The organism is Paenibacillus abyssi (assembly GCF_014640295.1).
Taxonomy (GTDB): domain Bacteria; phylum Bacillota; class Bacilli; order Paenibacillales; family Paenibacillaceae; genus Paenibacillus_D; species Paenibacillus_D abyssi.
This window is the reverse complement of the sequence record NZ_BMGR01000003.1, coordinates 346,030-403,700: the sequence shown is the minus strand read 5'-3', so window position 1 is coordinate 403,700 and position 57,671 is coordinate 346,030. Positions and strand designations below refer to the sequence as shown.

At 48.3% G+C, this 57,671-nt stretch carries 57 protein-coding genes and 2 riboswitches (2 of these 59 only partly in view); of the genes, 17 read left to right on the top strand and 40 right to left on the bottom strand.

Annotated features, from left to right (window positions below; all coding sequences use genetic code 11):
- Both IEW11_RS06590 and IEW11_RS06585 read left to right on the top strand, forming a co-directional pair.
- Window positions 1-1,129, top strand: partial view of a sensor histidine kinase gene (locus IEW11_RS06590; RefSeq protein ID WP_188530126.1) — the 3' portion only. The gene continues 680 nt to the left of window position 1, outside the view; the window shows 1,129 of its 1,809 coding nt (coding positions 681-1,809); its start codon lies beyond the left edge, outside the window; its stop codon occupies window positions 1,127-1,129.
- Complete coding sequence (locus IEW11_RS06585; RefSeq protein WP_188530124.1) at window positions 1,130-2,752, top strand: response regulator; 1,623 nt, start codon at window positions 1,130-1,132, stop codon at window positions 2,750-2,752.
- 285 nt (window positions 2,753-3,037) lie between these two features.
- Here the strand turns inward: IEW11_RS06585 and IEW11_RS06580 are convergent, their stop codons facing one another.
- From IEW11_RS06580 to trmL, 3 genes are all read right to left on the bottom strand, one after another.
- Window positions 3,038-3,289, bottom strand: coding sequence for an AbrB/MazE/SpoVT family DNA-binding domain-containing protein (locus tag IEW11_RS06580; RefSeq protein ID WP_188530122.1), 252 nt, complete (start codon window positions 3,287-3,289; stop codon window positions 3,038-3,040).
- Between the two features lie 99 nt (window positions 3,290-3,388).
- Window positions 3,389-4,255: an MTAP family purine nucleoside phosphorylase gene (locus tag IEW11_RS06575; protein ID WP_188530120.1), complete on the bottom strand. Its 867-nt coding sequence runs from the start codon at window positions 4,253-4,255 to the stop codon at window positions 3,389-3,391.
- Window positions 4,256-4,281: 26 nt separating this feature from the next.
- Window positions 4,282-4,746: a tRNA (uridine(34)/cytosine(34)/5-carboxymethylaminomethyluridine(34)-2'-O)-methyltransferase TrmL gene (trmL, locus tag IEW11_RS06570; protein ID WP_188530118.1), complete on the bottom strand. Its 465-nt coding sequence runs from the start codon at window positions 4,744-4,746 to the stop codon at window positions 4,282-4,284.
- Window positions 4,747-4,884: 138 nt separating this feature from the next.
- Here trmL and IEW11_RS06565 point away from each other — a divergent pair, with 138 nt between their 5' ends.
- Window positions 4,885-5,604, top strand: coding sequence for a response regulator (locus IEW11_RS06565; RefSeq protein ID WP_188530116.1), 720 nt, complete (start codon window positions 4,885-4,887; stop codon window positions 5,602-5,604).
- A 91-nt stretch (window positions 5,605-5,695) separates the two neighbouring features.
- Here the strand turns inward: IEW11_RS06565 and serC are convergent, their stop codons facing one another.
- Window positions 5,696-6,784 carry a 3-phosphoserine/phosphohydroxythreonine transaminase gene (serC, locus tag IEW11_RS06560; RefSeq protein WP_188530114.1) on the bottom strand — a complete coding sequence of 363 codons (1,089 nt, stop codon included), beginning with the start codon at window positions 6,782-6,784 and terminating at the stop codon, window positions 5,696-5,698.
- Window positions 6,785-6,823: 39 nt separating this feature from the next.
- Here serC and thpR point away from each other — a divergent pair, with 39 nt between their 5' ends.
- Entirely contained in the window at window positions 6,824-7,456 is a 633-nt protein-coding gene (thpR, locus tag IEW11_RS06555; RefSeq protein ID WP_229724980.1) for an RNA 2',3'-cyclic phosphodiesterase, read from the top strand.
- Between the two features lie 69 nt (window positions 7,457-7,525).
- Here the strand turns inward: thpR and glnA are convergent, their stop codons facing one another.
- The 20 genes from glnA to metA all read right to left on the bottom strand — a co-directional run bounded on the left by glnA (window position 7,526) and on the right by metA (window position 29,394).
- Window positions 7,526-8,950, bottom strand: coding sequence for a type I glutamate--ammonia ligase (gene glnA, locus IEW11_RS06550; protein WP_188530110.1), 1,425 nt, complete (start codon window positions 8,948-8,950; stop codon window positions 7,526-7,528).
- Between the two features lie 248 nt (window positions 8,951-9,198).
- Entirely contained in the window at window positions 9,199-9,855 is a 657-nt protein-coding gene (locus tag IEW11_RS06545) for a peptidylprolyl isomerase (RefSeq protein WP_229724979.1), read from the bottom strand.
- A 140-nt stretch (window positions 9,856-9,995) separates the two neighbouring features.
- A complete protein-coding gene (aroF, locus tag IEW11_RS06540) occupies window positions 9,996-11,057 on the bottom strand; it encodes a 3-deoxy-7-phosphoheptulonate synthase (RefSeq protein ID WP_188530108.1) in 1,062 nt (353 codons plus the stop codon).
- 116 nt (window positions 11,058-11,173) lie between these two features.
- Entirely contained in the window at window positions 11,174-12,124 is a 951-nt protein-coding gene (locus IEW11_RS06535; protein ID WP_188530107.1) for a 4-hydroxy-3-methylbut-2-enyl diphosphate reductase, read from the bottom strand.
- Between the two features lie 28 nt (window positions 12,125-12,152).
- Window positions 12,153-13,652 (bottom strand): sensor histidine kinase, encoded by a 1,500-nt coding sequence (locus IEW11_RS06530; RefSeq protein WP_188530105.1) that lies wholly within the window; start codon window positions 13,650-13,652, stop codon window positions 12,153-12,155.
- A gap of 3 nt (window positions 13,653-13,655) precedes the next feature.
- On the bottom strand, window positions 13,656-14,348 hold the full coding sequence (locus IEW11_RS06525) for a response regulator transcription factor (RefSeq protein WP_188530103.1): 693 nt from the start codon (window positions 14,346-14,348) through the stop codon (window positions 13,656-13,658).
- Window positions 14,349-14,418: 70 nt separating this feature from the next.
- The gene (locus tag IEW11_RS06520) at window positions 14,419-15,996 is read right to left on the bottom strand and encodes a S1C family serine protease (protein ID WP_188530101.1); all 1,578 of its coding nucleotides are present in this window, start codon (window positions 15,994-15,996) and stop codon (window positions 14,419-14,421) included.
- A 156-nt stretch (window positions 15,997-16,152) separates the two neighbouring features.
- A complete protein-coding gene (locus IEW11_RS06515) occupies window positions 16,153-16,566 on the bottom strand; it encodes a YugN family protein (protein WP_188530099.1) in 414 nt (137 codons plus the stop codon).
- A 77-nt stretch (window positions 16,567-16,643) separates the two neighbouring features.
- Entirely contained in the window at window positions 16,644-17,303 is a 660-nt protein-coding gene (locus tag IEW11_RS06510; protein WP_188530097.1) for a response regulator, read from the bottom strand.
- A complete protein-coding gene (locus IEW11_RS06505) occupies window positions 17,266-18,336 on the bottom strand; it encodes a sensor histidine kinase (protein WP_188530095.1) in 1,071 nt (356 codons plus the stop codon). The genes IEW11_RS06510 and IEW11_RS06505 overlap by 38 nt, the downstream gene beginning before the upstream one ends.
- 7 nt (window positions 18,337-18,343) lie before the next feature.
- Entirely contained in the window at window positions 18,344-19,276 is a 933-nt protein-coding gene (gene liaF, locus IEW11_RS06500) for a cell wall-active antibiotics response protein LiaF (RefSeq protein WP_229724978.1), read from the bottom strand.
- Between the two features lie 259 nt (window positions 19,277-19,535).
- Window positions 19,536-20,930 carry a methyl-accepting chemotaxis protein gene (locus IEW11_RS06495; protein WP_188530093.1) on the bottom strand — a complete coding sequence of 465 codons (1,395 nt, stop codon included), beginning with the start codon at window positions 20,928-20,930 and terminating at the stop codon, window positions 19,536-19,538.
- 109 nt (window positions 20,931-21,039) lie between these two features.
- On the bottom strand, window positions 21,040-21,171 hold the full coding sequence (locus IEW11_RS25120) for a hypothetical protein (RefSeq protein ID WP_268237363.1): 132 nt from the start codon (window positions 21,169-21,171) through the stop codon (window positions 21,040-21,042).
- Between the two features lie 62 nt (window positions 21,172-21,233).
- Window positions 21,234-21,761 (bottom strand): RNA polymerase sigma factor, encoded by a 528-nt coding sequence (locus tag IEW11_RS06490; RefSeq protein ID WP_229724977.1) that lies wholly within the window; start codon window positions 21,759-21,761, stop codon window positions 21,234-21,236.
- Between the two features lie 130 nt (window positions 21,762-21,891).
- Complete coding sequence (locus tag IEW11_RS06485; protein ID WP_188530091.1) at window positions 21,892-22,461, bottom strand: 3D domain-containing protein; 570 nt, start codon at window positions 22,459-22,461, stop codon at window positions 21,892-21,894.
- 84 nt (window positions 22,462-22,545) lie between these two features.
- Window positions 22,546-24,483, bottom strand: coding sequence for a threonine--tRNA ligase (thrS, locus tag IEW11_RS06480; RefSeq protein ID WP_188530089.1), 1,938 nt, complete (start codon window positions 24,481-24,483; stop codon window positions 22,546-22,548).
- A 422-nt stretch (window positions 24,484-24,905) separates the two neighbouring features.
- Window positions 24,906-25,844, bottom strand: a complete 939-nt coding sequence (ytxC, locus tag IEW11_RS06475; RefSeq protein WP_188530087.1) for a putative sporulation protein YtxC — start codon at window positions 25,842-25,844, stop codon at window positions 24,906-24,908.
- Window positions 25,845-26,010: 166 nt separating this feature from the next.
- Entirely contained in the window at window positions 26,011-27,147 is a 1,137-nt protein-coding gene (gene mqnC / locus IEW11_RS06470) for a cyclic dehypoxanthinyl futalosine synthase (RefSeq protein ID WP_188530085.1), read from the bottom strand.
- A 133-nt stretch (window positions 27,148-27,280) separates the two neighbouring features.
- Window positions 27,281-28,441: an aminotransferase class I/II-fold pyridoxal phosphate-dependent enzyme gene (locus IEW11_RS06465; protein ID WP_188530082.1), complete on the bottom strand. Its 1,161-nt coding sequence runs from the start codon at window positions 28,439-28,441 to the stop codon at window positions 27,281-27,283.
- A 35-nt stretch (window positions 28,442-28,476) separates the two neighbouring features.
- A complete protein-coding gene (gene metA / locus IEW11_RS06460; RefSeq protein ID WP_188530080.1) occupies window positions 28,477-29,394 on the bottom strand; it encodes a homoserine O-acetyltransferase MetA in 918 nt (305 codons plus the stop codon).
- Between the two features lie 88 nt (window positions 29,395-29,482).
- Window positions 29,483-29,587, bottom strand: a riboswitch (SAM riboswitch).
- A gap of 454 nt (window positions 29,588-30,041) precedes the next feature.
- Here metA and corA point away from each other — a divergent pair.
- The 3 genes from corA to IEW11_RS06445 all read left to right on the top strand — a co-directional run bounded on the left by corA (window position 30,042) and on the right by IEW11_RS06445 (window position 32,930).
- The gene (gene corA, locus IEW11_RS06455) at window positions 30,042-30,977 is read left to right on the top strand and encodes a magnesium/cobalt transporter CorA (protein ID WP_188530078.1); all 936 of its coding nucleotides are present in this window, start codon (window positions 30,042-30,044) and stop codon (window positions 30,975-30,977) included.
- A gap of 168 nt (window positions 30,978-31,145) precedes the next feature.
- Window positions 31,146-32,048 carry a LysR family transcriptional regulator gene (locus IEW11_RS06450; RefSeq protein WP_188530076.1) on the top strand — a complete coding sequence of 301 codons (903 nt, stop codon included), beginning with the start codon at window positions 31,146-31,148 and terminating at the stop codon, window positions 32,046-32,048.
- A 63-nt stretch (window positions 32,049-32,111) separates the two neighbouring features.
- Complete coding sequence (locus IEW11_RS06445) at window positions 32,112-32,930, top strand: histidinol-phosphatase (RefSeq protein WP_188530074.1); 819 nt, start codon at window positions 32,112-32,114, stop codon at window positions 32,928-32,930.
- A gap of 150 nt (window positions 32,931-33,080) precedes the next feature.
- Here the strand turns inward: IEW11_RS06445 and IEW11_RS06440 are convergent, their stop codons facing one another.
- Window positions 33,081-33,911: a DUF695 domain-containing protein gene (locus IEW11_RS06440; RefSeq protein ID WP_188530072.1), complete on the bottom strand. Its 831-nt coding sequence runs from the start codon at window positions 33,909-33,911 to the stop codon at window positions 33,081-33,083.
- A 276-nt stretch (window positions 33,912-34,187) separates the two neighbouring features.
- Here IEW11_RS06440 and IEW11_RS06435 point away from each other — a divergent pair, with 276 nt between their 5' ends.
- Window positions 34,188-34,496 (top strand): winged helix-turn-helix transcriptional regulator, encoded by a 309-nt coding sequence (locus IEW11_RS06435; protein ID WP_308422703.1) that lies wholly within the window; start codon window positions 34,188-34,190, stop codon window positions 34,494-34,496.
- A gap of 146 nt (window positions 34,497-34,642) precedes the next feature.
- On the opposite strand, the gene sdhB is transcribed toward IEW11_RS06435, so the two are convergent.
- From sdhB to IEW11_RS06420, 3 genes are read right to left on the bottom strand one after another with little or no spacing between them, the layout of a single operon-like run.
- The gene (sdhB, locus tag IEW11_RS06430) at window positions 34,643-35,407 is read right to left on the bottom strand and encodes a succinate dehydrogenase iron-sulfur subunit (RefSeq protein WP_188530071.1); all 765 of its coding nucleotides are present in this window, start codon (window positions 35,405-35,407) and stop codon (window positions 34,643-34,645) included.
- 3 nt (window positions 35,408-35,410) lie between these two features.
- Window positions 35,411-37,168, bottom strand: coding sequence for a succinate dehydrogenase flavoprotein subunit (gene sdhA / locus IEW11_RS06425; protein ID WP_188530070.1), 1,758 nt, complete (start codon window positions 37,166-37,168; stop codon window positions 35,411-35,413).
- Between the two features lie 40 nt (window positions 37,169-37,208).
- Window positions 37,209-37,877 carry a succinate dehydrogenase cytochrome b558 subunit gene (locus tag IEW11_RS06420; protein ID WP_188530069.1) on the bottom strand — a complete coding sequence of 223 codons (669 nt, stop codon included), beginning with the start codon at window positions 37,875-37,877 and terminating at the stop codon, window positions 37,209-37,211.
- 226 nt (window positions 37,878-38,103) lie between these two features.
- On the opposite strand from IEW11_RS06420, the gene IEW11_RS06415 reads away from it, so the two are divergent.
- Window positions 38,104-39,006 carry a LysR family transcriptional regulator gene (locus IEW11_RS06415; RefSeq protein WP_188530068.1) on the top strand — a complete coding sequence of 301 codons (903 nt, stop codon included), beginning with the start codon at window positions 38,104-38,106 and terminating at the stop codon, window positions 39,004-39,006.
- A gap of 106 nt (window positions 39,007-39,112) precedes the next feature.
- Here the strand turns inward: IEW11_RS06415 and IEW11_RS06410 are convergent, their stop codons facing one another.
- A complete protein-coding gene (locus IEW11_RS06410; RefSeq protein WP_188530067.1) occupies window positions 39,113-39,775 on the bottom strand; it encodes a potassium channel family protein in 663 nt (220 codons plus the stop codon).
- An 18-nt stretch (window positions 39,776-39,793) separates the two neighbouring features.
- Window positions 39,794-41,140: a TrkH family potassium uptake protein gene (locus IEW11_RS06405; RefSeq protein WP_188530066.1), complete on the bottom strand. Its 1,347-nt coding sequence runs from the start codon at window positions 41,138-41,140 to the stop codon at window positions 39,794-39,796.
- A gap of 82 nt (window positions 41,141-41,222) precedes the next feature.
- Window positions 41,223-41,394: riboswitch (cyclic di-AMP (ydaO/yuaA leader) on the bottom strand.
- 241 nt (window positions 41,395-41,635) lie between these two features.
- Here IEW11_RS06405 and IEW11_RS06400 point away from each other — a divergent pair.
- Window positions 41,636-43,309 carry a CPBP family intramembrane glutamic endopeptidase gene (locus tag IEW11_RS06400; protein WP_188530065.1) on the top strand — a complete coding sequence of 558 codons (1,674 nt, stop codon included), beginning with the start codon at window positions 41,636-41,638 and terminating at the stop codon, window positions 43,307-43,309.
- On the opposite strand, the gene uvrC is transcribed toward IEW11_RS06400, so the two are convergent.
- A complete protein-coding gene (uvrC, locus tag IEW11_RS06395) occupies window positions 43,281-45,164 on the bottom strand; it encodes an excinuclease ABC subunit UvrC (RefSeq protein ID WP_188530063.1) in 1,884 nt (627 codons plus the stop codon). The genes IEW11_RS06400 and uvrC overlap by 29 nt on opposite strands.
- A gap of 250 nt (window positions 45,165-45,414) precedes the next feature.
- On the opposite strand from uvrC, the gene IEW11_RS06390 reads away from it, so the two are divergent.
- Entirely contained in the window at window positions 45,415-45,564 is a 150-nt protein-coding gene (locus tag IEW11_RS06390; RefSeq protein ID WP_188530061.1) for a YqzM family protein, read from the top strand.
- Window positions 45,565-45,764: 200 nt separating this feature from the next.
- Window positions 45,765-46,208: a protein-tyrosine phosphatase family protein gene (locus tag IEW11_RS06385; RefSeq protein ID WP_188530059.1), complete on the top strand. Its 444-nt coding sequence runs from the start codon at window positions 45,765-45,767 to the stop codon at window positions 46,206-46,208.
- A 68-nt stretch (window positions 46,209-46,276) separates the two neighbouring features.
- Here the strand turns inward: IEW11_RS06385 and dnaI are convergent, their stop codons facing one another.
- The 3 genes from dnaI to IEW11_RS06370 form a co-directional block, all read right to left on the bottom strand.
- Window positions 46,277-47,230 (bottom strand): primosomal protein DnaI, encoded by a 954-nt coding sequence (gene dnaI, locus IEW11_RS06380; protein ID WP_188530057.1) that lies wholly within the window; start codon window positions 47,228-47,230, stop codon window positions 46,277-46,279.
- A 14-nt stretch (window positions 47,231-47,244) separates the two neighbouring features.
- Complete coding sequence (locus IEW11_RS06375) at window positions 47,245-48,768, bottom strand: replication initiation and membrane attachment family protein (protein ID WP_188530055.1); 1,524 nt, start codon at window positions 48,766-48,768, stop codon at window positions 47,245-47,247.
- A 129-nt stretch (window positions 48,769-48,897) separates the two neighbouring features.
- The gene (locus IEW11_RS06370; protein WP_188530052.1) at window positions 48,898-49,185 is read right to left on the bottom strand and encodes a YuiB family protein; all 288 of its coding nucleotides are present in this window, start codon (window positions 49,183-49,185) and stop codon (window positions 48,898-48,900) included.
- 172 nt (window positions 49,186-49,357) lie between these two features.
- Here IEW11_RS06370 and hemQ point away from each other — a divergent pair, with 172 nt between their 5' ends.
- Window positions 49,358-50,104 carry a hydrogen peroxide-dependent heme synthase gene (hemQ, locus tag IEW11_RS06365; RefSeq protein WP_188530051.1) on the top strand — a complete coding sequence of 249 codons (747 nt, stop codon included), beginning with the start codon at window positions 49,358-49,360 and terminating at the stop codon, window positions 50,102-50,104.
- Between the two features lie 24 nt (window positions 50,105-50,128).
- On the opposite strand, the gene IEW11_RS06360 is transcribed toward hemQ, so the two are convergent.
- Both IEW11_RS06360 and IEW11_RS06355 read right to left on the bottom strand, forming a co-directional pair.
- Complete coding sequence (locus tag IEW11_RS06360; RefSeq protein ID WP_188530049.1) at window positions 50,129-50,368, bottom strand: hypothetical protein; 240 nt, start codon at window positions 50,366-50,368, stop codon at window positions 50,129-50,131.
- Entirely contained in the window at window positions 50,368-51,561 is a 1,194-nt protein-coding gene (locus tag IEW11_RS06355; protein ID WP_188530047.1) for an NAD(P)/FAD-dependent oxidoreductase, read from the bottom strand. The genes IEW11_RS06360 and IEW11_RS06355 overlap by 1 nt, the downstream gene beginning before the upstream one ends.
- Window positions 51,562-51,861: 300 nt before the next feature.
- Here IEW11_RS06355 and IEW11_RS06350 point away from each other — a divergent pair, with 300 nt between their 5' ends.
- Both IEW11_RS06350 and IEW11_RS06345 read left to right on the top strand, forming a co-directional pair.
- A complete protein-coding gene (locus tag IEW11_RS06350; RefSeq protein WP_268237362.1) occupies window positions 51,862-52,866 on the top strand; it encodes an NAD(P)/FAD-dependent oxidoreductase in 1,005 nt (334 codons plus the stop codon).
- 92 nt (window positions 52,867-52,958) lie between these two features.
- Window positions 52,959-53,216 (top strand): hypothetical protein, encoded by a 258-nt coding sequence (locus IEW11_RS06345; RefSeq protein ID WP_188530045.1) that lies wholly within the window; start codon window positions 52,959-52,961, stop codon window positions 53,214-53,216.
- Here IEW11_RS06345 and IEW11_RS06340 read toward each other — a convergent pair.
- The 4 genes from IEW11_RS06340 to erpA all read right to left on the bottom strand — a co-directional run bounded on the left by IEW11_RS06340 (window position 53,213) and on the right by erpA (window position 55,462).
- Window positions 53,213-53,356 (bottom strand): sporulation histidine kinase inhibitor Sda, encoded by a 144-nt coding sequence (locus IEW11_RS06340; RefSeq protein ID WP_188530043.1) that lies wholly within the window; start codon window positions 53,354-53,356, stop codon window positions 53,213-53,215. The genes IEW11_RS06345 and IEW11_RS06340 overlap by 4 nt on opposite strands.
- 239 nt (window positions 53,357-53,595) lie before the next feature.
- Entirely contained in the window at window positions 53,596-54,267 is a 672-nt protein-coding gene (locus IEW11_RS06335) for a YheC/YheD family protein (RefSeq protein WP_188530041.1), read from the bottom strand.
- A 90-nt stretch (window positions 54,268-54,357) separates the two neighbouring features.
- Window positions 54,358-54,975 carry an ATP-dependent DNA ligase gene (locus tag IEW11_RS06330; RefSeq protein ID WP_188530039.1) on the bottom strand — a complete coding sequence of 206 codons (618 nt, stop codon included), beginning with the start codon at window positions 54,973-54,975 and terminating at the stop codon, window positions 54,358-54,360.
- Between the two features lie 127 nt (window positions 54,976-55,102).
- Window positions 55,103-55,462 (bottom strand): iron-sulfur cluster insertion protein ErpA, encoded by a 360-nt coding sequence (erpA, locus tag IEW11_RS06325; protein WP_188530037.1) that lies wholly within the window; start codon window positions 55,460-55,462, stop codon window positions 55,103-55,105.
- Between the two features lie 287 nt (window positions 55,463-55,749).
- Between erpA and mqnE (IEW11_RS06320) the strand changes: the two genes are divergently transcribed.
- Window positions 55,750-56,856 (top strand): aminofutalosine synthase MqnE, encoded by a 1,107-nt coding sequence (mqnE, locus tag IEW11_RS06320; protein WP_188530035.1) that lies wholly within the window; start codon window positions 55,750-55,752, stop codon window positions 56,854-56,856.
- A gap of 13 nt (window positions 56,857-56,869) precedes the next feature.
- On the top strand, window positions 56,870-57,671 hold the 5' portion of the coding sequence (mqnE, locus tag IEW11_RS06315; protein WP_188530033.1) for an aminofutalosine synthase MqnE. 302 nt of this gene lie beyond the right edge of the window; only the first 802 of its 1,104 coding nucleotides appear in the window; the start codon lies at window positions 56,870-56,872; its stop codon lies beyond the right edge, outside the window.

Sequence of the window (57,671 nt, the reverse complement as noted above, 5' to 3'; positions counted from 1 at the left end):
TCAAAACGGATTAGTCATCTATGGTCCGGATGCGGATCAACGGGGCGAGCGGGTTGATCAGCCATGGTTAAAAGAAGTATTGGAGGCGCCTTCCGAGTCTGGCCATGTGATGAATTCAGATGTATTTAACGGTGTCTATGTATACGAAAAACTTAATACCAACTATATGAACTGGACGCTCGTCAAGCTTATTCCTATGGAAACATTAAATGCCGGCACAAGACAGATCACTGCGGTCAACACGATTATATTAAGTATTTTTCTAGTGATCACGATTGCCGCTTCCATCTATGTATCCTTCTGGATCACTTCGCCAATCAAGAAGCTGATCGGGTACATGAACCGGATTCAATCCGGTGAAATGGATGTGGATATCCGTCTCCAGCGTTCTGATGAAATCGGAATTCTTGCCCGGCGTTTCCGTATCATGATCGAAACGATCAATAATTTAATCCTGCGGGAGTACCGTTTGGAGCTGGCCAACAAGACCAACCAGCTCAAGGCGCTGCAAGCGCAGGTCCAGCCGCATTTTCTCTATAATGCGCTGCAGTCGATCGGCACGCTCGCACTGCAGCATCAGGCACCTAAAATCTACAGTCTGATTTCCCAGCTTGGAAAAATGATGCGCTATTCAATGAATACATCGGACGATCATGTGACCATTTCCCAGGAAATTGATCATACGAAGGCTTACCTCGACTTACAACAGCAGCGCTTCGGCGATAAGCTGACTGCAATTGTGGAGATGGATCCGGATACGGCCGGCATAAGAGTTCCCAGAATGATCGTGCAGCCCATCGTCGAAAATGTGTTCAAGCACGCCTTTGATCCGGCCGGCGGACAAATCCGCTTATTGATTCGAACCCGGCTGAACGAAAACAATATCCGCATCGAGGTCATTGATGACGGCATAGGCATCGCCGATGAAAAATTGGAAAGCGTCCGCCAATCCCTTCAGATGGATGATGAACGCACATCCGGCCAGGATGAACACATCGGTTTGAAGAATGTTATCTCCAGGTTAAAGCTCTATTGCTCTGATCAATCCGAGATGCTGCTTGAATCAATGGAACCATCCGGGTTAAAGGTAACCTTATTAATTCCACAGCAGAGCGAGGTGAATGAATAAATGAAGGTATTAATTGTCGATGATGAACAGCATGCCCGTGAGGCGGTAAAGCTTCTTGTTCCATGGCAGGAATATGGGATTGATCAGGTATGGGAAGCTGATAACGGAGAAGAAGCGAAACGCATAATAACCGAGCTGTTACCAGATATCGTCCTCACCGATATGCAGATGCCGATAACGGGCGGCGTCGCATTGATGCAGTGGATCACCCAGCACTATCCAAGCATCAAGATGATCGTTATCAGCGGCTTCAGCGATTTTGATTATTTGCGGCATACACTTAAATACGGCGGGCAAGATTACCTCCTAAAGCCGATTGATCCGCTCCAGCTGAACGATGCCATGAGCAGAGTGGTGGAAGAAGCCAAGAAAGAGGAAATAGAGCGGCTGGAGCGTTCCCGGCAGTCGATTGAAATGAATCAATTCAAGCCCGTTTATTGGGATAAAATATTCTCGAGGCTTCTGAGTGAGCCCGCTGTCTTCAGTACAGTCAAGGAACAATTAGAGCAGGAATTCGGATGCCCGGCACAAGGCACGGCATGCGTTGCAGCCGTGTGCAGCCTTGAACCGGTCCCTCCTGCGCTGCTGCGCAAATTTAGAGGCGAGCGTGATTTGCTTGCCTTTGCCGTGGCCAATATTATTAATGACATGGTTCGTTTGCAGTGGAAAGCCGGTTATGCATTCCGTCATTGGAACAATAGTGAATCGATCGTGATTGTGATGTGGAACGGCCTTAAGCATCTTCCTTCGCGTCTGCAGGAGCTTTCAAGCGCGATCTCTTCAACGCTGCGTGTCACCCTTCACATCGGGGTCGGAAGCGAGGTTTCCCTTCCCGAAGGACTGGGCAGTTCAGCCGATCAGGCCAGACTGTCATTGCATCATCGAAACTTGCTCCTTACGTCTCCGGCCGTACATTTTTATGAACGTTCGGTCCGGTCGGGAATGCGTACGTTTCCACATTTGGGGGACATGGAGGAGCAATGCAAGCTTGCTCTGTTAAGCCGCAATGAACGGGAGCTCGAAGCCGTTTGTTCGGGGTGGATGAACCGAATTAAAGAGATGCCGGAGATTACGCTTGAGCATATCGACGTCTGGCAGCGAGAATTTCAAGTGATTCGGACACGTTGGATGCAAACCCTATTGGGTGGCGGCGAGAAACCGGTAACACCTGAATTTCGGGAGCAATCGCAACAATTTCCCGTATTTTACGATGATCATGGGCTGCTGTCTGTCGAGCGAACGCAAGAAAAGCTGCTGCAGCTGCTGCTTGCATTCTCCTCTGAGCTGGCGGAGCGGCAGCGAAACGAGCGTAATGTAATTAGCGATATTAAGGATTACATCAACCATCATCTGAATGAAGATGTTTCCTTGCAGCAATTAGCATCACGATTTTATCTGAGCAGGGAATATGTATCACGTCGGTTTAAACAGGAAACCGGGCAGAACTTATCGGAGTATGTGGAACGGCTTCGCATCGATAAAGCCAAGCTGCTGCTCGGCAATCCGATGTACCGGATTACCGAAATCGCGGAAATGGTCGGTTATCCGGACGAGAAATACTTCAGTAAAGTATTCAAGAAGCATATCGGCTGCTCTCCCAATCAATTCCGTAAGAAAGCGTAACGGAAACTAGCAGCCGCACGCTGCAATATTCTGTAACAATCTGTTCACAAGTACAATCGTTTTCTTTTGCAGCTTGTTTGGGTATAATAGAAACAGCTAATTGGAGGTGTTCTGGATGACAATTTCATTGACCTTTATCATCATTATGACCGTCTTGGCATTGTTTTTGACCGCCATGTTCACAGCGTCTTACAATGACGACAAAACTAAAGGGTTGTAAATGTAAAACAAACAAAGGAGCCTCCGATAAGTCGGATGGCTCCTTTACACGTTCTGGACAATTATTTAACTGCGACGAAGCTGTAACATATCATGTATACAAGACGTACACAAGTAGCGTTCTTTAAATTCGCGGACATCCTCCATCGAACTGCAAAACACGCATCTTGGACGGTAACGTTCCAAAATGATATGATCTCCCTGCACCAAAATCTCTACGGGATCGCCTTCATTCATCTGGTATCGTTTACGAAGCGATTTGGGCAATACGATACGGCCCAATTGGTCTACCTTTCTAACAACACCTGCCGGTTTCACTGATTTCACCTCTCCTGTGTCTAGATTTGCAAGCCAGTTCTGAGAAACCTCTGCACGTATTACTTTCGATGGCAAGGATGGTTTTCCTTCCGGTACACATTATTTCTTAGTATTCTGCAATAATGTCGCTTTCCGCAAACTCAGACAATTGCAAGCGGTCTGCTCCGCATTTGTCCGCAGCATCGCATCAAGGAGGATATTGCCGATCGTGTGGGATTCATTATAAAAAATATCGCTTAAATCTTTATGCTCCCAGTCCTTGATGATGCCCTCTGCGTAATTCACGACCATGTAGACTCCCGCGTAACAAGCACCGATCTCCCTCGCTAGATACACCTCGGGACAAATGCTTTGCCCAACAACATCCCCGAAGGATGTCCGGAACATCTGGACTTCCGCAGGACTTTCAAAGTGCCGTCCGTCGGTATTTACATATACGCCCCGTGTAAACACATGTCGCGGATGATCCTGACGCCTCTCCACACGATCTCGCGACGCCTCTGCAAGCAGCTCCGATTGGGTAGGGCAAATCGACTCACGCATGACAAGCAAGTAAGGACCGCCTAATCCGACATCCTTGCGCATCGAATGGTCAATGTAATCGTTGGGAATGACCAGATCTCGGAGCTCCAACATTTGATTAATGCTTCCTACGCCGCCTTCGGCGAATATTTTTTTCACGCCAGCTTGCTGGAATACCCAAAATATTTGCTGAGATGCCACTCCACGCGTGACTACGCCAGGCTGCCATCCATGCATTTTACAGGTAATAACGCGTTTCCCGCCTATTTGAAACCACTTGAATTCCGGGCTAAGTCCGAACGGGGTCTCATAACGTTTACCCGTCTCGAGCATCTCTACATCCGATCGGTTCAAATCCTCCGGAAAAGAAATCGAGAAGGTACTGGAGCCTCCTATTATCGCAAAGTCTGTTTGTGGAATTCCATTCGCTTGATGTTCTACCATCGTTATCACTTCTCCTCCGAGTAGGCCTACTCCATACCTGGGAAGCCCGTTTGTCTTAAGGCTTCAAACACAATAATCGCCGCAGAGTTAGACAAATTAAGCGATCTAACCTTATCCGTCATCGGCATCCGCATGCAAGTCTGAGGATGCGTATCGAGCAGTTCTTGAGGCAGGCCTTTCGTTTCCTTGCCAAACACAAAAAAATCGCCATCCTCATATCGAAAATCTGAATAGCGCTTTTCCGCCCTTGTGCTGGCAAAGAAAAAACGCGATTCCGGATTTTGATCCATCACTTCCTGGAAGGAATCATGATACTCCACATGGACGGCATGCCAATAGTCAAGGCCTGCCCGCTTCAGTGTACGGTCATCGGTCTGAAAACCGAGCGGCCTCACCAGATGCAGATGTGTGCCGGTTGCTGCACAAGTTCTTGCAATATTTCCCGTATTGGCTGGTATTTCCGGCTCCACGAGTACAATATGAAACGCCAATTTTCTTCACCTCTTTATCCTAGATATTATACACTAACTGCCGGAGAATTTAACACTCGTTTTACGTTTGGTTAATCCGTAGAAGATTGTCCCCTGCCATAATGAGATCAGATAAGGCCACAAAGGAGACATTGAACGATGAAAAAAAAGATTTTGGTCGTTGATGACGAGCCTTCCATTTCCATGCTGATTGAATTTAACTTAAAGCTTGCCGGTTACGATGTACGCTGCGTGCATGACGGAGAAGCCGTATTCGACATGTTAAAACCGTTTCGTCCCGATTTAATCGTTCTGGATCTGATGCTGCCGAAAATGGATGGCATAGAGGTCTGTCGTGAACTCCGTAAGCAAGAGAATGCCGTTCCGATTATTATGCTGACCGCATTGCAGGATATTTCCGACAAGATCGCCGGCCTTGATAACGGCGCCGACGATTACATGGTTAAACCGTTTAGTCCGCAGGAACTGATATCCCGAATCCAAGCCATACTGCGACGTGTGCAATCATTGCCAGCAGCTGACGGCGAAGGGACGGTATATGAAATTGGCCGTTTAACCGTGCTAGCGGACCAACGGGAAGTAATCATTAACGAGAATCAAGTCGAGCTTACACCAAAGGAATTTGAATTGCTGCTTTTTCTGTGCCGCCATCGCGGAAAGGTATTGAGTCGTCAGCAGCTTCTGCATGGGGTATGGGACTATCATTTCCTCGGCGATACACGGATCGTCGATGTCCACATCTCCCACTTGAGAGAAAAGATCGAACAAAACGCCCGAACGCCTGAATTTATTATGACCGTTCGGAATGTCGGATACAAACTGACCGGCTCCCCCGTTAAGGAATCAGCAACGCAATAACTTCCTTCGCGTCAAAAGACCGCCTGGCCCATGTCTCATGAGCCTGGCGGTCTTTTTCAATGCTAAGAACTGCTTGACGACCGAACCATTCTTAACCGTTGCGCTTTTGGAAGTCGGCCATAAATTCAGCTAGTGCCTTACAGCTCTCCAGCGGTACAGCATTGTATGTTGAGGCGCGAAGCCCACCGACGCTGCGATGGCCTTTCAGACCGACAAAACCGTGCTGTTCCGATTCTTTAACGAATAACTTCTCCAACTCTTCATTATGAATACGGAATGTAATATTCATGATCGACCGGCTTCCGGCATGTGCGAATCCACGATAGAACCCGCCGCTTTGATCAATGGTATCATAGATTAACTTGGTTTTATCACGGTTGTATTGCTCCATTTGAGCGACACCGCCTTTGGATTCAATCCATTTCAATACCAAATTGACCATATATACAGAGAATGAAGGCGGTGTATTATAAAGCGAACTGCTCTTCACATGTGTGTCATAGCGCAGCATGGTAGGTATATGCTTCGGACTGTTTTGGACCAAGTCGTCGCGGGCGATAACGATCGTTACGCCGGAAGGGCCCAAATTTTTCTGTGCGCCGGCATAAATGATACCAAATTGGCTAATATCGACCGGACGGCACATAATATCACTGGACATATCTGCAACTAACGTCACGTGATCCGAGTTAGGATAGGCTGCATATTGCGTTCCCTCAATCGTTTCGTTCGAGGTAATATGTAAATAAGCAGCTTCTGCAGGGATTTCAATATCGCCCAGATTCGGGATTCTCGCAAACTTGTCGGCTTCGGAGCTTGCCGCCACAGCCGTTTCCCCGATCAGCTTCGCTTCTTTGAGCGCTTTGTCGGCCCAGCTTCCTGTCATGACATAAGCCCCAGGGCGCCCAGGCTGCAAAAGGTTCATCGGCAGCATCGAGAATTGAGTACTTGCGCCCCCTTGGAGCAATAATACATGGTAGTTATCAGGAATTCCAAACAATTTGCGCATCAGTGCTTGTGTTTCGTTATTTACCTGCTCGTATTCCGCGCTGCGGTGCGACATTTCCATGATCGACATGCCCGCTCCATGGTAATCGACGAACTGCTCTTGCGCTTGCTGTAGTACTTCCAACGGCAGTGCCGCCGGACCTGCATTAAAATTAAATGCCCGTTTCGTCACAAAATCCACCCCAGTCTTTTCTTTATAGATGATATCGCTATGATAGCAAGTTTACTCCTTTGCATCAAGTGCAAAAAACGAACGGAGGTAATACTATTGAAGGAAAACATTCGTCTTTTTCTAGGTTTATCCCTAAATTCGGAACTTCTGTCATTTTTACAAACCAACTTGTCCCATTGGAAGCAACATTTGCCATTTCGAAGCTGGACGCATCCGGATGATTGGCATATCACGCTTCACTTCCTTGGTAATATGCCGCCGGCGATAAAACCGCTAATTGTTCAAGCGATGAATGAAGCCGCGGCGCTGTCTACTCGTTTCACGTTAAGACTATCCACTCTTGGGACATTTGGGGAAGCGAGCAGACCATCTATCCTATGGATTGGTGTAAAGGAGCCGTTCGAGCCCCTTATTCAGCTTCATCATCATTTAGGTGTACAGCTCCGTCACAAAGTGGATTACACGCCTGAAGCAAGACCGTATCATCCCCATCTAACCTTAGCCCGCAAATATAATGGTGAACAGCGATTCTCACGCGAACTTCTTGCGCCAAACAGCTTAGCGATCCAAACGCAGCAGCTTGAACTGCCGGTAGAGGCCTTGTCTCTTTTTCAGAGCAGGCTGGGGCGTTCCCCTATGTATGAGGTCATTGAACGCGTCGATTTAAAATAACCATTTCGGCCGCATATCAAGCAAAATAGGCTCCCAGCAGGGAGCCTATTTATGATTAGGTTCGATGAATTAGCAATCGAAATAAAGGCTGTATTCATGTGGATGAACACGGATCGATACTGCTTTTGCTTCTTGGCGTTTGAATGCCACGTAGTTCTCGATGAAGTCTTTGGAGAATACGCCGCCTTCTGTCAAGAATTCGGAATCAGCTTCCAGTGCGTCAAGCGCTTCGTCAAGTGTACCAGGTACGCTGCGGATTTCGCTCTTCTCAGCATCAGACAGCTCATAAATGTTTTTGTCAAAAGGACCATAACCAAGAGCGGTTGGATCGATTTTGCGCTTGATGCCGTCCAGACCGGCAAGCAGCATTGCAGCAAATGCCAAGTATGGGTTAGCTGTGGAGTCCGGTGTACGGAACTCGATACGGCAGCCTTTTGGTGTAACAGCTGCAACAGGAATACGAACGGCTGCAGAACGGTTACCTTTGGAGAATACAAGGTTAACCGGTGCTTCGTAACCAGGAACCAAACGTTTGAACGAGTTGGTGCTTGGGTTAGTCAAAGCGATCAAAGCCGGAGCGTGGTGAAGGATGCCGCCGATGTAGTGCATCGCCATTTCGCTCAGGTTTGCATATGCGCCTTTTTCATAGAACAATGGGGAATCGCCGTTGAAGATCGATTGGTGAACGTGCATTCCGCTGCCATTGTCACCAAACATCGGTTTTGGCATAAATGTTGCTACTTTACCGTATTGACGAGCTGTATTGTGAATGATGTATTTGTATTTCAACAGGTTGTCGCCTGTTTTAGTCAATGTGTCAAAACGGAAGTTGATTTCACCTTGACCCGCTGTTGCTACTTCATGGTGATGACGTTCAACGCGCAATCCGGATTCTTGCATCAGACGAACCATTTCGCTGCGGATATCTTGTTGGGTATCTACAGGAGCGACTGGAACGTATCCGCCTTTAACGCCCACTTTAAAGCCAAGGTTGCCGCCTTCTTCTTTACGGCCCGTATTCCAAGCAGCTTCTTCGGAATCTACGGAGAAATAAGAAGTGTTCATGGAGCTCTCATAACGAACGTCGTCGAAAATAAAAAATTCGGACTCTGGTGCGAAGAATGCAGCCGTACCCACACCAGTTGTTTGAAGATACTCTTCGGCTTTTTGAGCGATGCTGCGAGGATCGCGGTCATAGCGCTCACCGTCTGGAGTATGGATATTACACATGATGTTCAATGTCGGATGATCCGTGAAAGGATCAACATATGCGGTTTCCGTATCCGGCATCATAACCATATCGGACTCTTCAATACCGCGGAAACCAGGAATCGAGGATCCGTCGAATGCAACACCGTTCTCGAACGTTTCTGCTTCAACCTCAGTCGAAGGAAGCGTAATATGGTGCGCGCGACCGGAAAGGTCAACGAAGCGGAAATCGACAAACTGGATGCTGTTTTCTTTAATTGTGTCTAGAACTTTTTGAACTGACATTTGATATTTCCTCCATTTCCGAACATTAGCATTGGTTTCAACTTGAATCGTTCAAGTTTTGCTTTAAACTCTGACGTTATTATAAAACTCCATAATTCACATCGTCAATAGCTATGTCAGGTATTTTTTAAGCGTATGTAAGCTATACTCACACTCTTTAGAAGATGTTCACAAAATGTCCAAACCCGCATATTGACTTAAATCGACAAATCCGGGTTTTTAGTATTTTCAGTGGTTAAATTTAACTTTTATTCTACTTTTTCCGGTTCCGGGTATGTCTTCCCAAACGTATCCACCGTCATCTTTTTAATCACTTGGTCTTCTAACGGCCGGTCCGAAGCGTCCCTGTCTACCTTCACGATTGAATCTACAACATCCATGCCATCAATCACTTTTCCGAACGATGCATAGCTGCTATCAAGATGGGGGCTGTTCTCCACCATAATAAAAAACTGGGAGCCGGCAGAATCAGGATGCTGTGAACGAGCCATGGAGATTATGCCTCTTTCATGTTTTAGACCATTCTGAAAACCATTGCTTGCAAACTCACCTTTAATGCCGTACCCTGGATCACCCATCCCGGTGCCTTCCGGATCGCCCCCCTGGATCATAAATCCGGGAATGACACGATGAAAGATCAATCCGTCATAAAAACCGTCTTGGACAAGAGAAATGAAATTGTTCACCGTATTTGGCGCAATCTCTGGATATAGCTCAACCTTCACGATCCCTCCGCTCGCCATCTCCATTGTCACAACCGGATGATCGGCTGCCTGTCCTGCTTGTCCTGCTTGTCCTGCTTGTCCTGTTTGTTCCCCGTTTTCCGATGGCTTGTTCCCGCATCCTGCCAAAATCAGGAAGCATGCCAAGGCCAGAACCATCATGCTCCTCGCTGCTCGTTCCATTTTGCTGTTGTTCCCCTTTCAATATAGATAAATAAACTTTATACACCTTATTTTATCATGATTTCTTCGCATTCGAAAAACCGGCCGCCGGATGCAGATATGAAAAAGCGCTCCAGCATATGGCTGGAGCGCTGCTTTCTTTACTTTTTCCAAGTTTCAAACGCGCTCGCAGGCGCTTTTTCCGTATCGAATCGTTTGCCGACTAATTCCGCAAGCTTTTCTAGATCCTTCAGCAAGGCCGCGAATTGATCCGGGAAGAGTGATTGCACGCCATCACCAGTCATTGAATTATCCGGATCAGTATGCATTTCAACGATCAGACCGTTTGCGCCTGCCGCAACGGATGCCTTCGACATCGGTTCAACCAGTTCCCTGCGCCCTGTGCCGTGGCTCGGGTCAGAGATGACAGGCAGATGGCTGAGATCTTGGAGTACCGGGATTGCCGTTAGATCAAGCGTATTGCGCGTATATTGCTCGAAGGTGCGGATCCCGCGCTCACAAAGCATGACATTCGGGTTACCGCCAGCCAAAATATATTCTGCCGCATTCAAAAATTCGTCATATGTTGCACTAAATCCGCGTTTGAGCAATACCGGCGTTTGAATGGTTCCCAGCTTGCGAAGCAAATCAAAATTTTGCATATTTCTTGTGCCGACCTGCAAAATATCCGCATATTCGGCGCATACATCCACATACTCAGGCGTCATGACCTCTGTAATCGTCAGCAAGCCGTGCTTCTTGCCTGCCTCAGCCATCATCTTCAGGCCTTCTACGCCAACGCCTTGAAAGCTGTAAGGCCCTGTTCTTGGCTTAAACGCGCCGCCGCGCAGCACCTGCCCGCCTGCCGCTTTGACCAATCGTGCGATCTCATCGATTTGCTCGGGCGATTCTACCGCGCAAGGTCCTCCCATGATGACCAGGTTGTCTCCGCCAATCTTCACCCCTTTAATGTCGATAATCGTATCGTCAGGATGAAAATCACGGCTTGCCAGTTTATACGACTTTGAAATCTTGATGACATTCTCGACGCCTTTCATCTGGCGTAAATGCTCCGATAATGTGGGCTCCGCTTTGCCTATGATGCCGATAACGGTACGATCCGTACCCCTGGACACATGAGCCTGCACACCTGATTTTTCAATATATTTAACAATTTCCGAAATTCTTTCTTCTGTAATATTCTGATGAGTAATGGCGATCATGAATACCCTCTCCTTTTCGCACTTCAACGCTTATACGCTTTTAAGCTTTTATGCTTTTAATCACTAAAGTAAATATACAAGAAAAAATCACCTCCGTCAAGAGGTGATTCACTAAATCATACGCTGGATTTTTCCCGAATTGTCGGCAGCAGCTTGTTCAGATTGACCGTTCGCTTCAATTCCCACGTCTCCGGATTGGAAGAATCGTACTGCTCCAAGTAGGAAATAACCTCCTTGGTTATCGGAGTTGGCGTGGAAGCGCCGGAGGTTACGGCTACGCAATTAATCCCCTCCAGCCACTCCCGCTTCAGCTGGCTCACATCCGATATCCGGTAAGACTTCACTCCGGCAATCTCTTCTGAAACCTGCGCAAGCCGGTTAGAGTTATTGCTGCGGGGATCGCCTACGACGATGCACAGCTCTGCGCCTTTGGCCTGCTCGGCCACTGCCTCTTGGCGAACCTGCGTCGCCAAACAAATCTCGTTATGGATCTCGGCCGTTGGGTAAGCTTCAATCAACCGGCTGATCAAGTGGCGGATATCCCACTGCGACATCGTCGTCTGGTTGGTGATGATGATGCGGTCCGTATCCAGCGACAGCTGCGCAATCTCTTCTTCCTTCTCCACAAGATGCACATGCCCCGGGGCTATACCGATTGCGCCTTCCGGCTCCGGATGCCCCTTCTTGCCAATATAAATAACCTCATAACCATCCGCTACTTTCTCACGAATCAGATCATGTGTCTTCGTAACATCAGGACAAGTCGCATCCACAACGGTCAAGCCTTTCTCTTTTGCCCGTTTGCGCACTTCCGGCGATACACCGTGGGCAGTGAAAATGACCGTTCCCTTCTCAATCTTCTCTAATATTTGAAGGCGGTCCTCTCCATCAAGGGTAATGATTCCCTCCTTGTCGAAGGCTTCCGTCACATGGCTGTTATGCACGATCATCCCCAAAATATGAATAGGTCGCGGCAGATCGAGGTTTTTTGCGGTTTGCAGCGCGAGCACCATGGCGTCAACGACACCATAACAATAGCCGCGTGGTGAAATTTTCAATACTTTCAAAGCTAGTCACCTGCTTTCTGACCGAACCTTACTCCACAGTTCGATCCGTTGCCTCCATTATACCCCAATCTTCCTGCTGAGAAAAGGCAATCGGCAGCCAGATCACAAAGGTCGACCCTTCGCCTTCCCGCGTTTTCACCTCAATCGAACCGCCGTGCTCATCAATAATCCATTTAGCAATGGATAATCCCAGTCCCGTACCCGAGGTTTTGCCTCTCGATTCGTCTGCGCGGTAAAAACGTTCAAAAATATGCGGAATCTCTTCCTCATTCATTCCGATCCCGGTATCTTTAATGATCAATCCAGCTTGCTCGCTGACCCTGATTGCTTGTAATTCCACATATCCTTTGGGCGTATATTTGAAAGCATTCTCAATAAAAATAAAGAGCAGCTGACGCAAATAATCAGAATTTCCTTTCACTTCCACTCCTTCGAGAGACGATAAGTCGGCTACTCTAAGGTCAACCGTGCGCGGAAGAAGCTGAGCCCTTCTGGCAACCTCTTCCACTAAGGGCAGCAGCGGGATCACCGATTTTTCCATCTCATATCCGGCATCTGCCCGTGCGAGCGACAGCATATCGCTGACCAGCCGGCTCATCCGTTTCGCTTCGTCGGAGATGTCGCGCATCGCCTCCAAAGACATGGTCGCCTTCACCGCATCAAGCCTCACCTCGTGTGGCGCATCCGGGGTTTCTCCCGTAATTTCCAGCTTTGGCTGCCACATCTTCTCGAGCAGATCGATATTGCCGCGAATCGTGGTAAGCGGCGTTCTCAGCTCATGGGAAGCGTCCGATACGAATCTGCGTTGGGCCCGGTAGGCATCGTCAAGCTCATTATAGGTCGTTTCCAGACGCGACAACATCCCGTTTAAGGTATCTGTAAGGCGTCCCATTTCATCATTGGGCCCCTCACGGGGAATACGCACGCTGAGATTAGAGCCGTTCTCAATCTGATTGGTCGCGCGAATGACATTTTCAATCGGCTTCAATGCTTTTCTTGCGATAAACAATCCGATCGTAAAAGCGATGAACACAGCAATCAGTGATGCGAAAACAAGAATCGTCCGCAATATCTCCATCAGTCTATTTTCTTTACTCGTATACGCACCCACTTGCAAGAGCGCCACGGTTTCCCCGGTGGAGCGGTCTAACACCGGCTGTTGATAGATCAGAAAAGGATACTCCTCAACGCTTACATGATGAAATCCGGCTTCCGGGTTTGTTTTCAACTGCGGGTAAGGGAACTTCAGGCTTGCATTAAATAAATTGTCCGATTGCGTTATTTTCTCATTATTATAGTTGACAAGCTGGATATAGATCTCATCGCTTCTGAATTTTCGCAAATCGATAAAATCGAAATAATCCAAATTCGCGAAAACCTGTATCCGCTGCGATTCCTCCTGCAATCTGCTTTTCACTTCGCTGTACGTATTTATATTTACAAATAAATAAATGGCCACGCCAAACGCCAACAGCGTCACGGCCAGGAGACCTGAGTACCACAGCGTAAGTCTAAGCCGGATCGACATGGATCATCCGACCTCCCCTTTAAGCACGTAACCGGTGCCCCGCACCGTCTGGATCAATCGCTTGCCTCCGCCCTCCTCCGTCTTTTGCCGAAGCATGGCAATGTACACCTCTAGGACATTCGATTCGCCGCTGAAATCGTAACCCCATATTTTCTCCATGATCGTCTCACGGGTCAGCACACGCCGTGGATTCTGCATGAACAGATAAAGCAGGTCAAATTCCTTCGAGGTCAGCTCAAAGCTTCTGCCTGCTCGAATCGCTTCCCTAGAATCCAAATCTAACGCCAAATCTTCGTAGACAAGCCGATTTGCGCTTCCTTCCATTTTATCTGACTTGCGCCGCAGCAGCGCCCTCACTCTCGCCAGCAGCTCCTCAAGGGCGAACGGCTTCACCAAGTAATCGTCGGCTCCAATATCAAGGCCCTTCACCCGGTCCCGCACCTCATCCTTTGCTGTCAGCATCAGAATCGGCACCGAGCTGCCACCTTCACGCACCCGCTTTGCCACCTCCCAGCCGTCTACATGCGGCATCATCACATCGAGGATAAGCAGGTCTGGGTCCGTGTTCATCATTAGCTTCAGCCCCTCCAGCCCGTTCGGTGCGGTAATCACCTCATATCCTTCAAAAGCAAGGCTGCGGCGCAGCAAGGACGTAATTTTCTCATCATCATCTATGACTAAAATCTGCGATCTCATCGTTTTCCTCCCCCAATTAATCGAAAAGCGCAGGCGGGCCGGCGGCCTGCCTGCGCTCTGTTAGCGTCAATTATTGCTGCGGTACATTAAACGTATTTCGATCACCGATTTCAACCTTCAGATCCATGTTATTGCCGTTACGAATAACGTTTACTGTAATTTGATCGCCTACATTCTTTTTCTGTATTGCAGCGATTAATTCCTCTACCGTTTCATATTTTGTGCCATCCATGCCTGTAATAACGTCAAACTGGCGCAGATCTCCTTTATAAGCGGGAGAGTTATAATAAACGTTCGTGACTAGCGCACCCTTCTGGCCGCTCAATTCTAGCTGCTGCGCATACTCATCCGTTAAGTTCGTCAGCTCGGCACCGATGAATGGCCTTGGAATGCTTTTGTTCTCCTTCAAATTATCCAGCACTTCCGTGATTGTGCTTGTCGGAATCGCAAAACCAATGCCTTGTGCCTGCGAGCTGACAGCGGTATTAATCCCGATGACTTCACCTCTGGTGTTCAGGAGCGGTCCACCTGAGTTGCCCGGGTTAATCGACGCGTCCGTTTGCAGCAGGTGCTCGTAATTACGAGTTCCCTGTTCATCCGGTATGCTGATCGGGCGCTCTTTGGAGCTGAGTACGCCAACAGTTACCGTATGATCAAATCCATGAGGGTTACCGATCGCAACGACCCAGTCACCGATATTGATGTTTTCAGAGCTGCCAAGCGCTAGGGTCGGAAACGGCTCGTCGCCCTCAACTTTCAAGACGGCCAGATCCATTTCATAGCTCGAACCAAGCAGCTTTGCTTCGAACGGCTTCGCATAGCCCTGTACGGTCACTTCGATCTTAGCCGCATCGCCAACAACGTGCTGGTTAGTCAGGATATAACCGGTATCGTCAAAGAAAAAGCCGGAGCCGATGCCGCTTGGCATCAATTCGCCCGAATTGCCGCCCGAGTTAGGCGCTGTGTAATCATCGCCAAAGAACTGGCGGAAGAACGGATCCAGATTGCTTCCGCTATTCGCACGAGGCTGCACGAATGTTTCAATCTTCACGACAGCTGGACTTGCCTGCTCAAAGATTTGGGCGATATTGTTAGGCCGCGCTGTATCCAGCACATTCGATACCGGATTTGCAGTGTCAGGTCCCGATGTATTTCTCGCTCCTGCGGACTGCTCCAAGGCTTGGGGTGCCAGCACGCCGCTGGAAGTAAACCAATTCTGATAATCCGCCACCGCCATCAGAGAGCCAACGACCAGTACGCCCGCCATAAAGGATGCAAAGATCGCTTTAAACGAGGTCCGCTTTTTCTCACGCACCTGCCATCCGCTCTTCGCTGATTGTGAAGGCACTGCAGGAGCGAAGCTGCGCACGGGTTGAGGCGGTGTAATCTGCACATCCGATGAAACGGAAGACCTATTATCTGTGCTGGAACCTTGTGAGTGGGTCTCCGAAGCTCTCTCTTCCCTATCATAATCGTTCTGCGCGTTCGGCTTGAACGGTCCATAGGAATAATAATAAGACGGTTTATCGGACTCGGTCCCGCCGGCCGCCTTTTCTCGCGGCTCGGTTGTGTTGTTTTCTTTTTCATCTTCCGGCCGATTATGATTTGTGAAAAAATCATCATATGGATTTTTTTTATTATCGTCCATGTATTTGTTCCTCCTTTATTTGAATCGAAGTCTAATGAACTTGGATTTGCTAGTTCTATAATGCACATTCTACCTTAAAACAATCTTAAAATGAATTTAAACGAAAATAAAAAAAATTAACCTTCCGCCTCTGTAAGCGAAAGGTTATGCTCCTGCTCAATGGGAAAGCCGCCGCTCCACCTCGCTGAGCACCTTTTTAGCTTGATCCACCCAGCGATCCTCGATCTTGGCATCGACGTCTAAAGGTTCCTGAAATTGGTCGAACAGACTTCCGAACGTGCGGGGCTGTGCCTCAGGATCCAATCCTTCATTATAGAGATGCTTTAATACGAACGGCTGTCCAAGCCGGATCTTTGCATCATTCTCTTCCGCTTCACTGTCCAGACTGCCCGTAACGACCTCAAAAGGAAGACGCAGCCACACCTTATGCGCCTCATCCAGAGAACGGTCGAACGATCCGTGATTGTATTCCCAATTGCCGCCTAATGTGAATTGAAACGCTTCAAGCTTTCCTTGAAACTCCGTTAATTGCTGTTCACTTGATTCTAGCTTTGATGAAAGAGGTATCATACCTGACGGATCTCCTTTGGGTTGTTTACTGCTATTATTCCCAAAAAAGCGATATTCTATGTAGACTCCATCCGCTGTTAGCGGATCCAACCTTTGCGGTGGGCCAGCACAGCCAACTGGGTCCGGTCCTCAAGCTCACACTTCATAAGCAGGTTGCTGACGTGGGTTTTGACGGTTTTAATGCTGATGTGCAGCTCATCGGCAATCTCTTTGTTCGAACGCCCTTCCGCGATAAGAAATAAAACTTCCTTCTCCCGGTCCGTCAGCCCTTCATCCGATCCCTGCGCAGTTCGTTGGCGAAGCCCCCTCGTTAATGCTTGTGAAACGTCTGCAGTCATAACCGGCATTCCCTTTACCGCTCCGCCCAGCGCGTAGATCAATTCCTCGGCCGACACCGTTTTGAGGACATAGCTAACTGCGCCCGCTTCCACGGCCGCAACTACCTTCTCGTCCTCAAGAAAGCTTGTCAGCATGACAATCTTCGTCTCCGGATCATGCTCCATAATCGCTTTCGTCGCTTCAACGCCGTCCATCTGGGGCATCATCAGATCCATTAAGATAACATCCGGCTTACCGCCTGGAATGCCCTCCTTCAGCATCCTCACAGCTTCTTCGCCGTTAGAAGCTTCGGCAATAACTTCATATTTGGGCTCTAACATCAGATAGGTGCGCAGTCCCGCTCTCACCATATCGTGATCATCAACGATCATGATTCTCCAAGTCTGCGTTATGCTCATCGCTCTCCTGCTCCTTATTCATATATTTAGGAATCGTGACACGCACCCGCGTTCCGCCGCCGGGCTTGCTTATGATTTCGGCCTCTCCGCCCAGCCGCTGCGCTCGCTCACGCATCGTTGAGAGTCCATAGGATCCTTGCTTTACTTGATCGGCCCTAAAACCGCCGCCATCATCCTGCAGCGTTAACACAAGCTGGCGTTCCGTCTCCGCAAGTGTCAATGTAGCCTTCTTAGCTGCGGCATGCTTCACAATATTGGCCATTGCCTCTTGAATAATAAGAAAAAACTGATGCTCCTTCGCTTCGGACAACTTCTCGCTGATGCGCCAATCCATGACGCCCTGCAGGGCATTCTGCCTGCAGTAATCGGGAAACCATTTATCGAGCGCCTGCTCCAGAGAATACCCTTCCAATTCCATCGGGCGCAGCTGCGCAATAAAACCTCGCATTTGCTTCTGGGCAAGGGAAGACATATGGATCAGCTGTCCCATCACATCTTCGGCCCTGCTTCGATCAAGCTCAAGCAGCTTCGGCAGCGAGGACGCCGCCATATGAATAGCAAAGAGCTGCTGGCTCACCGTATCGTGCAGATCGCGCGCAAGACGTCTTCGTTCCTCTAAAACAGCCGCTTCGTTCGACGCGGCTTCCCGCATGACATGTTCCTCTCCAAAGCTTTGCAGCAATTTCATTCTTTGCTCCATTGAGGCAATCATTACGTTGAATTCACGATAAGCTGCAGTGAAGGATCTAGCACCTTCTTCCGGAATTCTAACCGCCAGGTTGCCGTTGGCCGCTTGCTTTAATGCGAAATGCAGCACATCGATTCGCCGGTACAACCGCTGTGCCGCCCAATACCCAAAGCCAGCGCTAATAACAATAACGGTCAAAATGGTACTCAGGCGCTTTTCTCCGGCATTCAGATGGGCTCCCATCCATTCCGGAGCCCAATAGCAAAGCGCTAGGGATACCGAGGTGGAAGCGATGAATAATAAAATCAGCTCCCACTTCGAACTTCGCAGCAGACGTACCATCATATCGCGATCACCCCACTTTGGTTACTCGCACATCACCGATAAATGTGCTCACAACCAGCCGAATCTTTTTCTCGCAATCATGATAAGCCGGCGTTTCGATATTGCTGTTTCTGAATATGCCGCCTTCCTTACGGTCCAATATCGTAGAATCGCCGATAAACGCGCTTGATACCACATGGACGCCAACCTCATAGTCATTCGGCAGAAAAATTTTCACATCGCCGATAAAGGAGGAAATCGTCAGTTTGGTTTCCCCATAAGGGATTTGTGCTTTCGTCAGATCCAGCACGGTGTCACCGATAAAGTGGGAAATGTTCATCGGCTTAAGCTCCCAGTAATCTTGGCCAAGATGAATATCGCCGATGAAGCCGGAGCGCGTCTGCACGCCTGCATCATGGTTCCACCATTCCACTCTCTCGTGCTTGGGCGATGAAGCGCCGCTTCTGTATTTTTCCTCATACGTGGAACGCTTCACGTCAGATCCGTAAGGATCCATATCCGAAAAATCACCAGCACCTGGCTTTGTCGGATCCGGATGAAGCGGCGGTGCCGGCGGTATGTTTGAGGCCGGAGGATATGCCTGCCACTCCTCCTTTGCCGGGCCTTGCTGCTTGCCCTGCGGCCTAAAGATCATGCTCAAGCCGAAAAGAATGATCACCGCCGGTATCGCATAAGGGATAATCTCACCGATGGAAAAATGGAGCATACCCAGATTCCGGCCGAGAAAATAGATGCCCAGCCCCAGTGTCAACCAGCTCCACCAGTTATAGCTGCCGGCATCTTTATAACCGATAAGGCCTTCAATTCCGAATAGAATCAAAATAACCGGCCAAAATATAGAGATGATATCACCGATATCAAAAGGCAGAATTCCCATTTGACGAAGCAGAAAGGCAACGCCTACCGCGATGATAATTAATCCCCAAAAAAACCGTTTCACTACATAACGCTCCACTTCGATTCACCCCAATCTTTCTAGACACGTTTTATGTATTCTCAGTATATCCGATCAGCAATAACACGCAAAAGGGGCGGCAGATTGAAACCTTCCTCCGTCTTGGGACCGATACGGTGGTCATTTTTTACAGAAACGTTATATTCACACATGAATATTACAGCTGACCCTGAAGGCGGGAGATCCGCTCGCGGTGAAAAAAGGCATCCCCTATTAGATCATGGGGGATGCCCTGTAAGCTGGTTTATTTTAACATAATATCAATGCCTACTACGCCGACTGGCTTGCCTCCATGACCGGCAATAGGCATGGATAAGGTCAAACAAGGTTTCTTCGTAATGGCCGATATGTAAATATCCGAAGTATACGGCTTCCCCTCCATCGCTTGCTTCCACCATTCTCTGCCTTTACCGTTCAGCAAGCCGGCTTCCGGCTCCGAATAGATAAAAGAGCCGTCATCACGATTGGACCAGACCGCCTCAATTTCTTCAGAATCGCGCAGCATAGCCGAAAGCCGCTGCTGATGCTCCGTTTGGTTTAACGATATCATATGGGGCTCGGACGCCAGACGGTGAAGCTTCTCAAGCATCACGGATACATTCACATCGATCGCCCGCACCTCCTGTTTGATGCCTGCCTGTTGAATAGCCTGGGTTAATTCACGGGAGGATTTTTGCAAATTACGGCCAATCCGGTCCACCTTGCCAATCTGATGGCGCTGCTCATGCGTAAGCTGCAAGGTTTCATCGACGCTTTGGAGTGTATGGTCAACTGTCTCCACCACTTCCTTCAGCATATCCGTTGTTCTGGCAGTAAGTATGGTTTGCTGCAAGCTGGCCGCGCTTGTCTGACCGACAAGCATATCCACCTCATTGATCCGCTGAAAAATCTTGTCCATTCGCGCTTTGTTATGTTCCATTTCAGCAACACCGCGTTCCACTGCGTTCTTCTCAACCTCTACTGAGTTCACAACCTGCCTGACCCCTTGTTCAATCTCCGTTACGATCGTGCTCGAACGCCGCACGGCTTCATGGCTTTGTTCAGCAAGCTTTTTAATTTCTTGTGCGACAACCGAAAACCCCCGTCCGTACTCACCCGCATGGGCAGCCTCAATAGAGGCATTTAAAGCAAGCAGAGACGTCTGAGAGACGATCTCTTGAATAAAAGCATTAATCTCATTAATTCGTGACGTTTGTTCGATTAATTGCCCGATATGTAATTCCATCGCTTTATTTTGTGCCCGAAGATCATTCATGACCTGATCCGTCGTTGTCAGCGATTCTCGAACCTCAAGCACAACCTCTTTCGTATGCTTGCTCTCTTCATTTAGATGAGCCGATGTGACACTAATCTGATCTGCAGCAGCAGCCACTTCTTGCAGCGCGGAGAACGTTTCCTCAATTCGCTCCTTTGCATGTTGGCTTCGCGAGCGCAATCTGTCCTCCTGGACAGCAGAACGATCGGCAATGTTGGTCAAATGCGTGATCGATTGCTCTACCTCTTCGACAACAGCAGTCAATTGATCGGAGATGACCAACGATTCATTAATGAGCTGCCTCATCGATTCTTGTTCCTGTTCTTCCCGTGAAGCCTCGAACTTGTCTTTATTGGGCTTTAACCATTTTTGCAATCGGCTCATCCATTGCCACCCCTAAACTTCGACTTAATGTTATATTATCTTACATTATAATCCGGGCTTATGAAAATGAAAAGAGAGATCCTTAGCGGATCCCCCTTGAAAGGTATTATTATTTATTAGCGTTTTGCTTTGCAGCATTAGCATTGGCTTTATTATTAACACTATTCTGAGTCAACTCTTCTGCGAATTCAGCATTTTGGTTTTGAGCCGCATTCATTTTGTTTTTCTTATTTTTGGCCATGATCGTCACCTCCCCGTCATTTGTATTATGAGAGGGACGAGGCTGTTTTATGTGCTTGGAAATTACCAAAAATTCGGTGTTGAAATCCACTGTTTCAGGCGTTCTTTGCTCCGGTGAATCCGCGCCTTGACGGTACCGACCGGGATATTCATGACATCTGCAATTTCCTGGTCTTTAAACCCGTAATAAAATTTATATAAGATCATCGTTCTGGAACGAGGATCAAGTGCGCCTAACAGCTCTGATATTTCCATCATCAATTCTGCTTCAGACGGGGTTCCGGTACCCTGTTCTTGTGCATCACACCATTGGCTGGAAGTCCGGACGTTCTCATGGCGATTCACATTGTGCGCCACATTCGCTGTGATGGTCTTGGCCCATGCCGCCAATTTGCTCTCTTCCCTTAAAGAATCGTGCTTCAGCAGCATCTTAACCCAGGCCTCTTGAACAACATCATGCGCGTCTGACTTGTTCTTCACTCTGGCATAAGCGACACGAATCATCTGATTGTATAAGTCTCGCAGCAATGCTTCGTGCTGCTCCAGCTTCGTTCCATCCTGCTCGTTACGATCAGACATCCAGCTTGTCATGAAATAACCGCCTCACATTGATAGCGTTTACACAATTGCGAATTGTAGTGATATTGTATCATAATTAGAATGGGAAAAAAAGAAGATTTGCTGTCATGTCAGACCTGATGACAGCAAATCTTGCCGCTTGTTAAGATTCAAACATCGACTGAGGAATCCGCTGCTCCGCTTTTACAGCTTGATTAATTTTGACAAGCCATGCCTCGGTCAGCTTTCCATCGCCCTTGTGCAGCACCTCTACGAGCACAGTTCTTTTTCCCCACTGCTTATACACCTGCTGTATGGTTTCAAAGTACAAATCGATCTTGTGGCCTTTGATCGCCGAACCGGTATCCGCAACAACGCCATAGCCGTAGCCGGGTATATGAAGCAAGGTCCCGATCGGGAACACCTGCGGATCCGCAGCAACAGTAGAAACATAATCACGACGTACCTTGACCCCGGAATACGTAATTCCATATCCCGGCTCACCCGGCCGCTTGCCGGTCGATTCCACTCCTGCGGTATAACCGGTAGCGACAACCTTGATTTTCTCTATTGCAGCTGCCGCAGCTCCAGCAGTGCTGGCATGATGCTTCTCGATCTGCTTGGACGGTGCGATTCCAGCCGCTCGGTCTGCTGCCCCTACAGCAAATGTTATGAATAACAGAGCAAACGTAAGATGGATCCATCTTAATAAAACATTTAAGCTTGCTAACATCTGGAGAGTCACCTCTAGACGAAAGGTTACCCCCAGATATCAAGCTTTATTCATGCAAGCTAACAAAATATCGGTCGATTTCAATTACACCTGTTTATTTTGGATCTCATCCTGCAGCTGCTTCAGTAATTCAGCAACCGGTTTGGCGCCAATATCGCCTTCTCCCCGTTTACGGACAGAAGCAGTGCCTGACTGAGCTTCATTTTCGCCGACGATCAGCATATACGGAACCTTCTCGAGCTGTGCTTCCCTGATCTTGTAACCAAGCTTCTCGTTGCGCAGATCCGTCTCTACGCGGACGCCTCCTGCCAGCAGCTCAGCTTCAAGATTACGGACATACTCCTCATAGGCAAGCGACACCGGAATGATTCTTGCTTGTACAGGCGATAACCAGAGCGGCAGAGCTCCTGCAAAGTTTTCCAGAAGAAAAGCCGTCATTCGCTCCATTGTACTGATGATCCCGCGATGAATAACAACAGGACGGTGCTTTTTCCCGTCATCGCCTACATATTCCAGCTCGAATCGCTCCGGCAGCAAGAAGTCAAGCTGCGCAGTCGACAATGTTTCTTCCTTGCCGAGCGCTGTTTTGATCTGGACGTCGAGCTTAGGCCCATAGAATGCCGCTTCGCCTTCGGCTTCGAAGAATGGCAGGCCAAGCTCATCGACAACCTCACGCAGCATGCGTTGGGACATCTCCCACATCTCGTCGTTCTGGAAATACTTCTCCGTATCCTGAGGATCGCGGTAAGACAGTCTGAACCGGTATTCCTTTATGCCGAAATCTTCATAAACTTGACGAATCAGCTGAACAACACGAGCAAACTCTTCTTTGATTTGATCCGGGCGGCAAAAGATATGCGCGTCGTTAAGCGTCATCGCGCGAACCCGATGAAGTCCGGTCAACGCGCCGGACATTTCATACCGGTGCATCGTGCCGAGCTCGGCGATCCGGATCGGCAGATCCCGATAGCTGCGCATGTCGCTCTTGTACACCATCATATGGTGAGGACAGTTCATCGGACGAAGCACCAGCTCTTCATTGTCCATTACCATCTTCGGAAACATATCTTCGGAGTAATGCTCCCAGTGACCCGATGTCTTATACAAGTCGACATTTGCCAACACCGGCGTATAGACATGCTGATAACCGAGCCTCTCCTCCAGATCGACAATGTAGCGTTCCATCGTGCGGCGCAGCTTGGAGCCGTTAGGCAGCCACAACGGTAGCCCTTGCCCGACCTCACGGGAGAAGGTGAACATTTTCAGCTCGCGTCCCAGCTTCCGGTGATCGCGCTTTTTCGCTTCCTCAAGAAAATGCAGATGCTCATCCAGCTGCGATTTTTTAGGAAACGCCGTTCCATAAATCCGCTGCAGCATTTTGTTCTTGGAATCGCCGCGCCAGTAAGCGCCGGCAACACTTAGCAGCTTGAACGCTTTAATCCGTCCGGTCGATGGAAGGTGCGGTCCGCGGCACAGGTCAAAAAATTCGCCCTGGTCATACATCGTGATGACAGAGTCTTCGGGAAGGTCGCGAATAAGCTCGAGCTTAAGATTGTCATTTATCTCTTGATAGATGGCAAGCGCTTCATCACGGCTTACAACACGGCGGCGGATCGCCAAATCCTCTTTGACGATTTTCTCCATTTCCTTCTCGATCTTCACAAGATCTTCAGGCGTAAGGGATTGCTCCATATCGATATCATAATAGAAGCCGTCTTCGATTACCGGGCCAATCCCCAGCTTTACTTCATGTCCGCCAAATAAACGTTTGATGGCTTGGGCCATCAAATGCGCAGTACTGTGGCGATAAACCTCCAGCCCGTCAGCCGAATCAAGCGTCACAATCTCAAGTAACGCATGATCTTCGATCGGCGTATAAATATCCACAACTTTTCCATTCATTTTTCCGGCTATCGCATTTTTCTTCAAGCCTGAACTGATGGAGCCGGCCACTTCTTCAATAGTGGTTCCCGCTTCGTATTCCCGGACCGCTCCATCGGGTAACGTAATTTGAATCGACATTTCCAAATCCTCCTCATTCAATTCGCTTCAGAGGCGGGCGCTCAGATCAGATACAGCAGGGCTGCTCGTTACAGGTGAGGAATGCAACAAAAAAAGCACATCATCCCGGAAAGGGACGAGTGCTTGACATACTCGTGGTTCCACCCTCATTCGGTAATATGCTAAACACATTACCCTTGAGTATCCGTTAACGGGGATAAATCGTTACGGCTTACGCACGCAGCCTTAAAGGCCTTGCTTCAACCGTTCAGCTCCAAAGGGGTATCTCTGCTGTGTATCGGGAGGAAATTACAGCCTGGTTTCCTCTCTCTGAACCGTACAGCTTGGCAGAGCGTTGTCTTTATCTTCGCTGTTTCATCACTGGCGCGTCACACCTTATCGGCGTATCGTTGAACACATTATACCCGCCTGTTCTATTCCGGTCAAGTATAACGATGATCTTTGGGCTGAATCTGTTCCAGCATAATCGGATTGTAAGAGAGGCTGTCTTCACAGACGGTTACGCGGCCGTAAAATATCGATTCAATCGTTCGAATGACCTGCTGTTCCGGTTTACACGTGTGAATGACAATTTGCTTGGGTGAGGCCGCGATCAGAGAACTGACTACCCGATCTTCGATATTCATTTCTGACTCAAGCATTTCTGCGACAATCCGGTCGGACTGACGGTATTCCAGCGGAAGAAACTGGTGATTGCATAACTGAAATTGCCCGTCCTCCCGCTGCAGCAAATGCACGATCGGCGTTTTTGTATCCTGGAGCCCGACAAAGTATCGCAGGAGCGATATAAAATCCTGGTACTGTTTCTCCATGACATACTCATCCACCGCATACTCCACGATCTCGCGCAGCGATTCCCGATAATTCGCGAGCCTAAACGTTATAAACCCGTTTAAATTGATTCTTATATTTTCCAACAAATATGGGATTATTTCTTCCGCAATCTGCTCTTTTCTGTGGGTCCGGTCATCCTGCTGGTCCAACTCGATGGAACAAGAATCCATGCTGACGTTTAACATTTGGATGCAATAGCGTTCGATTTTGTCCAGATCTTCCTGCTCTTCATAGCCAGAGTCTTTACGGATAATTGCGCGAAGCAGCTCTGGCTCCAGCTCCACAAGAACGTATTCGGACAACCCCTGTGCCGCCCGGCGCATAATAGCTGCCCGATCTTCCGCCGTACATTGCGCAGACGATGCCATAAGGCAGCAAATCTCACCGCTCGAAACGTCTATATTCCATTGCAAATCATCTGCACAGCCCGAAGTATGTAATTCTGCGAAAGCATCGCTCAAATAACGCGACAGCCTCCATATTTTTTGCTCATCAGCGGAAATCAACGTCACTTTGAACAATTCCATACGCACACTCCCTTCCTCTATATCAGTATATGGCCAGACATTTGCAGATATACGATGAAGGATGTGGTATCTGGGAACGATGGATTGGAACGTCCGGCTTATCATGGAACGGAAAACAAAAAAGGCTTACATCCACTCGTTTAACGAGAGAATGTCAGCCTTATGATTAATTTTGCATCATAAAATCTTTTGCCACTGTGTCCGTCTCATTGTATACCTTCAGCAGCTCATAACGGGTGTTGCGTTGGGCGGGAATTTTGCCCGCTTCACGGATCAGCTTCAAGATCGACTCAATGTTGACTTTATGCGTGGTGCCGGCTGCGGATACGACATTTTCCTCAATCATCGTGCTGCCAAAATCGTTACAGCCATATGTCAACGACAACTTGCCGATCTCCGGTCCCATCGTTACCCATGAAGATTGGAAGTTATCGATGTTATCCAGCATAATGCGGCTGATCGCCAGTGTTTTCAAATATTCTTCAGGAGATGCCTTCTCCCGTTTCATATTCGTATTATCCGGCTGGAATGTCCACGGAATGAAAGCCAAAAATCCGGGGGACGGATAACCGTTATTGAGGCACTCATCCTGCGTGTCACGAATGCGCGTCAAATGGAGCGCGCGCTCCTCCATCGATTCACCGAAACCGATAACCATCGTAGCCGTCGTGTTCATGCCTTGGCGATGCGCTGTCTTCATCACGTCCATCCAATCCGTCCAAGACCCCTTAAGCTTACTGATCTTCCGTCTTGTGCGGTCGTCCAGAATTTCCGCGCCGCCGCCCGGCAGAGAATCCAGGCCAGCCTCATGAAGCTGCCGAACCACCTCTTCGAGCGACAGCCCATCCGATACGTCTTTCATTTTATGAATTTCCGCCGGAGAGAAGGAATGCATCGTGATGCCTGGGAATCGTTTCTTGATTTCCCTGAGCAGATTGGTGTAGTAAGAAAATTTCAGGTTAGGATTCGTCCCGCCCTGCATCAGAATTTCCGTTCCGCCAACGTCGATCGTTTCTTGGATTTTAGAAAATATGGTATCATCGGGCAGCACATACCCTTCCTCCGAACCCGGCGGCCGATAGAATGCGCAGAAGCGACAGTATACGTCACAGACATTGGTGTAATTGATATTGCGGCCGACGACAAAGGTCGTAATCGGTTCAGGATGCTTGCGCAGCATAATCTGGTTCGCCACATGCCCCATTTTCTCGATTTCATCCGACTCGAACAAGGCAATGCATTCTTCCAGTCCGATCCTCTCGCCCTGCAATGCTTTATTTAATATTCCATCAATGGTTAACATCGCTTTGATCTCCTTTTTCCCACACGCCATACTCTTACTTTTGTATAGTGTAACATAAACGGCGACTTCCCGTCACCTGCTGGAAATCGCCGTTACATGCTGTTTTATATACGAAGCGGGCTCAGACGCTGTGCTACCTTCCCTCTACTTCGCGCTTCGCCGCTTCGAGTGCCTGCTCAAGATCGGCAATCAAGTCATCCGCATGTTCGATGCCTACAGAGAATCGAAGCAGACGGTCGTCCACGCCGACCTGGCGCCTGATTTCTTCAGGAATATCCGCATGCGTCTGAACCGCCGGATATGTCATTAAAGACTCGACGCCGCCCAGACTTTCCGCGAAAGCGATCAGCTTGATATGACGGAGAATCGGTTCTACATAGCGGGCATCCTTCAGGCGGAAGGAGAAAATGCCGGTGTTGCCGGAGGATTGCTTGTTCTGAATCTCATGTCCCGGATGGTGAGGCAGCGCCGGATAATACACTTCTTCAACGGCCGGATGCGCCAGCAGGTATTCCGAAATCCGCGTTGCATTGTATTGATGACGTTCCATACGAAGCGCCAGCGTTTTCATCCCGCGCATCAGCAGCCACGAATCCTGCGGCCCCAGCACTGCACCAATCGAATTGTGCAGAACAGCCATCTCTTCGGACAATTCTTTTCCTTTGGTTACGATCAAGCCTGCAAGCACGTCATTGTGACCGCCCAGATATTTGGTCGCGCTATGAATGATGATATCCGCCCCGAGCTCCAGCGGGCGCTGAAAGAACGGTGTAAGCAGGGTATTGTCCACAATCGTGATCAGCCCTTTTGCCTTCGCCCACGAACATACGCGCTCCAAGTCGGTAATCATCATGAGCGGATTGGTCGGCGTCTCGATCAAGATTGCTTTCGTGCTCGGTTTAAGGCTGGCCGACATTGCATCGATATCATTCGTATCCACATAAGTGGCAGTCACGCCGAACCGGGACATAATCCTCTCCAGCAGCCGATAGGTTCCGCCATACAAATCCAAAGAAACGATCAGATGATCTCCCTGGCTGAACAGTGCAAATATCGTCTGCAGCGCCGCCATTCCCGAGCTGCACGCGAAACCAGCATCGCCTGACTCGAGCTCGGCGGCAGCATCCTCCAGCACCTTGCGTGTCGGACTCTTCGTACGTGCATAATCAAAACCTGTACTTTCTCCGAGCCTAGGATGGCGGAAGGCGGTTGACTGGTAGACCGGAAAGCTGACCGCCCCGGTACCCGGTTCGCTCTGTGAACCAATTTGTGCTAAACGGCTTTCAATTTTCATGAATAAACGGCTCCTTTATCTTCTACTCTGTATCGTTAGATGCCCGCTCCAAGCTCGAACGGTGTTTCCTGGTACACGTAATAGTTCAACCAATTGGAGAACAACAGATTCGCGTGCGCCCGCCATGTGGAATAAGGCTGCCGGCTTGGATCGTCGCCTGGATAGTAGTTTTTGGGAACAGCGATGCGCAGCCCTTTAGCTTGATCGCGGTCGTATTCCCATTTTAACGTGAACGGGTCATATTCCGAATGGCCGGTTACGAATATCTGCCTGCCGTCTTTAGAAGCTACAATGTATACGCCCGCTTCCTCGGATTCCGACAAAATCTCCAGCTCCGGCACCTTTTCAATATCTTCACGCCGCACCTCGGTATGGCGGGATTGGGGAACATAGAACATCTCGTCAAAACCGCGCAGCAGCTTCACATTGCGTTTCTCAATTGTATGGGGGAAAACCCCGAACACCTTTTCCGGAAGATTGTATTTCGGGACTCCGTAATGATGAAACAATCCGGCCTGCGAGCCCCAACAGATATGAAAGGTTGAAGTCACCCTGCGGGCACTCCAGTCCATAATGTCCTTCAGCTCTTCCCAATAGTTCACCTCTTCAAAAGGCAATTGCTCAACCGGCGCTCCGGTAATGATCAACCCGTCGTACCGTTCATGGGCAATTTCATCAAAGGTTTTGTAAAACGTCTCCAAGTGCTCTGCAGATGTGTTTTTGGAAACATGCGTCTTAGGATGCAGGAAGGCTACCTCCACCTGCAGCGGAGTGTTTCCGATCAGCCGGAGCAACTGCGTCTCTGTTGTTTCTTTCGTCGGCATCAAATTCAGAATAGCGATACGCAGCGGCCGTATATCCTGCTGGTATGCAACGCTTTCGTCCATCACGAAAATGTTCTCATTGCTTAATACTTCTTTGGCCGGTAAACCATCTGGAATTTTGATGGGCATAGGGATCACTCCTTTGTCTGTTTGTAGGGCATGAAAAAAGACCCTCTCTCGGGCGAGAGGGGGTCGTATGGTTATAAATCATCCGCCTCTCTCATCTCCCAGAAACCATTCGTTTCCGCAAGAATTAGCACCGTGCTTTACGCCGGTTGCCGGGCTTCATCGGGCTAGTCCCTCCGCCTGCTCTTGATAAGAAAGTTGATATTCAGTTCGTTTTTCGTTAATCATTGATATTACTTACTTTATCTTATTCTTTTAAACACGTCAAGAACCCAGAGTGTGTTTTTGCGTTATTGCCGTTTAAAGCGCACGAAGACCCTTTCATGCATACGATAATACAGCTCAAAAACCGCGTTTTTTTGCTTGTATGTATACACTTTGTGGGAGTATACTAGACAAGGATTGCCGTGTTATCCAAACGAAGATAAAGGGGTGTTTAGAGCGCATGGATGGCGACCGACCAAAACCCGGAAGCAGCATGAACAAGGAACATAGAAACCCGGTACTACAACATGTTAGACTCGCGTCAGCCATGAACGCTGCTGCCCTTATTCCGTATAGAGCGGCTTTGTGATTGCCAGGCGCGCGCCACACGTTTTTTTCGTACCGGTTTCTCGAGAAGAGAAATGGAACGGAGAGGAGTGACGCGAATGAAAATCCGTCTCGTAAAAAACGGTCTTTTTACTCCAGTTGATCATATTGAAGATACGCTGGCGCCACCGCCAGAGGGCTTCTATTGGATCGACGCCGACCTGGAGGATCTAATTGTCCTTCAGCCCTTATTCGGAATGCATGATCTGGCTGTTGAAGACTGCTTGAACGAAGAAGAACAGCGTCCTAAAATCGAGGTATATGAAAGCCATTATTTTATTGTAATAAACAGCATTCGTTTTGATGATGAAGAAATATTTCTGCGCGCACTGAATATTTTTCTTGGACGGCATTACATCATTACAGTCACCCAGCAAAAGATCAATGAACTGCGCTCCTTGAAGCCCGTGCTTTGGGAGCAGGAGGTCAATCACCCCGACCGCTTCCTGTATCACTTAGTGGATCTTGTCGTGGACAACTATTTTCTCGTTGGCGACCGGATTGAAGCGCGCATCGAGAAGCTTGAAGAAGATATTTTGATGCATACAAAGAAGTCCCATCTGACTGAAATCATCGGTTTGCGCAGCGAAATTTTATGGCTTAAGAAGGTGCTCGGGCCGCAGAAGGAAGTTATCGCCACACTGAATAAGAAAGAATTAAAGCTCATTGATCATCAACTGCAAAAATATTTCAGTGATATTTATGAAAATGCCGTCAAGATTGCTGAAACGTTCGAAACGTATCGCGATCTGATGGGAAACCTGCGTGAAGCTTATCAATCAAGCCTTGCCGGGCGTGCCAATGAAATCATGCGCGTGTTCACGGCGCTCACGACGATCTTCATGCCCCTGACCTTTATTACGGGCATCTACGGAATGAACTTTGATTACATCCCCGGGCTGCACGTTCATGGCGCATCCTACGTTCTGCTCGGCTTTATGCTGCTCGTCGGGTTCGGCATGTTCTATATTTTCCGCAAGAAGGATTGGTTGTAACCGCCTCTAAAATCAGCCCAATCGCTGCGCTTCGGATTTTTTGTCCCGCCGCTGCACTTTGGGCTGTTTTTTTATTCCTCTTTGCTGCAAACGTTATATTCCCCTATAATAGTAATGTCGCAGTTTTGTGCGGAGCTTTACTTCATCCTCAATACAGGGAGGGATTCAATGAACATTAGTCAGCTCGAAACACTGCTTACCATATCCAAGACAATGAGCTTTCGCAAAGCTGGAGAGCTGTTGAATTTAACCCAGCCTGCCGTATCGGCTCAGATCAAAAGTCTTGAAGACGAATTCAAAACCGTGCTGATCGACCGCAACCAGCCCGTTACGTTAACTGACCGGGGACAAGTATTTCTTGAGCATGCCGAACGCATACTCAGCATTGTCGAAGAACTCAAACAAAAGCTTTCCGACTTAAACCAAACTCCCCAGGGACATATTGTGCTCGGCACAACAACTTCCATTGCGATTCAAATTTTACCGAGAGTATTGTCTTATTTTCAAGACCAATTCCCGTTAATCAAAACGACGATTCATTCCATGCCCTCTTCCCAAGTGGTAACCAGCGTTGAGAACGGTACCGTAGATATTGGCATCACCTACTTATCCGAACGCAGTCCAAACGTTGAAACTTCGATCTTATACTATGATACTTATGAGCTGGTTGTCTCTCCGGATCACCCCCTGAGCAGGTTCAAGCATACAACCGTGGACAAGTTAAAGGATATTCCATTTATAATGCTCTCACCCGATACGCTCGGCCGCCGCTTCATTGACAAGATGTTTCGTAAATATGATATTCAGCCGAATATCGTGATGGAATTATCCAGCAGCGAGGAAGTCAAGCGGATGGTAGAGCTGAATCTGGGCGCTTCAATCGTATCCAAGCTTTCGATCGCCAATGAGCTTAGACTGGGTACACTCCGGATGATCAAAGTGAATGAACTTGAATTAAGCCATCCCGTTGGCGTCGTTTATAAATCCGGACGTTATCTGAACTCCGCGATGCACCAATTTTTGAGCGATTTAAAAGGAATGCCTGAAGATCAGTTTATTGGCAGCGAGTAAAGTGCAAACTAATCGAATGGTGCAGGTGCATCATGTTATTCGTTAAGGAGGCATTACAGCATTATGAAATTCGATCTGCACACCCATCATGAGCGTTGCGGTCACGCCATCGGCACAATAGAAGATTACGTACGCGCAGCTATTGCTGCGGATATGCAAGTGATTGGCATTTCTGACCATTCACCCTATTTTGCAAATCCAAAGGATCAACCTCAGCCAGGCATTGCAATGGCAAAAAGCGACTTGGTGAATTATGTAAATGAAGTGCTGCGGCTAAAAGAAAAATATGCCGATACCATTGAGGTGCTGCTTGGCATGGAATCCGATTTTTTTCCCGAACACCTGGAAGTATATAAGCAAGCGTACAGTGCTTACCCCTTTGACTATCTGATCGGCTCCGTACATCAAACACGCGGAGTCAGCATCTTTAACCGGAACCGCTGGAAGGGATTGTCTGAAGCGAATAAGATTGCGGAAAAAGAGCATTATTACGATCTTATCCGCCAATCGGCGCGAAGCGGTATGTTTCAAGTGCTTGGACACATCGATGCGATGAAAGGCTATTATCCCGCATTCTCCGACATTATAGCTGCTGAAGCCATTGACGAGACCATGAGGACCATCGCCCAATATGATATTGCAATTGAGATCAATACTTCCGGTAAAACAAAGGATGTCGGCGGCTGGTATCCGTCTGATGAGATCTTGGAGCGTGCGCTTCATTTTGGCGTCAATGTTACCTTCGGATCCGATGCCCACAGGCCTGAGAGGGTCGGTGATGACTGGGAGCTTGTACAGTCCCGGTTAAGGGAGATTGGATTTAAGCAGTGGGTTTTCTACCGCAGAAAAGAACAGATCGTCGTACCGATTCCAATATCCTAACCAAAAAAATGGACCCACTGCGTTAGTGGGTCCCAATGCTTTATATTAAAAAAGGGGGTCTTGCTTATTATAATAGCCCACCAATGTGAAAGGACGATAACAGAAACATTTCATTTGTGTAACAAAATTCGTGACAGCCGTTATCCATGCTTACTTGGATGCGTTCCGCCCGCCACAAGCGGATGGAATGGAAGTTATCCATTTTTTAAGGTTTAGCTTCGTTCTTTGGTAAAGCGACAGCTTCATCATTGAACCCCAACCGTCATATTTCCCCCTGTACTGCTGCACAAGCGGATGCAATTCTCTGACCCTTTCATTTACCGTCTCCAAGCGTACATCTTCCCATCGGCTTACAACAAGGGAATAGGGATATCCGGGTTGTTCTTCAGAGCTGTCGGCCTCTTCAATCCGATAACCAAGCCGCTCCGCTGAAAGCTTCATTTCCTTTCGGTCATCCAGCCGTTGAAACATAAGCCAATGATAGACGTGGCGAGGCCGCTCGATATGATCGCCTTTATGGATTAACGCGTATACCATCTGCGCATTATGGATGAACATTTCCTCCAGTGCGCTCGGCAGCATATAACGATAGGTTTCCCAATCAGGGTCCGATTTTATATAAAACAACACCCGGTACTGCTTAAACTCCTCTTCGAGTGTTTGCACCATTTCCTTTTGAAAGCGTTCCTTGGATAAATAGTAATAAAGCTCAAGCCGCTTAGACGTGTTGATCCGTCCGATATATACAGCCGCCAGCTCCTTTTTCAGCATTGTCTCTAACCGGGACTCCAGCTGTTCAAGTGTCTTGACGGTTTCCTGCTTGGAGGATTTACTGTCCATCATATGCAGCAAATTGACGGTAACCGATAAAAGCTCCGTATATTCAGCAGACGGCTCATCATCTTTCCACCCGCAATTGATTAATATTCTCATGTGTTCTTGATTTGTCCGGCGTTCAAAGAAACCCCAATCCTCTGCCATGAAACACCTCGTCTAATGGTTCTTTACTCGTCGACGAACATCATCAATCCGGACGAAGATCATCGATTTTATAAACAATTATACCTATGGAAACACCGATCGGCTACGATTTTTTTCAGGAAACCGGGTTTCTGGAAGAGAATTGGGATTTATGCTGGATTGTCCTTACTTTTATCAAGTAAATATATTATTATTAGTTTATAGTTTTTTTTGAGATCACTCTTACGTTTTACATGCCATCGTGTTACAATAGATTAATAAAGTGGGGTGATACCTGTGGACTATTCAAAGATGTGTCCGAAGTACGAATCCGCCGCAGAATTATTGGGTAAGAAATGGACAGGATTGATCATCCGTGTGTTACTGGGCGGACCAAAGCGTTTCAAGGAAATTAAAGAGCAAATTCCCGAGATGAGCGATAAAATGCTGACCGACCGGATGAAGGAGCTCGAAATGATGGACGTTGTTAAGCGAACAGTGTATCCCGAAATGCCTGTCCGCATCGAATATGAACTCACCGGCAAAGGAAGAGGCTTGGAACCTGTCATCCAGTCCATCCAAGAGTGGGGCGAGCATTGGATGTAACGCACCGTTGCCGAATGTAAGGGCTGTTCTCTCTAGGCGATTTATTCGCTTGGATCGAACAGCCTTTGCTCTGTCTTAACACAAAAAAGGCTGTATCCCGACACTTACATTCGGGATACAGCCTTTTCTGCAGGCACTAAAGGCAATTACATGCCCAGCCATTTTTTGAACATTTGTTTAGTCGTATCTTTATTAATTGCAGCGATCGATGTCGTAAGCGGAATGCCTTTCGGACAGGCGCGAACGCAGTTTTGCGAGTTGCCGCAGCCTTCGATACCGCCGTCCTCCATCAAGGTTTCAAGCCGTTCTTCTTTGTTCATTTCGCCAGTTGGATGCGCATTGAACAGACGAACCTGCGAGATCGCGGCAGGACCGATAAAGCTGTTCCGGTCATTCACGTTCGGACAAGCTTCCAGGCAGACACCGCAGGTCATACACTTGGAAAGCTCGTATGCCCATTGGCGCTTCGTTTCCGCCATCCGCGGACCTGGACCAAGATCATACGTACCGTCAATTGGAATCCATGCTTTCACGCGTTTGAGCGCATTAAACATCCGTTCGCGGTTAATGACCAAATCGCGCACAACCGGGAAGGTTTTCATAGGCTCAAGCCGGATCGGCTGTTCCAATTTGTCTACGAGCGCCGTACAAGCTTGTCTTGGTTTCCCGTTGATGTTCATGGAACACGCGCCGCAAACCTCTTCCAGACAGTTAGATTCCCAGCATACCGGGGATGTCTTCTGCCCGTCTTGCTTTTGCGGATTGCGCTGGATTTCCATAAGGGCACTAATAACGTTCATATTCGCACGATAAGGAATCTCGAACGTTTCATCATACGGCTGTGAATCGGGACGATCCTGGCGTTTGATGACCAGTTTAATTGTTTTGTTCGCTACTGTCGCTTCAGCCATTTGTTATTCTCCTTTCTTCTTGTCCGTCGTGTAATCGCGTTTACGCGGCGGGATCAAAGAAACGTCGATATCTTCGTAAGAGATTTGCGGGCCTTCTGCAGTCCATTTCGCTTTGGTTGTCTTCATAAAATTCTCATCGTCGCGCTCTGTGAATTCCGGCTTGTAATGGGCACCGCGGCTTTCGTTACGGAGCAAAGCGCCGAGTGTCATCGCTTCGGAAAGCTCAAGCATATTCCACAGCTGACGGGTGAAGGCTACCCCTGCATTGTTCCAGTTCGCTGTATCATTAATATTGATATTGTTGTAGCGTTGTTTGAGTTCTTTGATCTTGTTAATCGTATCCTGCAGCTTGTTGTTGTAGCGAACAACCGTCATGTTGTTCGTCATCCATTCGCCAAGCTCACGATGAAGTACATATGCGTTCTCCGTGCCGTCCATTTTCAAGATCCGCTCATAGTTTGCCGTTTGGCGTTTTTTCTCGTTTTCGAATACGGAAGAGGAAATGTCCTCTGCCGATTTCTTCAAGCCGCGGATATATTCAACTGCTTTCGGGCCAGCCATCATGCCGCCGTAAATCGCGGATACAAGCGAGTTCGCGCCAAGACGGTTTGCTCCGTGATATTGATACTCGCACTCCCCTGCAGCAAACAAGCCGGGAATGTTAGTCATCTGATTGTAATCAACCCACATGCCGCCCATGGAGTAATGGACTGCCGGGAAGATTTTCATCGGAATTTTGCGAGGATCGTCGCCCATGAACTTCTCATAAATTTCAATGATACCGCCGAGCTTCACGTCCAGCTCTTTTGGATCCTTGTGCGAGAGGTCCAGATAAACCATGTTTTCACCGTTGACGCCGAGCTTCTGATCCACGCAGACACTGAAAATTTCCCGTGTCGCAATATCGCGCGGAACGAGGTTTCCGTATGCCGGATATTTTTCTTCAAGGAAGTACCAAGGCTTACCATCTTTATAGGTCCAGATCCGGCCGCCTTCACCGCGTGCCGACTCGGACATCAGGCGCAGCTTGTCATCGCCCGGGATTGCTGTCGGATGGATCTGAATGAACTCACCATTCGCATAATAAACGCCTTGCTGGTATACGGCACTTGCCGCTGTGCCGGTGTTGATAACCGAGTTCGTCGATTTGCCAAAAATAATGCCGGGACCGCCGGTTGCCAGAATAACGGCATCCGCAGCAACCGTGTGCACTTCCATCGAACGGAGATCCTGCGCCGATACGCCGCGGCAGATGCCATCGTCGTCCAATACCGCGCCAAGGAATTCCCAGTGCTCGTATTTTGTAACCAATCCGGCTGTTTCCCAGCGGCGGACCTGCTCGTCCAGTGCGTAAAGCAGCTGTTGTCCGGTCGTAGCTCCGGCGAACGCAGTACGGTGGTACTTGGTGCCGCCAAAACGGCGGAAATCGAGCAAGCCTTCAGGTGTACGGTTGAACATAACACCCATCCGGTCCATTAAGTGAATAATTCCAGGTGCTGCATCACACATCGCTTTTACCGGAGGCTGATTCGCAAGAAAGTCTCCGCCGTAAACCGTGTCATCAAAATGCTCCCAGGTCGAGTCGCCTTCACCCTTCGTGTTTACCGCACCGTTAATGCCGCCTTGCGCGCAAACGGAGTGGGAACGCTTAACCGGTACAATAGAAAATAGATCAACGTGTACGCCGGCTTCAGCAGCTTTGATGGTCGCCATCAAGCCCGCCAGGCCGCCGCCCACGACAACAACTTTATTTTTTGCCATTTCGATTCGCTCCTTGTCTTGAAAACTAGCCGAACTTCTCTTAAATGGTGCGGACGATATCTAATACTGCGGCTGCTTCTTTGAACTCATCACCGCGGAAAGCAACCAGCGAAGCCAGGAACATCGCAGAAACAAGTACGAAAACAACCATCCATACATAGGAAGAAATGCGCTGTGCGCGCGGGCCCACTGTAATTCCCCAGCTGACGAGGAATGCCCACATGCCGTTAGCAAAATGGAATACTGCAGCGATTACACCGATTGTGTACAATGCAAAGAACAGCGGATTGTTCGCAATATCGTGCATCGTTGACCCCAGCTCACCGTGGGTCGTATTGCCGATAAACACTTGAAAGCGAGTTTGGTAGACATGCCAGAATACGAAAATAAACGTAATTACGCCGGATACCCGCTGCAGCGTAAAAGCCCAGTTTCTACCATAAGAAAACTGACCCAGGTTGTTATTCGACTGATAAGCGATGTACAACCCGTACACCCCGTGGAATAACAATGGCAGAAAAATACCAAACAGCTCAAGTACCGGCACGAACGGAAGGCTGTTCAAAAATTCAACCGCTCTTTGGAACCCCTCCGGTCCGCCATCGACCGCTTGGAAGTTGGACACCCCATGCTGGACAATAAACAAGCTGAGTGGAATCACCCCAAGCAGCGAGTGAATCTTGCGCGAGTAATACGAATTTCCTTTCATAACGTTAGCGTTCTCCTTTCCAGACTGTACGTACGTTAATAACCAAATACCATTTTAACCTTCGCCCTAGGGGGCGTCAATAAAAAGCTAGGGCACGTTCTGACATGTTTTGACACATAATAGTCACACTTCTCATGGTACTCCTTTTTCGCTTATAATGGAATTGCTGATTTTGTATAATAACTTATAACGATAACGCATAAGAGATAATGAAGGGTGAAATAACATGCTGGAAGAAATGCATATGTTCAGTACAATTGTCGAGCAATCAAGCCTGAACCGGGCCTCCGCCAAGCTGAATCTGTCTCAGCCCGCGCTCTCCCGCAAGATTATCAAATTGGAAGAGGAGCTGGGTGTAGAGCTATTCCGCCGGGTTGGCAAACGGCTCGAGCTCACGCGCATCGGCCAAATCACCTATGAATTTGCACTGGAGCTTCGTCAGCTGCAGCTGCGATACCTGCAATCCGTAAACGAGTTCAAAGCAGCCGGCCGCACCCAACTGACGATAGGCGCCAGCTTAACGACGCTGCAAACCACACTGCCGGATCTGATCCAGGTCATGACCTCCTCTAACCCCGATCTTGAGATTAAAGCCGTTACCGGCAAGACGCATGAGATCGTGTCGCTTGTCAGAGAACAGAAAGCTGACCTTGGCGTTGTCGCCTCGCAAATTACCGATCCGAATCTGCAATGCATTCCGTTATTTGATGACCATCTCGAGCTTGTCGTGCCGAAAAACCATTTAGTGCTCGAGAGGGTTCCTGATATCAACGATCTCGACGGCCTGCCGATGATACTGTTCTCGAAGAACACATGGTACCGGATTTTGACTGACGAGCTGTTCCATACCTATCAGCTTGCACCGGATGTTCGGATGGAAATCGATTCATTCGAGGCCATCTTGCGGTTACTGCATACGTGCCGTGCCGCCACACTGCTGCCCAAATCGTATTTGCGTCAGCAGCTGCTCGAGGACAACGAACTGACCGTTGTACCTGTACGCGAGCTGGAACAAACAAAGCGCACAACGTCTCTCATCTATAATAATAGGGTCGATTCCCAGGGCTCTTCCGTCAGGCTCTGGCTGGACGAGATTGCCGCTCTCTATGCCCGCAAAAAAGGGCAATGAAACGATATAAAAAGATAAGGACAGCGCCCCGAAAGAGGCTGCTGTCCTTATCTTTTCCATTATACTACAATTCATCCGTGCAGGCTGATGAATTCATAGGTTGATATTATCGGATGACTGTCTCCTCGAAATCTTCAATCTGATCATTCGTGCCGATAATGACCATGACATCGCGCTCTGACAGCACATCCGTCGCAGTCGGCGCTATGATCACGCCCTGCGGCTTATTAATCGCAACGATACTGCAGCCGAAGCGTGCGCGCGGATTCAGCTCCTGCAGCGATACGCCGGATAAACACTTCGGTACTGTGAGCTCGGCGATCGTGTAGTCTTTTGACAGCTCGATATAATCAAGCAGATTAGGCGAGACCAATTGATGGGCAACCCTGATTCCCATATCCCGCTCCGGATAAATGACACGGTCGACGCCGATTTTTTCGAGCACCCGCCCGTGCAGTTCGCTTAATGCTTTGGCAACGACCTGTTTGACACCTAAGTCCTTAAGCAAAATGGCGGTCAAAATGCTGTTTTGAATATCGTCTCCGATCGCAACTACCCCGCAGTCAAAGTTGCGGACGCCCAGTGACCGCAGCACATCCTCCTCTGTCGCATCGGCCACAACGGCATGGGTGAGAATGTTGCTCATATCGTCAACCCGCTCTTCGTTACTATCAATTCCCAATACTTCATGACCTAATTGCATAAGTTCCTTGCCTACGCTCGAACCGAAACGGCCCAGCCCAATAATGACAAATTGATTTAATTTCATCTTGCTTCTAGCTCCATTCTATCCAATGATGAGGTTGCCTTCAGGATGGCGGTATAATGTTTTTTCCTTCTTCGTTTTCAGAGCGTAAGCAAGCGTTAACGGCCCGAGCCGTCCAACGAACATGGCCAGACAAATTAACAGTTTACCGACGACTGTCAGCTCCGGCGTAATTCCCATGGACAGCCCTACTGTTCCGAAAGCGGAAGTCGTCTCGAACAATATTTTCAAGAACTGCTGATCCTCGGTCGTCGTCAGCACCATCGTTATCGATACGACGAAAACAAGCGATAGAATCGTAATTGTCAAAGCCTTTAAAATTCGTTCTTTTGCCAGTCGCATCCGAAACAATACGACATCGTCTTTGCCCCGGATCATTGCAAATACGGACGCAAGCAAAATAGCAAACGTCGTAGTTTTTATCCCGCTGCCGGTTGATCCCGGAGATGCACCGATAAACATAAGGATAATGATGAAAAATTGCGTTGCCTGCCGCAATGATGCGATATCAAGCGTATTGGCCCCTGCTGTCCGCGGCGTCACGGATTGAAAGAAGGAAGTCCATACCTTTCCGTCCAGTCCATACAATCCAAGCGTCGCCTCATTCGTATATTCAAAGATGAAAACGACGAATGCGCCGACCATAATCAAAACGCCAGTCATCGACAGTACCACTTTCGAATGTAAGGATAATCGCCGGGTCTTCTTATAATCCAATAGATCAGACAGGACAACAAAGCCGATCCCGCCCAAAATGATTAACAGCATAGCCGTTATATTTATAATCGGATCTTCGGCATACAGGGTTAAGCTCCTAAACTCGCCAAACAAGTCAAACCCGGCATTGTTAAATAATGAAATGGAATGAAAAATTCCGAAATATACCGCTTGCTTGAAAGGCATGTCGAAAGCCCAACGAATCGTAAACAATACGGCGCCAGCCAGTTCAATGACGACAGAATAGATAAATACCTTTTTGATCAGCCTGACAATTCCCTCGATACTGCTTTGGTTCATCGCTTCCTGCAAAATCAGCCGCTCCCGCAGCGAGATCCGTTTCTTGAGCATAAATGCGAATAAAGTTGCCATCGTCATAAAGCCTAAACCGCCGAGCTGGATAAGCGTAAGAATCACGATTTGCCCAAATATAGTAAAGTGGGTTCCGGTATCCACAACGACAAGTCCGGTCACACATACCGCAGAAGCTGCCGTGAATAGAGCATCAATATAACTTAACGAGACGCCGTTTGTGGAGGCTGCAGGGATATAGAGCAAAAAACTGCCAATCATAATAATGAGCGCAAATCCCGTCACAAGTACACGCGGAGGCGACCATGTCGTTAACTTCAGCATTCGAAACAAATTCATCACCCCGCAGCCTTTTCTAGATGTTTGTTATGTGTAATTTGCGCACGAAAAAAAGCACTGGAAACCCAATGCTCGTCGCGATGAGTCCTGTTCTGGCAGCCTACGAGGTTAGCTGACGGATTCGGGCACGAACAGGTCGCCCTATTCAAACATCCGGCCAGTACGGCTTGATGATTGAAATTCACCCCTTGCTACCGGTAACGGCAGCATTATGGTTCCCCCGTTTTCACTTGGAAATTCGGCTGCTTATGTAATTGATTTTGATTATATACGCTGCTATTAAGAAATACCAAATTTGAAATGAGTGAAAACAAAGTCAAAATCATCATAAATAAGGGATGAAAATCAATAAAATCATAGTTTGGCGGGGTTATCCGTGCTCTTGCTCCGTTTAGGATAGAAATACGCACTATGGCATTGGATATTCGAGCCAGAACTATGATAATGTAATTGTATACGGTTAACTGACCAAAATTCGTTCACAGAGGTGTTGCAATGAATCCGCTTCAACATGATCCCCCTTGGAAAAAATTAATTTTATTCGGTGCGCTGGGCGCGCTTATCTATTTTATGGCACAGGTGCTGCCCTCCGCCATGGATACTTTCTCCGCCGGCTCAAATGACAGGGTGATCGAGAAATCGGAGGCGCAAGCACAGGCTGTCGCATTTATTACGGAGCAATACGGTGTCCAACCGACCTCCACCCATGTCGTTCACCAATCGGATAAAATACTCAATGGTTATTTATCCAAAGAAAAGCTGCTGGACACCTATGATAAACAATACAATCAGCGGTTTCCCGCTGATACCTTTCAAGTCGAGGTTCGTACGCCAAGACAGGACAATCCAGCGCGCACGACCTTATATTATGTCTATGTACATATGGAATCGGGTCAAATCGTTGCTTGGAATAAATTCAGCCGCGATTTTCAAACCGACGAAGACAAGGCTGCTATAGGTGCAAATTACGAGCAGGCAGTGGAAACGGCAAAAGAGTTTGCGACGCAGCAAGGCTTTCGTCCGCAAGAGCTGAGAGCCCATCCGGGGATCGATAGCAACGGCTTGCTTACATTCGACGTCATAGGCAGCAAAATCAGCGAAGCGCAGCTGCAGCTGCGCATCCGCACGGCACAAACGGCCAACAACGAGATCCTTGCCCTTACTTACAAACCGCAATTCGTTGTTCCGGACAGCTACACGGATTACGTTGAGAGGCAGGACCGTCTCGCTTCTTTCATGTCCTTTGGCGGTTACTTGCTGTTTACTGCAATCCTGTTCATTCTGGCGATTATCTATGCTGCGTTATACAGGCAGTACTCTTCCTTCATCAGAGGATTGTTTATAACCGGCGTATTCCTTGCTTTTTATCTCGTGAATAACTTTAATATGGCCGACGGCATTCGCGCAGGCTTCGGCGAAACCCAAGACGCCGGCAGCTTTGTTGCGGCGGGGATGATCATCACCATACTGATAACCTTGCTTATGGCAGCCTCTGTGTATTTCTCCCTAGTCGGCGGCGATGCCCTCTGGAGGCAGATGGGCTTTAAGCTTTGGCCGCGATTCCGGGAGCAAGGTTACGGCGTCCACGTATGGCGAAGCATGAAGTTGTCTTATCTGCTCGCATTCATGCTGATGGGTGTCCAGACCGTCATCTTTATCGTGCTGCAAAACGGCATAGGCATGTGGACGACAAGCGATGTTACCCAATCGCCGTATAATTTGGGGATGCTGTGGCTGTTTCCGATGCTGGCATGGTGTGCGGCCATCTCTGAGGAAGCCATCTATCGGCTGTTCGGCATTGGACTGCTGTACAAATGGTTCAAGAACAAGTTTTTCGCTTCGTTGATCCCTACCGTAATCTGGGCGATGGGACATGTTAGCTATCCGATTTATCCATCGACTACACGGTTAATCGAACTTACGATCGTAGGCTTGCTCTTTAGTTATATCTTTATCAAATTCGGTTTTATTACGGCGGTATTCACCCATGCGATCTTCAATAGCGTCATGATGGCGATCATGCTGTTCTTCTATGGCTCGGCAGTAAATATTATCGCGGGTATCGTATACATCGTGCTGCCGGTGATCATCGCTTGGATTATAAAATTTTGGCATGAAAAAAGAGGGCCGAAACCGCAGGTCACGGTTCCTCCCTCAATGCAGCAATAATTTGACCGGCGAGCTTGTCGCCGATGGAAAGAGGCCGAAAGTCTTCGACGGAGGCCTCTTTTATTTTTTTCAGCGAGCCGAAATGTTTCAGCAGCTGCTTGCGCCGTTTCTCGCCAATGCCCGGTATCGCATCCAGCCGTGATGCCACCATCGATTTGCCGCGCTGCTCTCTGTGGAACGAAATCGCAAACCGGTGCACTTCGTCCTGAATTCGCTGCAGCAAATAGAATTCCTGGCTGTCACGCGGCAGCGGAACGATGACCGGCGGGTCTCCAGTCATCAGCTGGGCGGTCTTGTGCTTGGCATCCTTGACCAATCCGCATACGGGAATGGCAAGGCCCAATTCATTCTCCAGCACATCCACCGCAGCAGAGATTTGCCCCTTGCCTCCATCCACGACGATGAGATCAGGCGGTACTATTCCTTCTTTCAGCACCCGCTCATATCGTCTCCGGATGACTTCGCGCATCGTTTCATAATCATCCGGCCCTTTTACAGTTCGGACCTTATATTTACGATACTCCTTCTTGTCCGGTTTGCCGTCTGTAAACACAACCATCGCGGATACAGGATCCGTCCCCTGGATATTGGAGTTGTCGAACGCTTCGATACGGCGCACCGTGTTCAGCCCCAGCCACTGGGCCAATCCCTCGGAGGCCTTTACGCTGCGCTCCTCATCGCGTTCGATTAAGCGAAACTTCTCATCGAGCGATACCTTGGCATTGTTCAACGCCATTTCGACGACTTCCCGCTTGCGTCCGCGCTTTGGTACCACGACCTTCACCTTTAACCAGCTCTGCAGCAATTGATCCAGCTCTTCCGCTGCCCCGGCTTCCGTAATCGTGTTATGCTCCAGCTCTTGCGAGGCTGGCTGCTCCGGCAGAAATATCTCTCTCGGAAGTGCAGGATTGTCACTGTAGTACTGGGTAACAAAAGACATGAAATCTTCATAAGCCTCCCCATAAAAGGGAAACGTAGTGGCATGCCGCTCGATCAGCTTACCATGGCGCATGTACAAGATTTGGACGCACATCCATCCTTTATCCACCGCATAACCGAACACGTCGCGGTCGACGGTATCGGTCAACGTAATTTTCTGTTTCTCCATCACTGCGTCGATGGCCTGAATTTGATCGCGGTATTCCTTGGCCTGCTCAAATTCAAGCGCTTCGGCCGCCGCTGCCATCTTTTGCTGCAGCCTGTTCTTTACTTCGTCTTGGCCGCCTCCCAGAAATCGGGAAATATCCTGTACCATTTGATCATACGTGGGCTGCTCAATTTCAACGATGCAGGGAGCAATGCACTGTCCCAAATGATAGTATAGGCATACCTTATCGGGAAGTGTCTTACACTTGCGCAGCGGGTACAGCCGGTCAAGCAGCTTCTTTGTTTCCTGTGCGGCGTATGCGTTCGGATACGGCCCGAAATATTTGGCCTTGTCTTTCACGACCCTGCGCGTAATTTCCAGCCGGGGATGCTTCTCGTTCGTGATTTTAATATAAGGGAACGACTTATCGTCTTTGAGCAGCACGTTGTAACGCGGATAATACTTCTTAATCAGGTTGCACTCAAGGATAAGTGCCTCCATATTGCTTGAAGTAATAATATATTCAAAATCCCGGATTTCCGAGACGAGCCGTTGCGTCTTGCCGTTATGCGTGCCATTAAAGTACGACCGCACGCGGTTTTTGAGCACTTTTGCCTTGCCGACGTAGATAATCGTCCCTTCCGCATTTTTCATCAGATAACAGCCTGGCTGATCTGGCAGAAGCGCAAGCTTGCTTCGGATTCTCTCCGCCGCCTGCTCCCGCTGCAGCTGCTGTGATCGTTCATCCAGTTCCGGTTGTAACTCCATCTTGCTCTCCCTCCAGCCTGTGACATAAGCAATGTATTCATTGTTTCGATGATTCTTTTTTTATTGTATCACAGGGCGCAAGCCTGGCGGCAAGTTGCCTCATAATTGTCACGAAGGCTGTCTTTACAATTGTTCATGAATTTGGGTATACTAATAAGAGTTAAAATTACCGATGCTGATAAGTATGTACGGAGACGCCCGCGCCTAATGGAGTCGGAACGAATCCGTCGGTTCGAGGAGGACTTACGTTATGGAAAATGCAGTAAATGATCCACGCGAGCATTATAACGAGGAACCAAGGCACGATTTCAGTGACGTTGCCATGGGCTTTGCAGGCATGTTCGGCTTTATGTTTGTCGTCTTTGCCGCTGCGGTTGTTATTAAATTTTTGATCTCGTAATAAGTGAAGCAACTCAAAGGGCTGTGATCCAAGTTGAAGGTCAACTTGCGGTCGCAGCCCTTTTTTGAGCCTGCAGAACCATTTCTAAAAATTTCTTTAAATCCTGAATCATTTTCAGCTCTGCCGGTTAATACATTGGTAGTAACCGCTTTTTCCTGATGAGGAATTGCGGTCTTTCATGTTCAGGAGGGGATGGCGGCATGCCGGAATTAAAGCAAATGAAGAAATCCTATCAGCAGCTGATCGAAAACAAAGTCTGGATCGGTGGCCTCTGTGACGTCTCAGCCCTCGTGGAGAAAGAATGCTGTGATGTCATTATCGATTTGCGGGGAGAAAAGGAGCTTACCGGTAAGGAGCATCCGCAGCATTATTTGCATTTTCCGCTCATGGATGGACAGGACAACCAGGAGCCAGTCATCCATGAAGCTGTTGAAACCGTTGCCAAGCTGGTCGAACGCGGGCATAAGGTCGCCCTCCACTGTACGGCCGGACAAAGCCGTACAGCCTGCGTAGCAAGCGGCGCCTTGATCCGGCTGGGCTTGGCAGAAAGTGTGTTGGAAGCGCAGCAGAAAGTCCAAACCATCCGTCCCGAAGCACAGATTCATCCCAAATTAATCTCATCGTTGTCAAACCTGTATTCCTAATTCAAATTCAGCTTATTATTAAAAAAGGATACCTGGCAATTCATTCGCCAGGTATCCTTTCGTCATGCCTATCGGCCGCGCTTATTCACTCCGTTAACCATTACGAAATCTACAAACGGCCGGATCCGGTCCATAATCCGCTGCCCTTTGTGCAGCTCATCGCCATCCTTGCTCGTGAAGCTAAAATGCCGCTCCAGCACGTCCAGATCGTGATTTGAGGTATAAAATGTCGGCTTGCGGTTCATTCGGTAATTCAAAATCGTGCCCATCACATGATCCCTTACCCATGGGTTTAAATTCTCCGCTCCGATATCGTCAAAGACCAGCAAATCGGTTTCCTTCATCATCTCCACCGTTTCCTTAAGCTTTTGCGGCTCTTGGAACATCGATTTCAAATCTTCCACAAATTCAGGAACATAGACGATAACGCCGGAATACCCCTCTTTGGCCAACTCATGCAGCATGTAACACATCAAAAACGTCTTGCCTGTTCCGAATTTGCCGGCCATATAGAGTCCCCGGCTTTGCAGGCCGTCCCGCTTCGTCTGATCGATGTATTTCATCACCTGCCCGACAGCCTTCACCCGTTCCAGGTCGTTGGTGAGAATCTCATCGGTTGAATAGCCCCGCTGCAAGGCGGTTTCATCCACGTAAAAGCTCTTTACGCGGCTGCGGATGTGAAGCTCGCTTTCTCTGGCCAGAAACTTCTTGCACGGTACCTTGCGGTCGTTTAACTGCGTCAGGCCGTTTATCGTCTCACAGGAAAGCATCGTATAATGACCTTCAAGGTCGTTCGGACAACGATCAAGTCCAGGGCAATTCGAGCAGCTGCGGTGTTCATTCGTATATTGATAAAGCCGGTTCAAGTTCAATTGAATCACTTGATCACTCAGCTCGGGATATTTCTCCCTCAGCTTGACGACAAGAGGGTCGGCTAATAATTCTTGTTTGATCTGTACCGCACGATTGGTCATATTCTTACCCGCGGGCCACTGTTTAAGGACATCGCTAAGCGATTCCATCTTTGCATCACCTCCTATGCTTTGCCATCAAGCTTACGTGCCAGCTCGCGCAATTCTTCCAACTCCTCCGGCGTCACGGCCGGACCTTCCGGCATATCTTGTACGATCGGCAGGCTTTGCTTGCGCTGTCCACGCTGGGCTGTGCCTCTCGACTGCCTAATGCCGCTTCCGGACGCGGCAGCTCCACTTTCCCTGCGGCGTTCCTTCTGCTCCTCCAGCTTGCTCTGTTCACGCACATAGCGGACCGCTTTCTCAAACGTATCCACCTGCTTCAACAGCATATTTGCGGCCACCGCATCGATGAACGTTTTACTGACGCGCTGGGCTTCCTTTGCGCCTAAAATATAATGGATCAGGACATTGATGACAGCACCTGGCAGCCGGTAATTCAGATCAATGCGCTCAAAGACGCGTTCAAGCCATTCCGGTACAGCCCCGGGAAAAAACCGCTGCAAAAACCGCGTATGAGGCTCATTGCGCATCAGCATATTGTATTGCGCGATATCGCATCTCCCCGCCAATTGAGCCGGTACCTCCAGCTGATCCTCCGCTGACACTCCATGCTCTTCTTCAGGCAGCTCCTCTTCACTGCTGCCGGCCTTGGCAGACGCAAAGGCGTCCGTTTTTGCAATGACACGCTGACGTTCATTGTCCCGCTTCCGCTCCTGCCGGTAGATTTGATTGGCGCGCAGCTGCAGCTCGTCCTCAAGCAATTCGCCTGAAGAGGAGAATACCCCATCTTCGTCAAGCAGACGGCATAAGTCAACAACATTCAAACTGTACTTATACGCAACATAATTCAAACTGGCCATCCGCCGTTCATCGCTGCGAAGCTTCTCCACAAACTTGCGGTTCACGGAATGACGTGGAAACCGCAATATAATTTCTCCGTATTGAATGCCCGCCGATTCCGGCACCGTCCTTATCTCCGGTTGTCTGGCCGGCGCGACCTCTGTGAGCGCTTGTTCGAGCTCACCGTCGATCGCCTGCGTGTTCAGGCGGAACAGCTCGTAGAACGGAACCGATATATTCTCTTTATGCAGCTCAGCCATCGCAAGCTCGTCGGGCTCGCGCGCTACAAATTCCTCCCGCAGCGCGATGACCGCAAATTTCCCTACTTTATCACGTAAATACATCGTTAAATGCTGATTTTTAAAAAATTCATTCGGCTGCAGCGGCATCGCTAATTCATATTCGTAGATGACATCTTCGCCTTGCGGCAATGCCAGCATGGATGTTTGCAGCAGCCCGACAGCTTCCAGCTTGGATGCTTGCTCGGCCAGGCTCTTGCGCCCCTGCTCATTCATCTCCAGCCCTAAGCCTAAAAACAGCTTGCGCTGGGGCTCAAGCGAGGAATAGCCGACCCGGTCGGCTGCTACCTGATGATAGAGCAATTGATAGAGACTGGCTCCCACTGCGCCGATCATAGGCTGATAGATGAATTGAATGATCTTGAAATCCATGCTGCTTAGCGAAAAATCACGAAATATGTAATAGCGGTGATGCTCTGTAAACTGATGTATATTTCCGATGCGCACCAACATCTACTCCATCCACACAATATACTTTTCTATCATTTTTAATTCTAACATAAATCCGCTTCCCTTTCGATGCAGAGCCAAAAAGAAAAATCCTCCTGTAGGGGAGGATTTTTGGGATTGAACCGATCAGAACATTCTATAGCCGCCGCGTCTTAAAGCACGCATCGTATATCCGCTTACTACGGCCCCGATCAATGCCGCAATCACGGTGATAATGTCGACAAATGTATATGCCGTGAAGTTTCCAACAAAGCTTAAGGAATCGTCCCATGTGTAATAGATGCCCAGCGGCAGCACTACAATGAAAAATAAATAGACCGGAAACCACGTTGTCTTCAATAACATATTCAGAATAAACCCGACGCCGAACATCATGACGAAAAACAGCATCATGGCAATTAGCATTTGCAGCATAAACGTTCCCCTTTCTAACAAGTACAAGGATGCTATTAAGTAGTTTATTAGATGGCACGGTCGAAGTCAATTTGATCGTGTGTTTTGTCACAAGTCCGACATTTGCTCTCATTTGCGCAATTACGATACAATGTCTACAACAAAAGATTTATGTAAAAGGAGAGAATATACGATGAGTGAAGTTGCACAAACGCTGGAAGGCTGGTTTACCCTCCATGATTTCCGTACGATAAATTGGACGGCATGGAAAAACGCCGATGAAAGCGAGCGCCGTAAAGCGTCGGACGAGCTGTCGTCCTTCTTGCAGGAATGGGCCGGATTAGAGCAGAACAAGCAAGGCAGTACAGCGGTGTACAGCATTGTCGGGCAGAAGGCCGACCTGGTGCTGATGCATCTGCGTGAAACATTGGAAGAGCTGGGTGAGCTGGAAAACGCATTTAACAAAACCTCTTTCGCGCAGTTCACGATTCCCGTCTATTCTTACGTCAGTGTCGTAGAACTGAGCAACTATATGGCACAGCCAGGCAGCGATCCGTATCAAAATCCGGAGATCATGGCAAGGCTGAAGCCTATTCTGCCGAAAGCGAACCATATCTGCTTCTACCCGATGAACAAACGGCGGGAGGGCAACGACAATTGGTATATGCTGAGCATGGATGAGCGCCGCGGCATGATGCGCAGCCACGGCATGATCGGCCGCCAATACGCCGGTAAAGTAAAGCAAATCATTACCGGTTCTGTCGGTTTTGACAATTGGGAATGGGGTGTCACGCTATTTGCCGATGATCCGATTCAATTCAAAAAGCTGGTTTATGAAATGCGTTTTGATGAAGTCAGCGCGCGCTTCGGCGATTTTGGCGACTTCTATGTCGGCAACCTTCTTACCAATGATAAATTATCTGCAATGCTGCAAGTGTAACAAAAAAAGGAAAGCTGATTATGATCAGCCTTCCTTTTTCTTTTCGTCCAAGTATTCCTGCGTAGCACGGTCGCGCTCGCGCCCTTTCTCCTTTAACCGCTCGATGGCCGGTTGGATCAACAAATCGACTTCCTTTTGTACCGTATATGCCAAGTCATACCGATTCTGAGATTCCAGAAACGAACCGACCTCCATCAAAGCGTTGTAACGGTCCAGTTCATCTCTGGTCAGCAGCCCACGAACTTGTACGCTGCAGTGGCGCATTACAGAAATTTCCCTTTACGCAGAACGAGCGGAATGCCCCCGATAATAAACAAGTAACGAAGGTCGATCGCGATTTTCAACAATGCTGCAAAACGGCCTTTGTATTTTTTACCGAAAGCGATACCGATCGCTTCACCTTTACCAAGGGATGCAACCGTACCTTTGTTCTTGAATTCAAACCCTTTGAGCGGCTGATTGCGAATCGAAGCCACCAGATTGTGGGCGCAAGTAACCCCTTGCTGCATAGCGATTTGCGCAGTCGGCGGATAAGGACGGCCCTCAGGGTTAAACATCAGGGAGTTATCTCCGACAATATAAATGTTCTCATGACCCGGCGCACGCAGGAACTCATCTACTTTGACACGGCCGCGCATCGTTTCGAAGCCGGCTTCTTCAATTAGACGGTTACCGCGGATACCGCCTGTCCAAATAACGGTTTGGGAACGAATTTCTTCTCCTTCTCCAACGATAACACCGTCAGGCGTGCACTCTTTGATCGCTGTGCCGATTTTGAATGTAACACCTTTCTTGGACAGCACTTCCATTGCGTACTCAACAAGCTCAGGATCAAATCCAGGAAGAGCTGTTGGCGCCGCTTCAATATTGTATAATTTCACGTTAGCAGGATCGATGTCAAATTGCTTGCAAAGCTCTGGAATGCGATCCGCCAGCTCACCAATAAACTCGATGCCAGTGAAGCCTGCGCCGCCAACGACAAACGTAAGGTAGTCGGTACGGTGCGGTTCACGCTTGTAACGTGCGAATTGATATTCAATATGCTCACGAATCAAACGCACGGAGTTGATGCTGCGGATGTTCATGGCATTTTCGATCATGCCCGGAATGCCGAAAGTCTCAGGTTCTCCGCCAACGCCGATTACAAGATAATCGTAGGAAAGCGTGCCATCCTCAAGAATCACCTTTTTGTCCTGTGGGCGAATTTGCACAACGGTCGACTTCACAAAATCAATTTTGAATTCGTCGATCAGCTTGGAAATGCCTACGCGCGCATTTTCCGGATTATCCGTTCCTGCAGCTGGCATGTGCAGATGCGTAGTGAAGTAATGGTAGTCATGCTTATTGACTAACGTTACGTCCGCCTCATTGTAATTCAATTCCTTTTGCAGGCGCAGCGCGGTTAAAATTCCGCCATAACCCGCTCCGAGAATGACAATCTTTGGTATGTTGCTCATAGCCGGATCCCTTCCATTCCTAATTATCTTTTTTATAATACATTGTGAAAAATTACACAAACCACATTAAAAAATAGAATTTCTTGATTTTAGTTTGTGCTGGCCGTGCCGCTCCATTCATCAAGCGGTTCGACAAAATTATCCGCATATATACATCTGAAATAATATCGGCTTTTGAGTAAAAGTTCAAGTGCAAATTATACGAAAAACTTTAGAATAACATACAAAATTTTTATTTCCTTCTTTTTTTGTTAAGACTTATAATGAAAATTGTATTGATTTTCCTTGGAGGTGCAAATTTTGAACAGCCCAGAAGTCGTATCATTTAATACGGTTGACATCGCCATTATCGGCGGGGGTCCAGCCGGCATGTTTGCCGCTTTCTACGGGGGTATGCGTCAAGCATCGGTCAAAATTATTGAAAGCATGCCCCAGCTTGGCGGTCAATTGGCCGCATTGTATCCGGAGAAATATATCTATGATGTAGCGGGGTTTCCAAAAGTAACCGCACAAGAGCTGGTCAACCAGCTAAAACATCAAATGGATCATTTTGCTCCGCAAATTTGTCTGGAAGAGAAAGTGCTTGAAGTGATCAAGAAGGATGAACGTCATTTTGAAATCCGCACGGACAAATCAATGCATACTGCAAAAGCAGTCATCATTACAGCCGGAGTCGGCGCATTTGAGCCAAGACGTCTTGAACTTCCGGAAGCAGCAAAATACGAAAAGAGAAATTTATACTATTTCGTAAGCGACCTGCACCAGTTCAAAGGTCAAAAAGTGCTGATCAGCGGCGGCGGCGACTCTGCGGTGGATTGGGCCCTGATGCTTGAGCCAATCGCGGAAAGCGTCACACTGATTCATCGCCGGGATAAATTCCGCGCGCATGAGCATAGTGTCGAGAACTTAATGAACTCCAAAGTAAACGTTATCACGCCAAGCGAGATCACACAGCTGCATGGAGAAGATCGCATCTCAGCTGTTACGCTTGAACACGTGAAAACGAAAGAAGTGACTACCCTTGATGTGGATGCAGTCATCGTAAATTTCGGATTTGTCTCTTCACTTGGACCAATCGCCGAATGGGGACTGGATATTCAAGGTGGCTCCCTTGTTGTTGATTCACGCATGGAAACCAACATTCCGGGTATCTTCGCTGCGGGCGACATCACAACTTACCCTGGCAAGCTCAAGCTGATAGCCGTCGGATTCGGCGAAGCGCCAACCGCCATCAATAATGCAAAGGTTTATGTGGATCCCAGCGCCAAATTATCGCCGGGTCACAGCAGTAATATGAAGCTCTAATTATGAAATGCAACAAAGCAGGGTATCCTATGCTTGGCTTACATACGCCAATCCCGTTTTATTCGGAATGGCTGCCAAGGAGGATACCCTAAATGTTATGTCCGGTATGCAATGGTATACGCACTTTAGAAGTCGAATGTTCTTTATGTGGAGTGACGATGAGCGACAGCGGCAGAATCCATGATTTTACCGGTCCTTATGCCCCATATCAACCGATCGAAGATGAAGTTGTTCCAATATCCGCATCCGGCGGCGATGCTATTATATGTACCCATATCGCTAATTGCCCGGTATGCGAAAAACGGGTGGAAGTATCGGTCACACAATGGGAATCGGGCACTCTTCGTTAAGCGCCAATACGAAATGTTTCCGGTTCAATGCTCCTGCATTTGATCTCTGCTTGCAATAATGCGATAAACTCCGGTTCCAGCTTCAATTGGACAGCTACATAGTACGTTTCAACAAGCATCTCATCTGAAAGGATCTTCATAATCCACTCACCCTTTCCTTTTTCTTCCTCATCATCTTAGCATGTCACAAAATACAGAACAAGCGTTCCAATTGTCCACATCAACATGTGGATTGCATGTGCATAGGATGTGAACAATCGGCAAAAAATGAGGATTACCAGTGGGTATGATGTGGATAAACTTATTCACACCTAAATTTCTGGTTTTAGCAATAAAAAACTTTAATGAATATCTATCAATCTATCAAGTTTTTATATCGTTATTGCGGCCTTGTATTAACCTCGAATATCCATATTTTCCCTTTTGTATCGATTCCATAATCGAACCCAAGCTGGCCAATCCCAGGAAAGCTGCCTTCCAATACCTTGGTTGATACTTGTGTCAGCTCGCGCATTTCCTTTTTTTTGCTGCGAACAAGGCTGGCTGACAATGATCTGCGAATACCTTCCGCTGCGGCCATCTGCAAGCCCCCGCGGCACAAGTTCGTAACGAACAAACCCCGCCTTGCCAACCTCCCCACCATCGCCCTGTATACCCATCCTTTGCCTTCCTTTACATATTTAACGCGATAGTCGATCGGGCGGCCGCTAATCGACGCCAGATGAATCCCTTTTTGAATGATATACTTTCTCCCCCTCTTTAAAGGGGCCAATGCGCGGACTAAATCTTCAAAGCTGGCAAACACTCTTCGATCCGAAAAATAAGTAGAAGTGTACACTCCATTTTGTTTGCTGATCTTAATGACTCCATGGCCGCCTCCACCTACAACGGGTTTTATGACAACCATGTCATATGCCTCAAGCATGGAGCGAAGGCTTTCATTTGTATACCTTTTCGTAGGCGGAATATGCGGGGCGATTCGAGGATGAGCCAACAGCGCTGTCGTTTTTGCCCATTTACTGGCCAACTGCCTCCCTTGTCCTTCTCCCATATCTTCTACTCTCCTTTTATAAAGGCTTTATGATATGCATATGTGGAGGAGACAGGTTTCTCTTGGATGATTGACACCGGTTACCCGCCTTTATTTGCTAGTTCGCAATGTAATAGTAGAAGGAGCTGCAATAATAGCCTGCCAATCATCATTGCAGGCATCGGTATAGAGACTGTCCTTTCGTTTTGCGATCATCCCCTCGAGCCCATACCATTTCACCGCTTCAAATAGAGCGACCCCTTTCGTTTCAACAGATGTGACCCGACGATAATACGCGTTTTCCTCCAAAATATCGTCAAGCAGCTTTTTACGCTCCGATAACGGACGATTCCGCATGTCCTCGCCATTGTAATATAAAACGTCAAACACGAAATAACGAAGCGGGTACTGTGCCGCCCCTTCCCGAATTTTAGGTATCTTAAGCATCCTGTAACGCTCAATAACCGTCCTAGGCTCCAGAAGACCCGTGTCGGGATTCACATAGGTTAACTCACCATCGAATACAGCATCGGCCGCATCGTTAATCGGAACGTTATGAAGCTCTGGATATTGGCGGGTTACATCAGTCTGATGCCGTGTATATAACCGTACCTGTCCGTTAATAAATAATAGAATTAATCGTTGTCCGCTCAGTTTCGGTTCAAACACAAACGCCTTGTCATCAAATGGATGGTCACAGCCGGTTGCCCGCATAGGCGCATAAAACATACACTCCGCCTCCCTGCTACGATTGTAGCATGGAGTGTTTCATCGGGTGCCCGGTAAATGATAGAAAAAAGAGCCTTCTTCCGAGTAGATTGCTACTCGAAGAAAGCTCTTCCTGGTTATGGAATAATTAGCATTGCTCCGGATTCGGTTTCCCTGCGGCGGTTGCCGTACGGAAAGAGGAACCGCAGCCGCACGTTGCAGTGGCGTTCGGATTCTCGATGGTGAAGCCTCCGCCCATCGCGGATTCCTTAAAGTCGATTTCTAATCCGTTCAAATATTTCAAGCTGTCCTCGTCGACGACAACTTTCAGTCCTTGAAATTCCATTTCCTTATCGCCATTATGCTGCTCATCGTCAAAGCCCATGCCATAGGAGAAGCCGCTGCAGCCGCCCTCCTTCACGCCAATGCGAAGGAACAAGTCAGGCGTTTCTTCCTGAGCCAGCATTTCTTTTATTTTGGTTGTAGCTGATTCGCTGATTACGATCATGGAAATCCCTCCTGTCGAACTATACTTCTTCTTTAGTATACTGCACATCCATGAACTGCTCAAGAGCATCGTGTCTCTCACCTAATGACGGGCCTTGCTGGCATCCATACCGTTCCATATTCCGCCATGAGTTGACTTTTCTTGTTGCCGCTGTCTCACATCAGGTTTATAATGGATACAGTTCTTTTTTAAGAATGGCTATGTTATTTTTTTCACAAACCTGAGAAGGTTCTCCAATCTACTCAGATTCGATCGAATAAGACACGCACATAAAGGTGGTGGAAACAATGGGCTTTGTCTTGACACAAACCTCATTGCATGACATTGAAGAGAAAGTGATCAGAGGCGAGCGGCTCTCTTTGGAGGATGGCATACGATTGATGAAATCGCCCGACCTGCTGACGATTGGCCGATTAGCTGATCTTGTCCGAAAACGCAAAAACGGGGACAACGTATATTTTATCGTTAATACACATCTTAACTACACGAATGTGTGTTATCTTGACTGCAAGATGTGTGCTTTCGGCTTAAAACCGGGGGATCCGCGTGCCTACACGCTCAATCTTGAACAGATCGAAGAGAAAATTAAAGGCATGGTCGGCAAAGGTTTTACCGAGTTGCACATTGTCGGCGGCGTTAACGCCAAGCTGCCTTTCTCCTATTATGAAGAAATGATGCGCATTGCCAAGAGACATCTTCCGGATGTTCATATACAGGCATTTACAGCTGTTGAGGTTGACTATATCGCCCGTGTCTCGAAAATGACCATTGAGGAAACAATTGAACGTTTGCGAAATGCCGGGCTTGGCTCTATTCTCGGCGGCGGCGCAGAAATCTTTGACCCTGAGATCCGTGAGGTCATCTCCGGCCACAAGACTGATGCGGAGCGCTGGTTCCACATTCACCGCTCGCTCCATTCACTGGGCGTGAAATCGAACGCATCGATTCTCTACGGACATCTCGAGTCACCGGAGCATGTTATCGATCATTTCATTCGTTTACGCGAGCTGCAGGATGAAACAAATGGATTCCAGGCCTTCTTTGCATTCGCTTTTCATCCATCCAATACAAAGCTTGCTGAAGAATTTAAGCTTTCTGGGGAAACTACCGGCATGTATGACCTTAAGCTGCTCGCAGTCGCCCGTCTGATGTTGGACAACTTCCCGCACATCCGCGCATTCTGGATGATGATCGGGTTGAAGCTTGCGCAAGTTTCGCTCAGCTTTGGCGTAGACGATCTGGACGGCACAGTCATGGAAGAACAGATCTTGCATGCCGCTGGCAATGAGTCGTCACACATGACGCCTAAAAACACTTTTATTGAAATGATCCGCGAAGCCGGCCGCATTCCGACTGAACGCGATACCCTATATAACATCATTCGGACTTATTAAGGAGGCTTTTGTCATGAGCATTGCCATCTCGACGCCAGATAAACGCATGCAGGAAATAGCCGAGAAGGTTCGGCATAATCAGCGGTTAACGCTGGAGGACGGAATCTTCTTATACCAATCCGACGATTTGCTTTCTATCGGACAAATGGCGAATGAAGCCAACCTGCGCAAAAACGGCAAAAAAGTGTATTTTATTGAAAATATGAGCTTATACTTCACTAACATTTGCGAGGCGCACTGCGCATTCTGCAACTTCCGCAAGGACGAAGGCGAAGAGGGAGCTTACACGCTCTCCGGACAGCAAATGATCGAGTATGTCGAGCAGCATTTTCATCCGGGAGTACGGGAATTCCATATCGTAGGCGGACATAATCCGCATGTGCCTTTCCAATATTATGTGGACTCGCTCAAAGCGCTCAAGGAACGCTTCCCGGAAGTAACGCTCAAAGCTTATACAGCTGCAGAGATCGATTTCTTCTCGCGCATAAGCGGCCTTACTTATAAAGAAGTGCTCCAAGAGCTGATCAAAGCCGGTCTGGGTACCCTTACAGGCGGCGGGGCTGAAATCCTGTCCGATCAATACCGGCAAAAAATGCGTGTGGACAAAGCCGATGTCAGCCAATATCTGGAAGTACACCGGACTGCACATGAATTGGGTTTAAAAACCCATACTACAATGCTGTACGGATCCATTGAAACGCATGAACAGCGAATTGAGCACATGATCAAAATACGCGAGCTGCAGGATGATACGAACGGTTTCATGGTATTTATCCCGCTTTCCATGCAGCCTATCAGTCCGAAGGCAGGCATCC

Excerpts from the sequence above, each read along its gene's own strand:
- IEW11_RS06525 (WP_188530103.1), bottom strand. The coding sequence starts at position 14,348 with ATGAGATCGCAGATTTTAGTCATAGATGATGATGAGAAAATTACGTCC.
- IEW11_RS06530 (WP_188530105.1), bottom strand. The coding sequence starts at position 13,652 with ATGTCGATCCGGCTTAGACTTACGCTGTGGTACTCAGGTCTCCTGGCC.
- IEW11_RS06355 (WP_188530047.1), bottom strand. The coding sequence starts at position 51,561 with ATGAGCAACATACCAAAGATTGTCATTCTCGGAGCGGGTTATGGCGGA.
- IEW11_RS06405 (WP_188530066.1), bottom strand. The coding sequence starts at position 41,140 with ATGAATTTGTTTCGAATGCTGAAGTTAACGACATGGTCGCCTCCGCGT.
- IEW11_RS06420 (WP_188530069.1), bottom strand. The coding sequence starts at position 37,877 with ATGAAAGGAAATTCGTATTACTCGCGCAAGATTCACTCGCTGCTTGGG.
- dnaI (WP_188530057.1), bottom strand. The coding sequence starts at position 47,230 with ATGGAATCGCTTAGCGATGTCCTTAAACAGTGGCCCGCGGGTAAGAAT.
- erpA (WP_188530037.1), bottom strand. The coding sequence starts at position 55,462 with ATGATCGTAATCAGCGAATCAGCTACAACCAAAATAAAAGAAATGCTG.
- uvrC (WP_188530063.1), bottom strand. The coding sequence starts at position 45,164 with ATGGAGTTACAACCGGAACTGGATGAACGATCACAGCAGCTGCAGCGG.
- IEW11_RS06335 (WP_188530041.1), bottom strand. The coding sequence starts at position 54,267 with ATGGGAGAAGGACAAGGGAGGCAGTTGGCCAGTAAATGGGCAAAAACG.
- IEW11_RS06490 (WP_229724977.1), bottom strand. The coding sequence starts at position 21,761 with ATGACAAGCTGGATGTCTGATCGTAACGAGCAGGATGGAACGAAGCTG.
- IEW11_RS25120 (WP_268237363.1), bottom strand. The coding sequence starts at position 21,171 with ATGGCCAAAAATAAGAAAAACAAAATGAATGCGGCTCAAAACCAAAAT.
- IEW11_RS06515 (WP_188530099.1), bottom strand. The coding sequence starts at position 16,566 with ATGATACCTCTTTCATCAAAGCTAGAATCAAGTGAACAGCAATTAACG.
- IEW11_RS06510 (WP_188530097.1), bottom strand. The coding sequence starts at position 17,303 with ATGAGCATAACGCAGACTTGGAGAATCATGATCGTTGATGATCACGAT.
- IEW11_RS06340 (WP_188530043.1), bottom strand. The coding sequence starts at position 53,356 with ATGAAGATCCTTTCAGATGAGATGCTTGTTGAAACGTACTATGTAGCT.
- thrS (WP_188530089.1), bottom strand. The coding sequence starts at position 24,483 with ATGTCGATTCAAATTACGTTACCCGATGGAGCGGTCCGGGAATACGAA.
- IEW11_RS06440 (WP_188530072.1), bottom strand. The coding sequence starts at position 33,911 with ATGGCAGAGGATTGGGGTTTCTTTGAACGCCGGACAAATCAAGAACAC.
- IEW11_RS06390 (WP_188530061.1), top strand. The coding sequence starts at position 45,415 with ATGGAAAATGCAGTAAATGATCCACGCGAGCATTATAACGAGGAACCA.
- IEW11_RS06345 (WP_188530045.1), top strand. The coding sequence starts at position 52,959 with ATGTTATGTCCGGTATGCAATGGTATACGCACTTTAGAAGTCGAATGT.
- IEW11_RS06545 (WP_229724979.1), bottom strand. The coding sequence starts at position 9,855 with ATGGAACGAGCAGCGAGGAGCATGATGGTTCTGGCCTTGGCATGCTTC.
- IEW11_RS06465 (WP_188530082.1), bottom strand. The coding sequence starts at position 28,441 with ATGAAAATTGAAAGCCGTTTAGCACAAATTGGTTCACAGAGCGAACCG.
- metA (WP_188530080.1), bottom strand. The coding sequence starts at position 29,394 with ATGCCCATCAAAATTCCAGATGGTTTACCGGCCAAAGAAGTATTAAGC.
- IEW11_RS06330 (WP_188530039.1), bottom strand. The coding sequence starts at position 54,975 with ATGTTTTATGCGCCTATGCGGGCAACCGGCTGTGACCATCCATTTGAT.
- IEW11_RS06445 (WP_188530074.1), top strand. The coding sequence starts at position 32,112 with ATGAAATTCGATCTGCACACCCATCATGAGCGTTGCGGTCACGCCATC.
- aroF (WP_188530108.1), bottom strand. The coding sequence starts at position 11,057 with ATGATCGCCATTACTCATCAGAATATTACAGAAGAAAGAATTTCGGAA.
- hemQ (WP_188530051.1), top strand. The coding sequence starts at position 49,358 with ATGAGTGAAGTTGCACAAACGCTGGAAGGCTGGTTTACCCTCCATGAT.
- IEW11_RS06575 (WP_188530120.1), bottom strand. The coding sequence starts at position 4,255 with ATGGTAGAACATCAAGCGAATGGAATTCCACAAACAGACTTTGCGATA.
- IEW11_RS06400 (WP_188530065.1), top strand. The coding sequence starts at position 41,636 with ATGAATCCGCTTCAACATGATCCCCCTTGGAAAAAATTAATTTTATTC.
- IEW11_RS06565 (WP_188530116.1), top strand. The coding sequence starts at position 4,885 with ATGAAAAAAAAGATTTTGGTCGTTGATGACGAGCCTTCCATTTCCATG.
- sdhA (WP_188530070.1), bottom strand. The coding sequence starts at position 37,168 with ATGGCAAAAAATAAAGTTGTTGTCGTGGGCGGCGGCCTGGCGGGCTTG.
- corA (WP_188530078.1), top strand. The coding sequence starts at position 30,042 with ATGAAAATCCGTCTCGTAAAAAACGGTCTTTTTACTCCAGTTGATCAT.
- IEW11_RS06495 (WP_188530093.1), bottom strand. The coding sequence starts at position 20,930 with ATGAGCCGATTGCAAAAATGGTTAAAGCCCAATAAAGACAAGTTCGAG.
- IEW11_RS06485 (WP_188530091.1), bottom strand. The coding sequence starts at position 22,461 with ATGTTAGCAAGCTTAAATGTTTTATTAAGATGGATCCATCTTACGTTT.
- IEW11_RS06385 (WP_188530059.1), top strand. The coding sequence starts at position 45,765 with ATGCCGGAATTAAAGCAAATGAAGAAATCCTATCAGCAGCTGATCGAA.
- IEW11_RS06505 (WP_188530095.1), bottom strand. The coding sequence starts at position 18,336 with ATGATGGTACGTCTGCTGCGAAGTTCGAAGTGGGAGCTGATTTTATTA.
- IEW11_RS06415 (WP_188530068.1), top strand. The coding sequence starts at position 38,104 with ATGCTGGAAGAAATGCATATGTTCAGTACAATTGTCGAGCAATCAAGC.
- ytxC (WP_188530087.1), bottom strand. The coding sequence starts at position 25,844 with ATGGAATTGTTCAAAGTGACGTTGATTTCCGCTGATGAGCAAAAAATA.
- mqnC (WP_188530085.1), bottom strand. The coding sequence starts at position 27,147 with ATGTTAACCATTGATGGAATATTAAATAAAGCATTGCAGGGCGAGAGG.
- sdhB (WP_188530071.1), bottom strand. The coding sequence starts at position 35,407 with ATGGCTGAAGCGACAGTAGCGAACAAAACAATTAAACTGGTCATCAAA.
- IEW11_RS06585 (WP_188530124.1), top strand. The coding sequence starts at position 1,130 with ATGAAGGTATTAATTGTCGATGATGAACAGCATGCCCGTGAGGCGGTA.
- IEW11_RS06520 (WP_188530101.1), bottom strand. The coding sequence starts at position 15,996 with ATGGACGATAATAAAAAAAATCCATATGATGATTTTTTCACAAATCAT.
- IEW11_RS06410 (WP_188530067.1), bottom strand. The coding sequence starts at position 39,775 with ATGAAATTAAATCAATTTGTCATTATTGGGCTGGGCCGTTTCGGTTCG.
- thpR (WP_229724980.1), top strand. The coding sequence starts at position 6,824 with ATGATAGCAAGTTTACTCCTTTGCATCAAGTGCAAAAAACGAACGGAG.
- IEW11_RS06370 (WP_188530052.1), bottom strand. The coding sequence starts at position 49,185 with ATGCTGCAAATGCTAATTGCCATGATGCTGTTTTTCGTCATGATGTTC.
- IEW11_RS06360 (WP_188530049.1), bottom strand. The coding sequence starts at position 50,368 with ATGCGCCACTGCAGCGTACAAGTTCGTGGGCTGCTGACCAGAGATGAA.
- glnA (WP_188530110.1), bottom strand. The coding sequence starts at position 8,950 with ATGTCAGTTCAAAAAGTTCTAGACACAATTAAAGAAAACAGCATCCAG.
- IEW11_RS06450 (WP_188530076.1), top strand. The coding sequence starts at position 31,146 with ATGAACATTAGTCAGCTCGAAACACTGCTTACCATATCCAAGACAATG.
- mqnE (WP_188530035.1), top strand. The coding sequence starts at position 55,750 with ATGGGCTTTGTCTTGACACAAACCTCATTGCATGACATTGAAGAGAAA.